Source organism: Rhodococcus sp. 2H158 (assembly GCF_053764755.1).
In genome coordinates this window covers 1-57671 of the sequence record NZ_JBSNCE010000032.1, presented here as the reverse complement: position 1 = coordinate 57671, position 57671 = coordinate 1, and the positions used below count along the sequence as shown (strand labels likewise).

The 57671-nt window shown below is 70.0% G+C and carries 39 protein-coding genes, 1 tRNA gene and 1 other RNA gene (1 of these 41 running past the window's edge); 19 read left to right on the top strand and 22 right to left on the bottom strand.

The genetic code is table 11. The annotated features are described in order from the left end of the window. The 6 genes from ACWPOB_RS24700 to ACWPOB_RS24675 all read left to right on the top strand — a co-directional run. Window positions 1–92: the 3' end of an ABC transporter permease gene (locus ACWPOB_RS24700; RefSeq protein ID WP_455402430.1), read on the top strand. It extends 907 nt beyond the left edge of the window; the window shows 92 of its 999 coding nt (coding positions 908–999); its start codon lies beyond the left edge, outside the window; its stop codon occupies window positions 90–92. A gap of 141 nt (window positions 93–233) precedes the next feature. Then, on the top strand, window positions 234–695 hold the full coding sequence (locus ACWPOB_RS24695; RefSeq protein WP_100056008.1) for an RrF2 family transcriptional regulator: 462 nt from the start codon (window positions 234–236) through the stop codon (window positions 693–695). 78 nt (window positions 696–773) lie between these two features. After that, window positions 774–1388 carry a TetR/AcrR family transcriptional regulator gene (locus ACWPOB_RS24690; protein ID WP_455402429.1) on the top strand — a complete coding sequence of 205 codons (615 nt, stop codon included), beginning with the start codon at window positions 774–776 and terminating at the stop codon, window positions 1386–1388. A gap of 37 nt (window positions 1389–1425) precedes the next feature. Continuing rightward, window positions 1426–3768: an MMPL family transporter gene (locus ACWPOB_RS24685; RefSeq protein WP_455402428.1), complete on the top strand. Its 2343-nt coding sequence runs from the start codon at window positions 1426–1428 to the stop codon at window positions 3766–3768. A gap of 82 nt (window positions 3769–3850) precedes the next feature. Next, on the top strand, window positions 3851–5578 hold the full coding sequence (locus ACWPOB_RS24680; protein ID WP_455402427.1) for an ABC transporter ATP-binding protein: 1728 nt from the start codon (window positions 3851–3853) through the stop codon (window positions 5576–5578). Beyond that, the gene (locus tag ACWPOB_RS24675) at window positions 5575–7506 is read left to right on the top strand and encodes an ABC transporter ATP-binding protein (RefSeq protein ID WP_100056005.1); all 1932 of its coding nucleotides are present in this window, start codon (window positions 5575–5577) and stop codon (window positions 7504–7506) included. Before ACWPOB_RS24680 ends, ACWPOB_RS24675 begins: the two co-directional genes overlap by 4 nt. 62 nt (window positions 7507–7568) lie before the next feature. On the opposite strand, the gene ACWPOB_RS24670 is transcribed toward ACWPOB_RS24675, so the two are convergent. The 5 genes from ACWPOB_RS24670 to ACWPOB_RS24650 all read right to left on the bottom strand — a co-directional run bounded on the left by ACWPOB_RS24670 (window position 7569) and on the right by ACWPOB_RS24650 (window position 28759). Beyond that, the gene (locus tag ACWPOB_RS24670) at window positions 7569–21326 is read right to left on the bottom strand and encodes an amino acid adenylation domain-containing protein (RefSeq protein WP_455402426.1); all 13758 of its coding nucleotides are present in this window, start codon (window positions 21324–21326) and stop codon (window positions 7569–7571) included. Between the two features lie 886 nt (window positions 21327–22212). Further along, a complete protein-coding gene (locus ACWPOB_RS24665; RefSeq protein WP_455402425.1) occupies window positions 22213–24525 on the bottom strand; it encodes a glycoside hydrolase family 3 C-terminal domain-containing protein in 2313 nt (770 codons plus the stop codon). After that, on the bottom strand, window positions 24522–25754 hold the full coding sequence (locus ACWPOB_RS24660) for an MFS transporter (RefSeq protein ID WP_455402424.1): 1233 nt from the start codon (window positions 25752–25754) through the stop codon (window positions 24522–24524). The genes ACWPOB_RS24665 and ACWPOB_RS24660 overlap by 4 nt, the downstream gene beginning before the upstream one ends. A gap of 511 nt (window positions 25755–26265) precedes the next feature. After that, window positions 26266–27225 carry an alpha/beta hydrolase gene (locus ACWPOB_RS24655; protein WP_455402423.1) on the bottom strand — a complete coding sequence of 320 codons (960 nt, stop codon included), beginning with the start codon at window positions 27223–27225 and terminating at the stop codon, window positions 26266–26268. A 16-nt stretch (window positions 27226–27241) separates the two neighbouring features. Further along, window positions 27242–28759, bottom strand: coding sequence for a flavin-containing monooxygenase (locus tag ACWPOB_RS24650; protein ID WP_455402422.1), 1518 nt, complete (start codon window positions 28757–28759; stop codon window positions 27242–27244). Window positions 28760–28944: 185 nt separating this feature from the next. Between ACWPOB_RS24650 and ACWPOB_RS24645 the strand changes: the two genes are divergently transcribed. Then, window positions 28945–30132 (top strand): PucR family transcriptional regulator, encoded by a 1188-nt coding sequence (locus tag ACWPOB_RS24645; RefSeq protein WP_455402437.1) that lies wholly within the window; start codon window positions 28945–28947, stop codon window positions 30130–30132. A gap of 72 nt (window positions 30133–30204) precedes the next feature. Here the strand turns inward: ACWPOB_RS24645 and ACWPOB_RS24640 are convergent, their stop codons facing one another. Then, window positions 30205–31086 carry a LysR family transcriptional regulator ArgP gene (locus ACWPOB_RS24640; protein WP_100057041.1) on the bottom strand — a complete coding sequence of 294 codons (882 nt, stop codon included), beginning with the start codon at window positions 31084–31086 and terminating at the stop codon, window positions 30205–30207. Window positions 31087–31158: 72 nt separating this feature from the next. Between ACWPOB_RS24640 and ACWPOB_RS24635 the strand changes: the two genes are divergently transcribed. After that, a complete protein-coding gene (locus ACWPOB_RS24635; protein WP_100057045.1) occupies window positions 31159–31758 on the top strand; it encodes a LysE/ArgO family amino acid transporter in 600 nt (199 codons plus the stop codon). 13 nt (window positions 31759–31771) lie between these two features. On the opposite strand, the gene ACWPOB_RS24630 is transcribed toward ACWPOB_RS24635, so the two are convergent. Beyond that, complete coding sequence (locus tag ACWPOB_RS24630) at window positions 31772–32188, bottom strand: pyridoxamine 5'-phosphate oxidase family protein (protein WP_006946406.1); 417 nt, start codon at window positions 32186–32188, stop codon at window positions 31772–31774. Between the two features lie 158 nt (window positions 32189–32346). On the opposite strand from ACWPOB_RS24630, the gene ACWPOB_RS24625 reads away from it, so the two are divergent. After that, a complete protein-coding gene (locus ACWPOB_RS24625) occupies window positions 32347–35070 on the top strand; it encodes a cation-translocating P-type ATPase (protein ID WP_455402421.1) in 2724 nt (907 codons plus the stop codon). A 191-nt stretch (window positions 35071–35261) separates the two neighbouring features. Here the strand turns inward: ACWPOB_RS24625 and ACWPOB_RS24620 are convergent, their stop codons facing one another. Continuing rightward, entirely contained in the window at window positions 35262–35786 is a 525-nt protein-coding gene (locus ACWPOB_RS24620; protein WP_455402420.1) for a DUF6448 family protein, read from the bottom strand. A gap of 185 nt (window positions 35787–35971) precedes the next feature. Between ACWPOB_RS24620 and ACWPOB_RS24615 the strand changes: the two genes are divergently transcribed. From ACWPOB_RS24615 to tgt, 4 genes are all read left to right on the top strand, one after another. Further along, window positions 35972–36874 carry an amidohydrolase family protein gene (locus ACWPOB_RS24615; RefSeq protein ID WP_455402419.1) on the top strand — a complete coding sequence of 301 codons (903 nt, stop codon included), beginning with the start codon at window positions 35972–35974 and terminating at the stop codon, window positions 36872–36874. Window positions 36875–37053: 179 nt separating this feature from the next. Then, window positions 37054–37551 carry a cysteine dioxygenase gene (locus tag ACWPOB_RS24610; RefSeq protein WP_455402418.1) on the top strand — a complete coding sequence of 166 codons (498 nt, stop codon included), beginning with the start codon at window positions 37054–37056 and terminating at the stop codon, window positions 37549–37551. 293 nt (window positions 37552–37844) lie between these two features. After that, window positions 37845–39077 carry an MFS transporter gene (locus ACWPOB_RS24605; protein ID WP_455402417.1) on the top strand — a complete coding sequence of 411 codons (1233 nt, stop codon included), beginning with the start codon at window positions 37845–37847 and terminating at the stop codon, window positions 39075–39077. Window positions 39078–39102: 25 nt separating this feature from the next. After that, a complete protein-coding gene (tgt, locus tag ACWPOB_RS24600; protein WP_455402416.1) occupies window positions 39103–40368 on the top strand; it encodes a tRNA guanosine(34) transglycosylase Tgt in 1266 nt (421 codons plus the stop codon). 73 nt (window positions 40369–40441) lie between these two features. Here tgt and ACWPOB_RS24595 read toward each other — a convergent pair whose 3' ends face one another. The 5 genes from ACWPOB_RS24595 to ACWPOB_RS24575 form a co-directional block, all read right to left on the bottom strand. Continuing rightward, on the bottom strand, window positions 40442–41167 hold the full coding sequence (locus ACWPOB_RS24595; RefSeq protein ID WP_006946396.1) for a queuosine precursor transporter: 726 nt from the start codon (window positions 41165–41167) through the stop codon (window positions 40442–40444). A 93-nt stretch (window positions 41168–41260) separates the two neighbouring features. After that, a complete protein-coding gene (locus ACWPOB_RS24590) occupies window positions 41261–42274 on the bottom strand; it encodes a DUF2189 domain-containing protein (RefSeq protein ID WP_100057827.1) in 1014 nt (337 codons plus the stop codon). Between the two features lie 49 nt (window positions 42275–42323). Then, window positions 42324–43256: a hypothetical protein gene (locus tag ACWPOB_RS24585; protein ID WP_455402415.1), complete on the bottom strand. Its 933-nt coding sequence runs from the start codon at window positions 43254–43256 to the stop codon at window positions 42324–42326. Between the two features lie 181 nt (window positions 43257–43437). Beyond that, window positions 43438–44361 carry a tRNA glutamyl-Q(34) synthetase GluQRS gene (gluQRS, locus tag ACWPOB_RS24580; protein WP_455402414.1) on the bottom strand — a complete coding sequence of 308 codons (924 nt, stop codon included), beginning with the start codon at window positions 44359–44361 and terminating at the stop codon, window positions 43438–43440. Window positions 44362–44414: 53 nt separating this feature from the next. Then, window positions 44415–45317 carry a LysR family transcriptional regulator gene (locus ACWPOB_RS24575; protein ID WP_455402413.1) on the bottom strand — a complete coding sequence of 301 codons (903 nt, stop codon included), beginning with the start codon at window positions 45315–45317 and terminating at the stop codon, window positions 44415–44417. Window positions 45318–45440: 123 nt separating this feature from the next. On the opposite strand from ACWPOB_RS24575, the gene ACWPOB_RS24570 reads away from it, so the two are divergent. Further along, complete coding sequence (locus tag ACWPOB_RS24570) at window positions 45441–46826, top strand: MFS transporter (RefSeq protein ID WP_455402412.1); 1386 nt, start codon at window positions 45441–45443, stop codon at window positions 46824–46826. Then, window positions 46823–47560, top strand: a complete 738-nt coding sequence (locus tag ACWPOB_RS24565; protein WP_100057303.1) for a 3-hydroxybutyrate dehydrogenase — start codon at window positions 46823–46825, stop codon at window positions 47558–47560. Before ACWPOB_RS24570 ends, ACWPOB_RS24565 begins: the two co-directional genes overlap by 4 nt. A gap of 89 nt (window positions 47561–47649) precedes the next feature. On the opposite strand, the gene ACWPOB_RS24560 is transcribed toward ACWPOB_RS24565, so the two are convergent. The 3 genes from ACWPOB_RS24560 to ACWPOB_RS24550 form a co-directional block, all read right to left on the bottom strand. Further along, window positions 47650–48234, bottom strand: coding sequence for a TetR/AcrR family transcriptional regulator (locus tag ACWPOB_RS24560; RefSeq protein ID WP_100057304.1), 585 nt, complete (start codon window positions 48232–48234; stop codon window positions 47650–47652). Window positions 48235–48373: 139 nt separating this feature from the next. Further along, window positions 48374–49027 carry a superoxide dismutase family protein gene (locus ACWPOB_RS24555; protein ID WP_455402411.1) on the bottom strand — a complete coding sequence of 218 codons (654 nt, stop codon included), beginning with the start codon at window positions 49025–49027 and terminating at the stop codon, window positions 48374–48376. Window positions 49028–49140: 113 nt separating this feature from the next. After that, window positions 49141–49548 (bottom strand): hypothetical protein, encoded by a 408-nt coding sequence (locus tag ACWPOB_RS24550; RefSeq protein ID WP_455402410.1) that lies wholly within the window; start codon window positions 49546–49548, stop codon window positions 49141–49143. Between the two features lie 125 nt (window positions 49549–49673). Here ACWPOB_RS24550 and ACWPOB_RS24545 point away from each other — a divergent pair, with 125 nt between their 5' ends. Continuing rightward, complete coding sequence (locus ACWPOB_RS24545; protein ID WP_455402409.1) at window positions 49674–50561, top strand: LLM class flavin-dependent oxidoreductase; 888 nt, start codon at window positions 49674–49676, stop codon at window positions 50559–50561. A gap of 7 nt (window positions 50562–50568) precedes the next feature. On the opposite strand, the gene ACWPOB_RS24540 is transcribed toward ACWPOB_RS24545, so the two are convergent. The 4 genes from ACWPOB_RS24540 to ACWPOB_RS24525 form a co-directional block, all read right to left on the bottom strand. Continuing rightward, window positions 50569–52101, bottom strand: a complete 1533-nt coding sequence (locus ACWPOB_RS24540) for a metallophosphoesterase (protein ID WP_455402408.1) — start codon at window positions 52099–52101, stop codon at window positions 50569–50571. A 63-nt stretch (window positions 52102–52164) separates the two neighbouring features. After that, the gene (locus ACWPOB_RS24535) at window positions 52165–52722 is read right to left on the bottom strand and encodes a TIGR03086 family metal-binding protein (protein WP_100057307.1); all 558 of its coding nucleotides are present in this window, start codon (window positions 52720–52722) and stop codon (window positions 52165–52167) included. Beyond that, window positions 52719–53531, bottom strand: a complete 813-nt coding sequence (locus ACWPOB_RS24530; RefSeq protein WP_455402407.1) for a helix-turn-helix domain-containing protein — start codon at window positions 53529–53531, stop codon at window positions 52719–52721. The genes ACWPOB_RS24535 and ACWPOB_RS24530 overlap by 4 nt, the downstream gene beginning before the upstream one ends. Window positions 53532–53591: 60 nt before the next feature. Then, on the bottom strand, window positions 53592–54242 hold the full coding sequence (locus ACWPOB_RS24525) for a YoaK family protein (protein WP_100057309.1): 651 nt from the start codon (window positions 54240–54242) through the stop codon (window positions 53592–53594). Between the two features lie 133 nt (window positions 54243–54375). On the opposite strand from ACWPOB_RS24525, the gene ACWPOB_RS24520 reads away from it, so the two are divergent. Further along, entirely contained in the window at window positions 54376–55371 is a 996-nt protein-coding gene (locus tag ACWPOB_RS24520) for a GmrSD restriction endonuclease domain-containing protein (protein WP_455402406.1), read from the top strand. Window positions 55372–55399: 28 nt separating this feature from the next. Here the strand turns inward: ACWPOB_RS24520 and ACWPOB_RS24515 are convergent, their stop codons facing one another. Then, window positions 55400–55666 carry a DUF1905 domain-containing protein gene (locus tag ACWPOB_RS24515; protein ID WP_455402405.1) on the bottom strand — a complete coding sequence of 89 codons (267 nt, stop codon included), beginning with the start codon at window positions 55664–55666 and terminating at the stop codon, window positions 55400–55402. 89 nt (window positions 55667–55755) lie between these two features. Next, window positions 55756–55843: transfer RNA gene (locus tag ACWPOB_RS24510), tRNA-Ser, on the bottom strand. A 117-nt stretch (window positions 55844–55960) separates the two neighbouring features. On the opposite strand from ACWPOB_RS24510, the gene ffs reads away from it, so the two are divergent. Together ffs and ACWPOB_RS24500 are read left to right on the top strand one after the other, a co-directional pair. Further along, window positions 55961–56055, top strand: an RNA gene (gene ffs / locus ACWPOB_RS24505) — signal recognition particle sRNA small type. A gap of 49 nt (window positions 56056–56104) precedes the next feature. After that, window positions 56105–57394 (top strand): aminotransferase class I/II-fold pyridoxal phosphate-dependent enzyme, encoded by a 1290-nt coding sequence (locus tag ACWPOB_RS24500; protein ID WP_455402404.1) that lies wholly within the window; start codon window positions 56105–56107, stop codon window positions 57392–57394. Window positions 57395–57671 lie beyond the last annotated feature (277 nt).

The following is a 57671-nucleotide window of genomic DNA, read 5'->3' as shown; positions in this document are numbered from 1 at the left end:
GCGGGACGGCGGTGCTGGTGCTGAGCGCATGGGTCGTCGCCGGGCTCACGTTGTGTGCGGCGTCGGCACGTCGTCGCACCGTCGCCGCGTGACCGCAGTTGCACCGTCGCCGCGTGACCGCAGTTGCACCGTCGCCGCACGACCGCTGCCGCGTCGCGCGCTTTCCCTCAGGTTTGGTAGGAATCGTGTGTCCGCCGGCGCCCGGCGGCCAGCCGCGAACCGAGGAGTGCGACGTGCATATCACCGCCCGGGTGGACTATGCCGTGCGCACCCTGCTCGAACTCGCGGCGGCCGGCGAGGCGCCCGCCAAGGCGGAGGGCCTGGCCCGGGCGCAGCGCATTCCGCACAAGTTCCTCGAGGCGGTGCTCGGTGATCTGCGCCGCGGCGGACTGGTGCACAGCCGCCGCGGCCCCGAAGGGGGGTACTGGCTGGCCCGCCCGGCCGACGAGATCTCCATCGCGGACATCATTCGCACCGTGGAGGGCCCGCTCGCGTCGGTGCGCGGCGAGCGGCCCGAGGACGTGGTCTACACCGGCCCGGCCGAACGCCTGCGGGACGTATGGATCGCGGTGCGGGTGAATCTGCGGGCCGTCCTCGAGGAGGTCACCCTCGCCGACGTCGTCGCGGACGATCTTCCGCAGTTCGTGGCCGACCTGACCGCCGATCCGGGCGCCTGGGAGCGCCGGCGCACGTGAGCGCTGCCACAACGCTCGGGGCGGTGTGGGCAAACACATATTTTTGCAGTTCTCTGCAAATTTGCAGGGATCTGCAAGATGCGTACCGTGGAAGACGTGACCAATCCGCCCGGACTGCGTGACCGCAAGAAGGCCGCCACGCGCGCAGCGCTCGTTGCCGCCGCGGCCGACCTCGCCCGCGCCAAGGGCATCCACGGCGTCACCGCCGACGCCATCGCCGCGAAGGCGGGCGTGTCCACCCGCACCTTCCACAACTACTTCGCGAGCAAGGAGGAGGCCGTCCTCGCGCATCTCGAGGGGATGGTGCACTCCTGGGTCGGGCGCCTGCACTCACGGCCCGCCGGGGAACCCGTATGGGACTCCATGGAAGTCGTCGCCCGGCAGATCGTTGCGGAGCCGGACGGCGACTTCGTCGAGCTGTGTTCGACCATGGAACTCGTCGATCAGAGCCCGGCACTGCTGGCGCGCCGCGTCGAGATGGAAGTGCGCGCCTCGCAACTGCTCGTCGAGGCCATCGCCGAGCGCACCGGCACCGATCCCCGGGTCGACCTGTATCCGAGCCTGGTCCGCTACGCCGCGGTCTCGGCCATGAAGTCGGCAGTCGAACTGTGGCTCGCCGGCACTTCGGGGGCGGCTTCCCCCGAGGAACTCGTCCGTGCCGCCTTCGGGCAGCTGCGGCAAGGCCTTTCCTAAGACACCTGCACGACACATCCGGAAGACGAGGTTCCCCGTGGCGACCTATCTCTATCGGATCGGCAAGTTCGCCTATCGGCGAAAAGGCACGGTCCTCTCCCTCTGGCTGGCGATCCTCGTCCTCTTCGGCGTGGGTGCGGCCACCCTGTCCGGGCCGACGACGGACTCGTTCTCCATCCCCGGCACTCCCGCGCAGCAGACGCAGGACCTGCTCGCCGAACGGTTCCCGAACGCCGCGGACCCGATGAACGCGCTCAGCGCGCGCTACGTGTTCGCCGCCCCCGACGGCGGGACCCTCGACGAACCGCAGAACCTCGCGGCGATGAACGAGGTGCTCGCGGCGATCCGCGGGATCGACAAGGTGACCGCCGCCGCCAAGATCGACCCGGCAGTCGCCACCCCCGAGCAGCAGGCCGCCGTCCTCGTGGACCCCGTCACCGCGAACGCCGGTCTCGTCGAACAGATGAAGGCCGCCGCGGAGCAACAGGGCAAGCCGGAGGAGACCGCGCTCGCCGACGCGGCCGCGCTGTCGCCGCTGAGCCCGGACCGCACCGTCGGATTCGTCACCGTCCCGTTCGAGGGCGGCTTCGGCGACGTCGACGACACGATGCGCGAGCAGATCGCCGCGGCCGCGGAGATCGGCCGGGACGCGGGCCTGAACGTCCAGGTCAGCGGCACCGCCGCCGCGGAGGCCGAGATGCCCGGCGGCGTCACCGAACTCATCGGCATCGGCATCGCCGCCGTCGTCCTCGCCATCACCTTCGGCTCGCTCGTCGCCGCGGGCCTGCCCCTGATCACCGCCATCATCGGCATCGCCATCGGCAGCCTCGGCATCACCATCGCCACCGGTTTCGCCGACCTGAGCTCGATGACCCCGACGCTGGCGATCATGATCGGTCTCGCCGTCGCGATCGACTACTCGCTGTTCATCGTCTCCCGGTTCCGGCACGAGATCACCGTCACCGCCGACCGTGCCGAGGCGGCCGGACGTGCCGTGGGCACCGCCGGCTCTGCCGTCGTGTTCGCCGGCCTGACCGTGATCATCGCCCTGATGGCCCTCAGCGTGGTGGGGATCCCGTTCCTGTCCGCGATGGGCTACGCGGCCGCATTCACGGTGTTCATCGCCGTGCTCATCGCGATCACCCTGCTGCCGGCGATCCTCGGCCTGTTCGGCCGCAAGGCGTTCGCCGGCCGCATCCCGGGCCTGAAGAACCACGACCCGGAGGCCGACACCGACAAGCCGAGCGCCGCCCAGCGCTACATCCGCTGGGCCACCGGCAAGCCGCTGATCCCGCTCGTCGCCGGCGTGCTGCTGCTCGGCATCCTCGCGCTGCCCGGCGCGAACCTGCAGCTCGCCCTGCCCACCGAGGCCACCGGCGACCCGAAGACCAGCGCCCGTCAGGCCTACGACCTCGTGAACGAGGCGTTCGGTCCCGGCCGCAACGGTCCGCTGCTCGTCGTCGCCGACGCCCGCGAGGCCACCGTCGCGCCGCAACAGGCGTTCGGGGAGGTCGTGCAGCGCCTGTACGAGCAGGACGAGGTGGTCAACGCCCAGATCGTGGCCGTCAACCAGGCCGGTGACACCGCGCAGATCATGGTCACCCCCCGGTCGGGCCCCAGCGAGCCGGCGACGATGGACCTCGTGTCGAGCATCCGCGACCAGGAGGCCCAGCTGCACGACGAGATCGGCGTCTCCTACGGCATCACCGGACAGACCGCCCTCGAAGGCGACGTGTCCGAGACCCTGCAGAGCGCGCTCGTCCCGTACCTCGCGGTGGTCGTCGGACTCGCGTTCATCCTGCTGATGCTCGTGTTCCGGTCGATCCTGGTGCCGCTGACCGCGACCCTCGGATTCCTGCTCAGCGTCCTGGCGACGTTCGGCGCGACCGTCGCGGTCTTCCAGGAGGGCTGGGGCGGGCTGGTCTCCAACCCGCAGCCGATCGTCAGCTTCATGCCGATCTTCCTCATCGGCGTGGTGTTCGGCCTGGCGATGGACTACCAGGTCTTCCTGGTGACCCGAATGCGGGAAGAATTCGTCCACGGCGCGTCCGCGAAGGAGGCCGTGCGGATCGGATTCGCCCACGGTGCCCGGGTGGTCACCGCGGCGGCGGTCATCATGATCTCGGTGTTCGCCGCCTTCATCGCCGAGCCGAACTCGTTCATCAAGTCGATCGGCTTCGCGCTTGCCGCCGCCGTGTTCTTCGACGCGTTCGTCGTGCGCATGGTGATCATCCCCGCGGTGATGGCGCTGCTCGGCGACAAGGCCTGGTGGCTGCCGACGTGGCTGGACCGCATCCTGCCGAACGTGGACGTCGAGGGCGAGAAGCTCCGCCGTGAGCTGACCGTCCCCGAGCCCAGCCGCGAGCCGGCGCACACATGACCGGCCCCGGGCGCCTTTTCCGTTCCCTCACGGACGGAAAAGGTGCCGGGAACCGGGCCCCTGCACCGGTAGCGTGGTGATCATGCTGGTCCGGTTGCTCCCGCGGTTCCTGCGCCCTCACCGGGGGGCGCTGATCGCGGTGGTGCTGCTGCAGATGGTGGCCACCGGCACCATGCTGATCCTGCCGGCGCTCAACGCCGACCTGATCGACTACGGCGTCGCCCGCGGCGACATCGGGTACATCCTCACTACCGGCGCGGTGATGCTGGCGATCAGCTCGGTGCAGATCGGCTGCTCGATCGGTTCGGTGTACTTCGCGGCGCGCACCGCCATGGCCGTCGGCCGCGACGTGCGGCTCGCCGTGCTCCGGCGCGTCGGCGGGTTCTCCGCCCGCGAGTTCGGCCGGTTCGGCGCGCCGTCGCTCATCACCCGCAACACCAACGACGTGCAGCAGGTGCAGATGCTCGTGCTGATGAGCTGCACCATCGTGGTGATGGCCCCGATCATGGGCATCGGTGGCATCGTCATGGCGCTGCGCGAGGACGCCGGCACGTCGCTGGTGCTCGTCGCAGCCGTGCCCGTCCTCGCGGTCACCATGTTCGTCCTGATCGCGATGATGGTGCCCGCCTTCCGGGTGATGCAGGTACGCATCGACGCCGTCAATCGGGTACTGCGCGAACAGATCACCGGTATCCGCGTGGTGCGGGCGTTCGTGCGCGAGCGCACCGAACAGGACCGGTTCGAGGTCGCCAACGCGGAACTGACCGACACGGCCCTGCACGTCGGCCGCATCAACGCCCTGCTGTTCCCGCTCGTGATGCTCATCGCCAACGCCACGAGCGTGGCCGTGCTGTGGTTCGGCGGCCACCGTATCGACACCGGTGACATGCAGGTCGGATCCCTCACCGCGCTGCTGAGCTACATCATGCAGATCCTGATGGCGGTGATGATGACATCGTTCGTGGCGATGATGGCGCCGCGCGCGGCGGTGTGTGCCGAGCGGATCCTCGACGTACTCGACACCGAATCGTCGCTGCCGGCGCCGGCTCGGCCCGTCCGCACTCTCGCCACCCCCGTGACCCTCGAGCTGCGGGGTGCGGCCTTCGCGTATCCCGGCGCCGACGCGCCCGTCTTGCGCGACGTGACGTTCCGGGCCGAGCCCGGCAGCACGACCGCCGTGATCGGCGGTACCGGCTCCGGCAAGACGACCCTGCTGCGGCTGATCCCGCGGCTGATCGACGTCACCGCCGGCTCGGTCCTGGTGGGCGGCACCGATGTGCGTGACCTGGACCCGCAGGTGCTGCGCGCCGCGATCGGTCTCGTGCCGCAGCGGGCCTACCTGTTCTCCGGCACCGTCGCCGACAATCTGCGGTACGGCCGCGCCGACGCGACCGACGACGAGCTCTGGCACGCCCTCGAGGTCGCGCAGGCCGCGGACTTCGTCCGGGCGATGCCGGAGGGGCTGAACACCCTCGTCGCCCAGGGCGGCACCACGGTCTCGGGCGGGCAGCGCCAGCGCCTGGCCATCGCCCGGGCACTGGTCCGCCGGCCGTCGATCTACCTGTTCGACGATGCGTTCTCGGCCCTGGACCAGGCCACCGACGCGCGGCTGCGGGAGGCACTGTTCCCGGAGACCCGCGATGCGTGCGTCGTGGTCGTCGCGCAACGGGTGTCCACGGTGCTCGACGCCGACCGCATCGTCGTCCTCGACGGCGGGGCCGTCGTCGGCTCGGGCACGCACCTGGAGCTGCTCGCGAGCTGCCCGACCTACGCCGAGATCGTCGAGTCGCAGCGCATGGTGACCGCATGACCGAGCGCAAGGAGGCGGGGCCGCGGATCGGGGGTGTGGACCCGGGCGCGCCGGAGAACCGGGCACGGCAGAAGTGGCCGGCCACCAAACGGCTCGTCGGCCTGTTGCGGCCGCACCGGTGGGCCGCGGCCGTGGTGCTCGTCCTGGCCGTGCTCGGGGTGGTGGCGTCCTCGGTGGCGCCCCGCATTCTCGGCCACGCCACCGACCTGATCTTCAGCGGGGTGATCGGCCGTCAGCTGCCCGCCGGGTTGTCGAAGGAACAGGCGGTCGAGGCACTGCGGGCGCAGGGACGCGACCAGTTCGCGGAGATGGTGTCGGCCATGTCGCTCGTGCCGGGCGCGGGCATCGACTTCGCCGCCCTCGGCCGCACCCTCGTGTTCGTGCTCGCGCTGTACCTGCTGTCGTCGGGCCTGATCTGGCTGGCGGCGTACGGGCTCAACGAGATCGTGCAGCGCGTCATCCGCGACCTGCGATCCCGGGTGGAACGCAAGGTGCACGCGCTGCCGCTGCGCTATTTCGACTCCCATTCCCGCGGCGATCTGCTCAGCCGCGTCACCAACGACATCGACAACATCTCGCAGGGCTTGCAGCAGTCGATCAGCCAGCTGGTGCTGTCGGTGCTCACCCTGCTCGGGCTCGTCGTGATGATGGTGTGGATCTCGCCGCTGCTCGCGCTCGTCGCGATCCTCATGGTGCCGGCGTCGGTGGTGGTGACCGCGGTCGTGGCGAAGCGGTCCAAACGGCACTTCGTGACCCAGTGGAAGGCCACCGGCGACCTCAACGGCCAGATCGAGGAGGCCTTCACCGGCCACGAACTCGTCACCGCGTTCGGCCGCACCGCCGAGGTCGAGCGTCGCTTCACCGAGACCAACGACGAACTGTTCCGGGCCGGGTTCCGCGCCCAGTTCGTCTCCGGTCTGGTGATGCCGCTGGTGATGTTCATGAGCAACCTCAGCTACGTCGCGATCGCCGTGCTCGGCGGGCTGCGGGTCGCGTCGGGCACCGTCAGCCTCGGCGAGGTGCAGGCCCTGATCCAGTACTCGCGGCAGCTCGGTCAGCCGCTCGGCCAGATCGGCGCGATGGTCAACCTGCTGCAGTCCGCGGCGGCGTCCGCCGAGCGGGTGTTCGAGATCCTCGACGAACCCGAACAGGAACCCGACTCGCCTGCCCCCGTCACCCCGTGGGGGCGGCACGGCCTGGTCGAGTTCGAGGACGTCTCGTTCTCGTACCTGCCGGAGCGACCGCTGATCGAGCATCTCGACCTGCGCGTCGAGCCGGGGCAGATGGTCGCGATCGTCGGGCCCACCGGCGCGGGCAAGACCACCCTGGTGAACCTGATCCTGCGCTTCTACGAACTGGATTCGGGACGAATCCTCGTCGACGGCGTGGACATCACGACCATGAGCCGCGACGAGCTGCGCTCGCGTATCGGGATGGTGCTGCAGGACACCTGGCTCTTCGGCGGCACCATCCGCGACAACATCGCCTACGGCAGGCCGGACGCCACCGAGGACCAGATCCTCGAGGCCGCCCGCATCAGCTACGTCGACCGGTTCGTGCGGTCCCTGCCCGACGGCTACGACACCGTGATCGACGAGGACGCCGGCAACATCAGCGCGGGGGAGCGGCAGCTGATCACCACGGCCCGCGCCTTCCTCGCGCAGCCGTCCATCCTGATCCTCGACGAGGCCACCAGCTCGGTCGACACCCGCACCGAACTGCTCGTGCAGCACGCGACGGCGGTGCTGCGCCGGGACCGCACCAGTTTCGTGATCGCGCACCGGCTGTCGACCATCCGCGACGCGGACCGGATCGTGGTGATGGAGCACGGGCGCATCGTGGAACAGGGCACGCACGACGAGCTCCTCGAGGCCGGCGGCGCCTACTTCCGGTTGTACGACGCGCAGTTCCGCGCCCTCGTGGAGTGACCGGGCGAGTTCGGGCCGTCCGCGCTGCGACACCGTCCGCGCTGCGACACAGTATCGACCCGTCACCGGGGAGATCGGCGGCGCTCATCGATTCGACCGAGATGGTCCGCCAGAATCGGGCCGATGACCGAGGTCGCTTCGGGATTCATCATATGCAGGTGATCACCCGCGACGACGTGCTCGACGATCGAGCCCGTCACGGTCTTCCGCCACAGCTCCGGTGATGTCTCGCCCGAGTCGTCCAACGAGTTCGCGGCAGCGAAGAACAGCATGTCGCCGTCGAATACCTCCAGCCCGAGTTCCGGTCCGGTGCGGTGCACCTCGGCGTATGCCCCCAGTATGTGCTCGAGATCGCTTGGTGTGAGACCTGTTTCGTGCCCGAGCATGCGATTCACCTGAGTGAGTGCGGTGTCGAACGAAATGTCTGTGGGCTCGGCGCTGTCGGCGTCGATACCCAAACTGGCGAGAACCTCCGCGAGAGTCAGCTCTTTTCGAGCGCGCTCGATCGGGTAGTAGTCGAGCATCACGAGATCGACCGTCTCTCCCGCGCTTCGCAGTTGGACCGCCATGTGGTGCGCGATCAGGCCGCCCTGCGACCAGCCGAGCAGGTGGTAGGGGCCGTGCGGTCGCACCGCCCGCAGCTCCTCGACGTAGCGACGGGCGAGGGCGTGGTGGGACGCATAGGCCGGCCCGCCGGAGAGAAGGGGGAGCTGAAGGCCGTACACGGCGCGGTCGGGAAGGTACCGCAACAGTCCGGCATACACCCAGGAGATACCGATCGCGGGGTGCACGCAGAACAGCGGAGTACGGCTGCCCCCCGCCCGGAGCGGGATCAGCACGTCGAGCGCCTCGATCGTCGACGGCGTGTCCCCACCGGGATGGGTATCCAGGCGATGTGCCAGGCCTGCTGGTGTGGGTGCGAGGAAGATCAGCGGTAGCGGGACGTCCCCGGAGAGTTTCGACTTCAGGATGGCTGCCACACGAACGGCGCTGAGAGAGTTTCCTCCGAGGTCGAAGAAGTTGTCGTCGATCCCGACGCGTTCCAGGTCGAGCCCCGACGCGAAGGCCTCCGCAACGATGCGCTCGGTGTCGGTGCGCGGGGACCGATACTCCGACCGGCTGAACTCCGGGGCCGGTAGCGCCGCCCGATCCACTTTCCCGGTGGGTGTCACCGGCATCGCCGGGAGCACTGTCAATGCCACCGGCACCATGTACGACGGCAGCACGGCCGCCAGGGAACGGAGGATCTCCGCCGGGTCGGCCGGTGCGTGTGCGGGCACGATGTAGGCGGCCAATTGCTCGCCCCGCCCACCGTCGCGGACCACGGCCACGGCCTGGGCGACCGCGGGGTGCCGCACCAGCGCCGCCTCCACCTCTTCCAGTTCGATGCGCAATCCCCGCACCTTCACCTGGAAGTCGGAACGCCCCACGTATTCCAATTCGAGTCGCCCGGTCGTGTCTGTCCACCGCACCAGGTCACCGGTGCGGTACATCCGTCGTCCCGGCGCTCCGAACGGGTCGGCCACGAATCGGGTCGCCGTCGTTCCCGGTTGCCGGTGGTACCCGCGGGCCAGTCCCGGACCCGCCACGTACAGTTCCCCGCTCACCCCGACCGGCACCGGCTGTATCCGCCGATCCGCTACCACCTCGGCGAATCCGGGCATCGGTACGCCGATCGTGATCGGTTCGTCCGCCGCCAAGGGGTCGCGGACATTCGACATCACCGTCGTCTCGGTGGGTCCGTACCCGTTGACCATGCGTCTGCCGGTCGCCCATCGCTCGACGAGCCACGGTGGACACGTCTCACCGCCGACGCACACGAATGCGAGTTCGTCCAGCTCCGACGGATCGATGGTGGCCAGCACGGTGGGGGTGATGTACAGATGGGTGATCCGCGCGGTACGCAGAAGTGCCTTCATCTCGGCGCCTCCGTACACCGTGGGTGGCGCCACCACCAGCTGTCCGCCGGCCGCGAAGGCCGTGAGGTACTCCAGCAGCGACGCGTCGAAACTGGGTGAGATTGCATGCAGAACCCGGGATTCGGAGTCGGCGACACCCGCACACCACTGCGCCGGAGTTGTCAGTCCCCGGTGGGTCACCGTCACTCCCTTGGGTGCGCCCGTCGAGCCCGACGTGAAGATCACGTACGCGGTGTTGTCCGGCCGTACCGGCGCGAGCCGGTCGGCATCGGTGACGGGGGACGCAGGAAATCCGGACAGATCGAGGGCGTCCGTGCGTATCACAGGCACTGTTCCCGGCAGCTCGATCCCTTCCGCGGTCAGCACGCACATCGGCTGTGCGATCTCGAGGATGCGTGCGATACGTTCAGCTGGGTGATCAGGGTCGATCGGCACGTACACGCCCCCGGCTTCGATGATCGCGAGCGTCGCCACCAGTTGGTCGACGGATCGACGCATCACCACGATCACGGGCGCCTCGGGACGGACGCCCCGGGAGATCAACCATCGCGCCAGCCGGCTGATCCGGGCTCCGAAGTCTGCATAGGTCAGTTGTTCTCCGTTCCCGACGACTGCGATCGCGTCCCGATGGCGGGTCACCTGTCCTGCGAACATCTCGGTCCACGTCGCCTCGGATATCGAGACCGCCGGGGAACTCCCGACCGGAGCCAGGCGCCGGCGTTCGGTTTCGTCGAGAAGGTTCAACCGACCGAGTGTCGTCTCGGGTTCGTCGACGACGGCGTCGAGCACTCGGACGACCCGCCTCAGGATCTGCTCGGCACTTCCGCGGTCGTACAGGTCGGGTCGGTAGCTGATGCGCAGGTGCAGCAGGGGGTCGGTGTGTGCGATCAGTGCAACGGGGTAGTGACCGGAGTCGCGGGCGGTCACATGAGTCACGCGCATGCCGGCGACATCGGTGGCCCGACTCAACGCGGCCCGGTCGACGGGATACGACTCGAACACCGTCAGCGTGTCGAAGACGGCGGCCGGCCCGGCTGCCCGTTGGATGTCCACCAGCCCGACGTGGTGACTGTCGAGCAACTCGGTCTGTTCGGCGCGAACCCGTTCGAGCAACTCCGTGAGGGTCCTGTTCGGATCGACGCTGATGCGTACCGGCACGGTATTGATGAACAGCCCGACCATCTCCTCGATGCCGGGCACCGTCGCCTGTCGGCCGGAGACGGTGCTGCCGAACACGACGTCGCGAAGCGAGGTGAGCGTGGCCAGCACAATCCCCCACGCGACCTGCACGAGGGTGTTGAGCGTCAGGGAATGCGTGCGTGCGAATGCCTCGAGCTGTCGTGTCCGATCCTCGCCGAGCGTCCGAGACGTTTCCTCGGAGACGGCCCCCACCGGCTCGCCTCGCCGGCCCGGGACGAGCAGAGTCGGGCCGTCGACTCCCCTCAGATAGCGGGACCATGCCGAGCATGCGGCGTCGGAATCCTGGCGGGCGAGCCAGGTCAGATAGTCCCGGTAGGCGTGGGGTGGGGGCAGGACCGATGTGTCACCCGCACCGGCGTAGAGGACGAGCAGTTCCTTCAGTAGCAGCGGCGCAGACCACCCGTCGAGCAGGAGGTGGTGATTGGTGAACAGCAGCCGGAAGTCGTCGGGTCCCATCCGGATCAGGGTCAGCCGCAGCAGTGGCGCGACGGCGGTGTCGAAGCGCGCGAGCCGGTCCTCGGTCAGGATCCGGTCCAGCTCGGTGTCGCGGACGGCGACGTCCACGGCCGTCAGATCGATCTCGCGGAGCGGGAGTTCGATCCCGCGCTGGACGACCTGGACCGGGTTGCCCTCGTCGAGCGCGAAGGCGACCCGCAAGTTCGGGTGTCGGACCACGACGGCCGCAGCCGCATGCCGCAGGCGCGGCGGGTCGATCCGCCCCTGCAGATGCAGGGTGAGCTGCACCGTGTAGGCGTCGACGGAGTCCGCCTGCATGGCGTGGAACAGCAGGCCGCTCTGCAAGGGAGTCAACGGCCAGACGTCCTCGAGCCCCGGATAGCGATGCTCGAGATCGTCGATCGCACGCTGGGACAGCGGCACCAACGACAGATCCGACGGTGTGTGTCCGCCGGCGCCGGGCACCGTGGTGTCGAGGGCCAGCGCGATCAGGGCCTGCCGCCACCGTTGTGCCAGATCGGTGACCTCGTCCGTGGCCAGCACGCCGGTCGGGAACGTGAACGATGTGCGCAGCATCGGCCCGGTGTCCGTGTCGACGACGACGGCGTTGACCGCCACTGCGGCGGCCGCCGGCTGAGCCGGATCTGTGCCGGGCCCGAGCTCGATGTCGGCGATCGGTATCCATCCGGCCTCTCGGGCGCTTCCCGACGTGGTGGTCGCGACCCGGCCGAGATAGTTGAAGACGATCTGCGGTTCGGGACGGGACTCGAGCGTCGTGCGGTACTCGTCGTCGATCCAGCGCAGCATGCCGTACCCGATGCCGTGGTCGGGAAGGGCGAGGAGTTGTTCCTTGACCGCTTTGACCGCATCGATACCCCTTCCCGTGCCCGTCGCGAACACCTCGGACGAATCGATTCCGGACAGATCGAGCCGCATCGGGAACATGGTGGTGAACCACCCGACCGTCCGGGACAGGTCGGCGCCGGGTACCACCTGTTCCTCCCGGCCGTGGCCTTCGAGTCCGACCAGGACCCGATCGGAGTCCTGTCCACGAGCGCGGCGCCACGTGATCACCGCTGCGCCGAGGGCTGTGAGGAGACCGTCGTTCACGCCGCCGTGGACGGCGGCCGGCAGTGCGGTGAGGAGGATCTCGGTGGTGACGGTCGGCACGTCGACGGTGATCGTGTCGAGGGTGGCACCGACATCCTTCGCAGTGTCGAGGAACCGCGAGCCCAGGGGAGGCTCCTCGACCGTGAGCATGTCCTGCCACAGATCCAGTTCTGCGCGCCGGGTTTCGCTGCGGGATTCCTCGCGCAGCCCGTGGGCCCATCGGCGCATCGAGGTGTGCTCGGCTTCGAGTTCGGGCTTGAGTCCTGCGACGGTCCTCTCCCACGTGGTGGCGAGGTCCGGCACCAGGATGCGCCACGACACGCCGTCGATCACCAGGTGATGGGCCACCAGCAGCAACCTGCCGATCGGTCCCGCATCGAACCACACCGCTTGCAGCACGATCCCGGACGTGGGGTCGAGTCGCCCGGTCGCGGCATCGAGTGCCGCCACGACGGTGGAGGTGAAGTCCGGGCCGGTGACCGAGTCGACCGGTATCCGAAGGAGCAGGGTGTCCGCGTGTACCGTTCCGGCCGGCCGTGTTTCGAGGCACCACCCGGATGCGGACTCCGAGGGGAGGTGCAGTCGTGCGCGCAGCATGTCGTGCCGATCCACCACCGCCTGCAGTGCGGCCGTCAGATTCGCCTCGTCCGCCTCGGCGGGGAGGGTGAGCAACACCGATTGCGAGAATCGGTCGAAGCCACCGCCGCGTTCGAACAGCCATCGGAGGATCGGGAGCGGGGTGATGTCGCCGATTCCTCCTCCGGGCAGTTCCGGAAGCGCCTCGTGACCCTGTGCGAGGGAGGTGGCCACGGCGGCCAACGCCGAAACCGTCTTGTGTTCGAACACGTCTCGTGGCGAGATGAGCACACCCGCCGCCTTCGCCCGTGCGACGAGCTGGATCGACATGATCGAGTCCCCGCCGAGCGCGAAGAAGGAATCGTGCGCTCCGACCCGCCCGAGTCCCAGCACTTCGGCGAAGACGGCGGCCAGTGTCTCCTCGGTGGGTGTCGACGGCGCCTGGACGTCAGCGCCCGGGATCGCGAACTCCGGTGCCGGCAGGGCCCGATGGTCGAGCTTTCCGTGCGCGGTCAAGGGGAGAGCGGCCATGTGCACGAGTGCGGACGGAACCATGAAGTCCGGAAGTCGCTCGGAGACGAAGTGGCGGATCTCGTCGAGGCGGGTACTCGCGGCGGGGTCGTTGACGTATCGGGCGAGTGGACCGATCGGTCCCGCCGGGAGATACACATCCGTCACGGCGGCGGGATCGGTGTCGTTCGTCTCCCCGGCGATGAAGACGGCGTCCATCCCGCCCGGCGTGGGGGACCAGGTCACCGCGACCGAGTATCCGAGTTCCTTTCCGACGGAATCCAAGTCGTGCGGCATCCAGCCGTCTTGCGTCGGGGCTCCGTCGAGCAGGTTCTGCACCGGCATGCCATCGGGTGCCTCGTCGAGCCGGTCGGCCAGCGCGACGGCACGCACCAGCCCGGCGTGCGGTATCCCGTTGACACGCAACATGTCCGGCCGATGTGCGCGGAGGTGGTCGCACAGGGCCGCCATCGTTCCCCACCGGTGCCACGGTTGCCTCGGGGCGTCTCCGAGGGAGCGGACCGGCGCCGGATCGGTCCGCAGGATCACCTGATAGCGGTGGCAGCTGAGTTCGTTGACCGCGTGCATCCGGCCGAGCTGGATCTCTGTCCCCGCGATGCCGGTCAGGTGCTGCGGCAGTGAGGTGAAGAATTCGGGAGCGAGCAGCAGTTCCCGCTCGGTGAGCATCGCCCGGCGGACCCGTTCGCGAACGACCGATGCGGTGTCTGTCACGCCGGCACGCGCGAGTTCCACTCCGGCCGCGAACTGTGGCAACGATGCCAGGTTCCGAACGTCGCCGAGGTACAGCGCCCCGCCGGGCGTGAGCAGTCGCAGTGCCTTTCCGAGTACCTCGAGCAGATACGCGGCGTCGGGGAAGTACTGGACCACCGAGTTGAGCACCACGGTGTCGAAGTGGCCTTCGGGCAGACCGTCGGTCACGTGAGCGGGCTGCGTCCGCAGCCGCACCCGCTGCGCCCACGGTTGTCCGGCCACCTTGACACGCAGCGACGCGATCGCCGATGCGGCGAAGTCCGTCGCCCAGTACTCGCCGCATTCGGGGGCGAGTTCGGCGAGCAGCAATCCCGAGCCCGCGCCGAGTTCGAGCAGCCGGTGCGGTCGCAGCGTCCGGATCGACTGCACGGCCGCGTCCCGCCACTGCCGCATCTCGTCGAGGGGCAGCGGTCGACCGGTGGCGCTGGCGTTCCAGCCGCCGAAGTCCTCGTCGAGCGACAGCGCCGGTGAGGCGGGGACGGCAGCCGCCGCGTCCGAGTACACGTCGTCGTACAGAGCCTGCCAGCGCTCGACCGCTTCCGACTCCCGGGCTGCCTCCGCCCGCAGGGTCAGGTCCCGGTCGAGCACGACATATCCGACCAGCTGCGTGCTCGCGATGTCACCCGGTACCTCGCGCGGGACCACCGCCGCCTGTGCGACTGCGGGATGGGAAGTCAGGACCGCCTCGACCTCACCGGGCTCGACCCGGAATCCACGGATCTCGAGCTGGTCGTCGACGCGGCCGACGAATTCGAGGTCTGCGGCTCTCACCCGCCCGGATTCCGTGCGTTCGCGGGACCGCCATGCCACGAGATCCCCCGACCGGTACATCCGCTGCCCGGGCGCCCCGAACGGGCATGCGACGAACCGGCTCGCCGTCATCGCCGGCCGGCCGTGGTAGCCGCGTCCGACGCCCGCGCCGGCCAGGTACAGCTCCCCGGGCACCCCGACCGGTACCGGTTGCAGGCCGGCATCGAGCACGAACACCTGCACGCCCTCGATGGGTGTTCCGATCGGCACCGAGCTGCTGCCCGGTTCGTGGGTGATCGGCACCGGATACAGGGTGGCGCAGACGGTGGTCTCCGTCGGTCCGTATGCGTTGACCACGAGGGGGCCGGGATGCGCGGTGCGGAAGCGGTCGACCGCCGCCGGGAACAGCGCCGCACCAGCCGTGACCACCTGGTCCACGTGATCCCATACCCCGTCCGTGGCGATGCCGGGATCGGCGAGCAGATGGAACATCGGAGTCGAGACGAACACGGCTGTGACACCGTGGTCGAGCACCGTCTGCGCGATACCCATCGGATCTGCCGGCCCGGGCGGGGCGAGCACGAGCTCGGCGCCGGTGAGCAGGGCCGGCCAGATTTCGTACACGGACGCATCGAAACCCGGCGAGGACGTCATCGACATCCGCTCCCGCGGCCGGTTCGCGGGCCAGCCGTGCGAGACCAGGTGGACGAGATTGCGGTGGGTGATCGTCACGCCCTTCGGCACGCCGGTCGAGCCCGAGGTGTAGATGAGATATGCCGGATGCTCGGGACGCAGCGGCATTCGCCGATCGGAATCGGTGACGGGACCGACTCGCGGCGTCGGGTCGCCGAGCGATGCTCCGCCGGCGTCGAGGAACAGCACGGGGCATGCCGGGGACCGCAATCGACCGGCGACGACAGCGTCGCTCAGCACCAGGAGAGGGGCGGCGTCCTCGAGGATGAACCTGGTGCGTTCACCGGGATAGCCCGGGTCGATCGGCAGATACGCGCCGCCGGCCGTCGACACCGCCAGCAGGGCCACGATCGATGCCGCCGAACGATCCAGGGCGACCGCCACGACCGACTCCGGGCCCACGCCGAGGTCGATCAACCGGTGGGCCAATCGGGTCGCGCGAGCCGCCAACTCGCGATACGTCCACTGTTCGGTACCGGAGGTGAGCGCCACCGCATCCGGGTCGGCGGACACCTGCCGGGCGAACAGCATCGGTACCGTTGTGTCCGGAACGGTCACCGTCGTGCCGTTCCACTCCCGCAACACCTGCACGCGCTCGTGCGGTTCGAGCAGGTCCACCAGGCCGAAGCGGCGTTGCGGACACGTCACCATCGACGTGAGAACCCGGACGAAGCGCGCCGCGATCTGCTGCACGGTGCTGCGATCGAACAGATCGCTCGCGTACTCGATCGTTCCCCGCATCCCTCCGGGCGAATGCGGTGTCGCCGGAACGTCGGACAGGCTGAAGAACAGGTCGAATCGGGCCACGCCGGCCGTCACCGGCTCCATCGCGACCTGGAGCCCGGGATAGTCGAGGACAGGAAGCGGGTTGTTCTGCAACGCCATCGCGACCTGGAACAATGCGTGATGCGCGGTGGACCGGACCGGATTGAGCAGTTCGACGAGGCGTTCGAACGGCGCGTCCTGATTCTCGTACGCGGCCAGCGCCTTTGCCCGCACCTGGTCGAGAACCGCTGTGAAATCGTCGAGTCCGGACAGATCGACGCGCAGCACCCAGGAGTTGACGAAGAATCCCACCAGGTCGGCCAGCAGCTCATCGGTACGGCCCGCTACCGGACCGCCGATGAGGATGTCGGTTCCGGCGCCGAGCTTGTGCAGTAGCACGGCCAGTGCCGACTGCATCACCATCGATGTGGTCGCTCCGCGTGAGCGGGCCAGCTCGTCGACTGCTTCCCGCAGCGACGCATCGACGGTGAACTCGACCGTTCCGCCCTCGAACGACTGCACCGGAGGCCGGATTCGGTCTGTCGGCAAGCGGAGCTGCTCCGGCGCATCCGCCAATTCTGCTCGCCAGTACTCGAACTGGCGATAGAGCATACTGTCCGGATCGGTCTCCGTACCGAGCATCTCCCGCTGCCACAGCGCGTAGTCCGCATACTGCACCGGCAGCGGATCCCAGTTCGGCGCCGATCCTGCGGCCCGGGCCGCGTATGCGGTCATGACGTCGCGCACCAGGGGGACCATGGAGGCGCCGTCGCCGGCGATGTGGTGGAGCACGAGCACCAGAACGTGCTCGTCGGGAGATTGCCGAAGCAGCGCCGCGCGTATCGGGATTTCGGTGGAGAGATCGAAGCGGTACGCGACCTCCGCCCCGACCGCGTCGGCCATGAGTTCGCCGGAAACCGTTGTCACGGGGAGCGACAGCGTGACCTCGTCGACCGGCAGGATCCGTTGGAAGGGAACGCCCTCTTCCTCCCCGAACACCGTGCGCAGGCTCTCGTGGCGGGTGACCACATCGGTGAAGGCCGCCACCATGGCCGCGACGTCCACTTCCCCGCGGAGACGCGCCGCCATCGGAAGGTTGTACGTCGTCGACGGCCCCTCGTAACGGTGGATGAACCACAGTCGGCTCTGGGCGTAGGACAACGGAATCCGATTCGGGCGCCGCTGCGGGACGAGCGGCGGCCGCGCAACACCGCACTCCGCGAGCCGCAGTACCAGTCCGGCGACGGTCGGGGCCTCGAAGACGGTCCTGATCGGTACCTCGGCCCGTAGGGTCGCGCGGATCCGGGCGATGAGTCCCGTGGCCAGCAGCGAGTCCCCGCCGAGGTCGAAGAAGCCGTCGTCGAGGCCTACCCGGTCGGGAGCGACGCCGAGTACCTGGGCGAATGCCCCAACCAGGGTCCGTTCCAGCGCCGTGCGCGGCGGCCGGTACGCCGATCCTCCGAACGTCGGGACCGGCAGTGCATTCCGGTCGATCTTGCCGTTGGCGGTGACGGGCATCGCGGCCAGCGCCACCACTACCGCGGGCACCAGGAAGTCGGGCAGCGCGGTCGCCACCGACTTCTGTACCTCTGCCCCGTCGACGACCTCGCCCGGGCGGGACACCACGTAGCCCACGAGATGCTCGATTCCACCGTCGACCCGGAGCACCGCCACTGCCTGACCCACCCGGTCGTGGCGCAGCAACGCCGCCTCCACCTCGCCGAGCTCGATTCGCCGGCCTCGCAGCTTCACCTGAAGATCCGCGCGTCCGACGTACTCGAGCCGCAGCAGCGAGGTTCCGCCGACCGGTGCGCTCGTCCCGGTCGACCAGCGCATCAGGTCCCCGGTGCGGTACATCCGCCGCCCCGGTGCCCCGAACGGATCCGCCACGAACCGCGTCGCGGTGGTCCCGAACCGGCGGTGGTACCCCCGCGCCAGAGCCGGTCCCGACAGGTAGAGTTCCCCGACGACGCCGACGGGTACGGGATGCAGGCGTGCGTCGAGCACGATCGCTTCGAATCCCGGCCCCGGATTCCCGAGTCCGACGCCGTCGCCGGGCAGAAGATCGTCGGTTGTCGCCTGCACCGTCGCCTCGCTGGGACCGTACCCGTTGACCATGCGCCGGCCCGGTGCCCACCGCTCCACGAGGCCCGGGGGACACGATTCGCCGCCGACGATCACGAAGACCAGGTCGTCCAGACTCCTCGGGTCGAGGGTGGACAGGACCGCCGGAGTGGTACACCAGTGCGTGACGTGCTCGGCGGCGAGCAGTCGTGCGAGTTCGGTGCCGCCGTACACCCCGGCGGGTGCTACGACCAGCTGAGCCCCGACACCGAACGCGAGGAGCATCTCGAGCACTGCCAGATCGAAACTGGGCGACGCGCCGTGCCATACGCGCGCCCCCGGCTCGGCCGATACCGCCGCAAAGGCCACGAGGTTAGCCAGTCCGCGATGCGTGATCACGACACCTTTCGGCGTCCCCGTCGACCCCGAGGTGTAGATCAGGTACGCCGGATGATCCGCCCTCAGCGGCACCACGCGGTCCGCATCGGCCACCGTCGTCTCGCGCCCGGCCGGCGGGTCGGCCATCCGGCGATCGTCGAGTACCACCCACCGCACGCGTTCCGGCATCCGAGCACGCTGGGAGACCGTCGTCAGTCCCAGGACCGCGCCGCAGTCGTCCAGCATGAACTCGATCCGCTCGGCCGGGTAGGTCGGATCCACCGGCACGAACGCCGCGCCCGTCTTGGTTACCGCCCATACCGCCACCACCGAGTCGGCCGACCGCTCGATCCCGATCGCGACGAAGCGTTCCGGACCCGCACCGAGGTCGATCAGGCGCCGCGCCAGTCGGTTCGTCTGCTCGTCGAGTGTTCGGTAGGAGATCCGGACCTCCCCACACGACACCGCAACGGCCTCCGGGTCCGCGGACGCCGCAGCCGCGAGGATGTCCGGCAGACGTCGCACCGGGACTCCGTCCGGACCGCGCGCCGGAACCAGAGTCTCCCGTTCTTCCGGGCCGAGCAGATCGATGTCGCCGATCCGCACGGATGCATCCGCCGAGATCGCCGTCAGAATCCGCGTGAACCGGTTCGCGAATCCGCAGACGGTCCCCTCGTCGATCGCCTCGGTCTCATACCGCATGCTCATGCTCATGCCGGTGGTGATGCGGTCCCGCCGCTCGGTCACGGAGATCTGCAGGTCCGCCATGCCGAAGCACATGCTGTCGTAGGTCGTTGCCGTGCCCGTATCCGGCTCGCCGGCGGAAGACTGTGCCTCGACGTGATGTTCGAGCGTCACCCGATACAACGGTGACCGAGTCCCGTCCTGACTCGGACCCAGTGCCTCGGCCAGGCGTCGCGGGGACACGTCGGCATGTTCGAAGGCATCCCGGTCGGTTCGGCCGAGCTGCGCAACCAGGTCGTCGAATCTCGTCGCGGAACCGGCACGAGCACGCAGGACGAGGGTGCCGACGGCATCGTCCACCTTGGCGTCGGATACTCCGGTGCGCGGAACCGGAGTGCCGATCGCGACGTCGTCGACACCGCCGAGGCGTGCCAACAGTACCGACACCGCGGCATGCAGAACGACGAACGAATCGACGTGCTGCTCGGCGGCCAGCGCGACCACGGCGCGGCACGAGTCGTCGTCGAGCGGGAACTGAACTGTCGCAGGACCTTTCGTACTGCGGATCGGCGAGGGGCCGATCGGCAGCTCCGGCGGCGTGGGCAGCCCCGCCAGCGTCGATGTCCAGTAGTCCACGAGCGATGCGTCCCGGAAGCGGCGTTCCGCCTCACGTGCGCTCGTGCGATGAATGGAGCCGAGGGGGGTTCCCGGATCCGCAGTGACGAATTCTTCGAGAAGTTCCGCGATCTGGGTGCACTGCCGGCGTATCTCGTCTTCTCGATACCGATTCGGATTGGCGCGGAATTCGATCGTGGTCGTCGCCGGTGAACCGCCGGGACAGACACTGATCATTCGATCGCCGACCGGTCCCCGGGACAGGACATGGACGGTACCGGTGACCGCGCCCAGTCCCAGCTCCTGCTCGAAGAGCATCACATTGACGAGTGGCACCGAGAAGCGGGACACCGCGTTCCCCGTGGAGCGTCGGATGTCCTCGATCCCGCAGCCCTGATGGCGTAACGCTCCCAGCAGTTCGAGCTGCATCCGCCCGACCAGCTCACCGAGCGTGTCCTCGGCGTGAACCGCGATCCGCAGCGGGACGACGTTGACCAACATGCCGGCCGAATGTCGTAGCTGTGCGGTTGTGCGAGCGGAGACGGGGATGTTGACGAGTACGTCGCCGCTGCCGGACAGCCGCGAGAAGAAGCATGCGAAAGCCGCGAGAACGACCGCCGTCGGCGTTGCGTTCATCGTCTTGGCGGACCCCTGCAGGTGATCGGAGGCGGCTGGGGACAACTCCGCAGTCTCGACGAGGGACGTGACGGCCGGAGGCACTGCGGTGTCTCCGGTTCCGTTGGGCGCGGCCAGCATCCGCTGCGACCAGTAGTCACGATCGGCGGCGAACCTGCGCGATGCTCGATACTTCCGGTCCCGTTCGTACAGGGTGCGCAGGTCTGTCGACGGTCCGGCGTCCGCCGCGCGGCCCTCGAGTGCGGCGGCGTACAACTCCGCGCCCCGATTCATCAGGATCATTGCCCCGAAGCCGTCCAGCACGATGTGATGGGCTTTGACGTAGACCAGGAAGTCGGAGTCGTCGACGCACAGGACCGCGATCTTGCACATCCGGTCGGCGAGCAGGTCGACCGGGTGTTCGACGTCTCGCCGGAGCCACTCCTCGGCGGCGGCCCTCGGCTCACGCCGGTCGCGGAAGTCCAGAACCTCCGTCCGGAAGTCGAGTTCCCGATCGACGATCTGGAACGGGCGCCCGTCGATCTCGATCAGGCGCAGGAAGACGGTCTCGAACTCGCGACCGGCGGATTCGGACACGGCTCGCAACAGATCGAGATCCAACGGCCCGGGAAATTCCACGTACTGGGCGATGACGAAGGGGACCTGGGGGGCGAGCTGCTGCGCCAACCAGATCCCGTACTGAGCCGGTGACAAGGGGAACGCTTCGGGGGGGATCCGACCATCGGGGAATGGATGTGCGTGGTGGCGTAGGGATGGGGCGGCCATATCGGTCCCTTGTGTCCTGGAAAAGACGGTGGCGCATCCGATGCGGGACGCTGTGCGCGACGAACGAACGGGCGCACAGTCTCGGCCGGCGCTCGTGGGAGGTTTCAGGAACGGGCACAGCCCTTCACCGAATTGCCACCGACAATCGGTGGCAATTCAGGCGGGCGGGCTGATATCGGTGCAAGAGAAGATGCCGATGCGCAACCTTCTTTCCGCGTGCGCCCCGGTCCGGGCCGTCGCACCGGAAGCGGGGTGGCCCGTTCCCTGCGACGGCCGGTGTAATTCCCGCGGCTGTGTGAGCCGGCGTGCTTGCACAGCATAGGCTCCCGCCTGCTCGTGTCGCAATATTCGGGATGCCATATCGGCAAGGTGGGAAGAGTCCGGACCGTTCTGTCGTGATCGGTGCGCAGCCCGCCCTGCCTCTTTTGACACTCAGGGCACAACGTTGAGAAACGTATGGGAATTTTCGGACCCGGAGTGTGTGATTCCGGAAGTTACGCCAATTCGACTCCGTGATTCCGGGCGTACAACCGTCTTCCAGTCTGCTCTGCGTCGGTGTTCGGGTGCACGGGCGCGGAAAGGATTTTCGACCGAGTGGGGGTACGCGATTTCCTCGCCGAATTCGATTTCGGAAGGTAAATGCAGAATTTCGCGAATCGGCGGAACAACTTCGATCGTCCCTTCGATTCCGGTCACGCGGTTTCTCACATTCGATTCCCCGGAAATCGGGGTCGTGGGAAATCGGCGATTCGAGGAATCGGCGCGCACCCCTCGGAATTCGGAGAGAGAACGACGATCGGCGGGCGGTGACGCCTCACGGTCCGCCCGGCTGCCCGGGCGGCGTCGGAGCCGGGTGGTCCCGGTTGCCCGCGGCCGCGTCGGTGGCCGAGTTCGCGACCGTGCCACCGAGCGCGAGGAGTTCGTCGAGTTTCTCCTGAGGGACCGGGATCGGCAGGAACGTCAGGAACTGGGCCATGCGCATCGATTCGACCATGCGCAGCAGCCCGGCGTGTTCCTGCGGATCCGGGGTGGCAGCGAAACCCGTCGCCCCGGTGAGGACCTCGAGGAACGCCGGTCCCACCGTCGGATGCGAGAACCATTCACCCACCGTCGATTCCATCGAGAGAGGGCGCGAGACCACATCGCCCGCGAGTGTGACGGTGCGCGCCTCGAGCACCGTGGCGGCGTCGGCGCACACCTGGATCGCGTATTCACCGGGCGCCACGACCCAGTCGTCGAGCTCGACGTCCCAGTACGCGAAAGCCCGTCGTTCCAATGCCAACTCGACGTCGCGCACCTCGCCGGGCGCCAGCCCGATCTTCTCGAACGCCCGCAGCTCGCGCACCGGGCGTCGCACCGGACCGGCGTCGGTGGCGACGTACACCTGCACCACGTGCTTGCCGGCACGGTCGCCGGCGTTGCGCACGCGCACGCGCACCGCGACGGTGCCGTCGCCCCCCAGCGCGACATCGAGGGACTCGGTGACGAACGTCGTGTAGCTCAGGCCGTGTCCGAACGGGTAGCGGACGGCGCGGCGCAGGGTTTCGTAGCCGCGGTAGCCCACCATGACGCCCTCGCCGTAGCGGACGTGCCCCTGCTCGCCGGGGAAGTTGAGGTACGAAGGGTTGTCCTCGAGTCGCAGCGGGACGGTCTCGGCGAGGTGCCCGGACGGGATGGCGACACCGAGCAGCAGATCCGCGATCGCCGACCCGCCGGCTTGCCCGAGCAGCCAGCCGTCGAGGATCGCATCGACCTCGTCGTGCCAGCTCTCGAGCGAGACCACGCCGCCGTGGGCGAGGACGACGACCGTGCGCGGTGCCGCCTGCGCGACGGCCCGCACGAGGGCGACCTGCACCGGCGGCAGGTCGAGCGTGTCGCGGTCGAAGCCCTCGGATTCCTCACGTTCGGTGAGGCCGGCGAACACGACGGCCACGTCGGCGGCGGCCGCCACGCGCACCGCCTCGTCGAGCAGGGCCCGGGCATTGCCGTCCGCTCCGAGCGGGAAGCCGTCGGCCGCGGACACCGTCAGGCCGTGGGCCGCGGCGAGCGCGCGGACGGCGTCGAGCGCCGGATCCACCCGGGTCGGCGCGATGTGCGAGCTTCCGCCGCCCTGGAATCGGGGGGTGGTGGCGAACGACCCCAGCACCGCGACGTGCTGCCCGCGGCGCAGCGGGAGGACGGCGTCGTCGTTCTTCAGCAACACCGCGCAGTCGGCGGCGAGCCGGCGCGCGAGCGCGTGCTGGCCGTCGAGGTCGAGGTCGCCGGCGGCGGGCCGCACGAGGTCCGACAGGGCCAGGACCCGGTGGGCGCTCGCCTCGACGAGACGCGGGTCGAGGCGGCCGTCGCGCACGGCGTCTACCACCTGCCGGTCGGTGCTGCCGCCGCTGCCCGGCATCTCGAGGTCGAGCCCGGCCGTGACCCCGGCTACCCGGTCGGCGACGGCGCCCCAGTCGGAGACGACGACCCCGGCGAAGCCCCACTGCTCGCGGAGCACCTCGGTGAGCAGCCATCGGTTCTCGGCCGCGTACACGCCGTTGACCTTGTTGTAGGAGCACATGACCGCCGCGGGCCGGGCCTCGGCGACGACTGGTTCGAAGGCGGGCAGGTAGATCTCGCGCAGGGTCCGGTCGTCGACGTCCGCGCTGACCTGCATCCGGTCCGTCTCCTGGTTGTTGGCGGCGAAGTGCTTGACGCACGCCCCGGCCCCCACGGACTGGAGTCCCCGCACGTGCGCCGCGCCGAGGACGCCGGAGAGCAGCGGGTCCTCCGAGTAGTACTCGAAGTTGCGTCCGCACAGCGGTGAGCGCTTGATGTTGACGCCCGGCCCGAGGACCACGTGCACGCCGAGGGCGCGCGCCTCCCGTCCCACGGCGCGGCCCACCTCCTCGGCGACGCTCCGGTCCCAGCTCGAGCCGACGGCGACGGCGAGCGGGAAGCACGTCGCGGGCAGGCTGGCGTGCAGGCCTAGGTGGTCGCTGTCGCCGGACTGATAACGCACGCCGTGCGGGCCGTCGGTCAGGACGACGCTCGGAATCCCGGCCTCCTCGATGGCCTCGGTGCTCCAGAAGTCGCGGCCGGACAGCAGGGCGGCCTGCTGTTCGAGGGTCAGGTCGGGGCGCGCGGTCATAGCCGGTGTCCTTCCGCTCGCGGCGATTCGCCGGGGCTGCGCGGCGCGTCGACGGCACGGGGGTGCTCGGCGACGGCCAGCCGGCGGGCCCGTACCAGCGCGACCACGAACGCCGGGACGGCGAGCACGAACAGCGGCAGGCTCGCACCGGTGGTGGGCTCGAACAGCACGAGCAGCAGCGGCAGCGCGAAGCCCAGGTAGGTGCCGACGTAGAAGACGCCGGTCAGCGTCCCGCGCGAGGTCTTCGGCGCGAGCGACTCGAGGTCGAGCAGGCCCTCGCGCAGGCACAGTCCGTAGGCTACCCCGAGCACGGGTGCCGCGACGGGCAGCAGCCACAGCGGCGGGTGCGCCCCGCCGGCGCCGACGAGGAGGAACCCGAGTCCGGCGAGGACGGCGCCGGCCGTCCCGGCCTGCGGGCCCCACTCCCGCCGACGGGCCACGGCCTGCACGACGATCCCGGATCCCAGGGCGAGCAGCGCCGCGGCCCCGGTCAGCGCCGGTCCCGCGTACTCGCTGGCGACCCGGGCCGGAAACGTCACGAAAGCGACTGTGACGCAGGCGAACACCCAGGGTGCCAGCGGCAGCGACCAGGACAGTGCACCGGCCACCGACCGTCCGTGTCCCGGCACGACCGGCTGCAGGTCCGCCGCCGCGTAGTGGGCCGGCCGGCTCCACACCGTCGCGGCGGTGACGGCCGCGGCCGACAACGCGGCCGAGAGCACGAACGGCAGGGACAGTGGCCGCGGGCCGAACTCGGCGAGCAGACCGGACACGAAAGGCCCCAGGGCGAATCCGGAGCTGAGCGCGACGCCGGCGAGCACCGTGCCGACCTTCCCGCGCAGGTCGGTGGCCCAGGCCGTGCCCGCACCGATGGCCAACCCCGCGCCGATGCCGACGACGAGGCGGCCCGCGACGAGTCCGGCGGCGTCGTGCCGGACGAGCAGCAGCACGGTGCCGACGAGGGCGATCGTCGCACCGGGGAGGACGACCGCCGCACGGCCGGTCCGGTCCGAGAGTGCGCCGCCGCCGACGAGACCGGGCAGCAGCCCGAGCGCATAGATGCCGAACACCCCGTCGAGCAGCGCGCGCGAGAGGCCTTCGTGCTCGCGCAGGACGGGGATCATCGCGGCGAAGTGGTTCGCCGCCCACCCGGTGGTGACGAGGACGGCCAGCACGCCGGCCAGGGCCCGGCTCAGCTGTCGTGCCGGTGCAGGTGCTGCTGTGGTCATCGTTCGTCCTCTCGCCGGGGCCGGACCCGTCACGCTAACCGACCGGCCGCTCGGGCCGGACCGGTGGATGCTTCGAGGGATGTCGAGCGGCTGCGGTCAGGGCCCGATGCTCGAACGTGTGAACGTGTGAACGTGTGAACGTGTGAACGTGTGCACTCACAGGACGTGGTAGATCTCGACTCTCCGCCGCGGTTGAGCCGGTGCCGGTGGGTCTTGCTCGTCGAGGCCGGGATCGGGGCGACCCCGCCGCCGGCGTCGGTCCGCCGGCGCGTGCGCGGTCCGGCCGTGCGGCCGCGCACGCGGCGAGCAGATCCCGATCGGCCGCAACGAAGTTTGTGGCCCAGCGTGACGGTTCGCTGAAATCAGCTCGGTGCCGCCATGCCGGCAGTCGCGCCCCTGCCCGAGAACTTCGTATCGGCAATGATGTCGGTGTGCACGATGCCCGGGCAGATGGTGACGTAGGGACTCGAAGTGGAGGCCGGGGCCGAGCGAGTCGCGCACGATCGGAATGTCATGGGCGTCGAGCGCGAGCAGCTCGGTGGAACGGCGACGATCGGCAGGGCCGCGCCGGATCGAGGGCGCGGATCAGGAAGCTGAGTTGGTCACGCAGCATCCGTTGTTGCCACGGACCGTCGTAGACGTCGAAGTGATCGACGGGGTACTCGCACAACAGTGCAGAAGTTCCGGCCCTCTTCGCGGTCCTGCGCGCGGCGACGGGCGGTGCGACACGGTCGTGTGTGCCCACCTGCACGAGGATTGGGCAGCCAAGGCGGCCGGCAGCGGTGATGGGCCGGTTCACGGCCACCTCCAGTGCTGTGCGCGCGCAGATTTCGTTGCGCCACGTCGGGCCGGCGATCGAGGTGTAGGCCTCCTCGGCGCCGGAGGTGCTGATGATCGCCACCTTTCCCGGCCGCGCCACCACCGGGATGTGGTGCGGCCGGCGTCCGGCGATCCGGCGAGCGAGGTCGCGCAACCCGTGGCCGGTGGTGCGCACCAATTGACCGGCTCCGGCGTAGCGGGCGATCTGCACCGCGGCTGCCAGCCCGTCGGTCGCGGGGGTCATCGATACGATTGCCGCGACGCGCCTGTCCTGCGCGGCGACTGCGACGACATGACCACCGGAGTACGACGTTCCCCACAACGCGATTCGATCGGCGTCCACGCCGGGCAGGTGGCGGGCGGCGGCGATCGCCGCGTGATAGTCCTGGCGCTGACGCCGGAAGGAAACATCCTGGCGCGGTGTTCCTTCCGAGTCGCCGAAGCCGCGGTAGTCGAAGACCAATACGTCGATGCCGCTGTCGGCGAACCCGTCGGCATAGCCGATCAGGCCGGTGTCTCGGGTGCCGCCGAAGCCGTGTGCCATCACCACACACGGCCGGCCGGCCGTGCCGGCCAGCACGTCGGAGGTAGCCGGAATATGCCAGGCCGCGCAGGCGACGCCGTGGCTGGGGAAGGTCAGGTCCTTCTTCATCTCGGTCGCTCCGTTCCTACGACGCGACGGCAGCCGTGCGGCTGGGCGCGAACTCGAGCGCCGGATCCTCGACCGGCCCGCGACGCAGCCGCTCGACGTCCTTCTCGTAGGCCATCTGTACCGTCCACGGGCCGCCGGTGCCGCCGCGCGGGAACTTCGCAATGGCCCGCTGGACATATCCCGAGCTCATGTCGACCACGGGGACACGGTCCATGTGCGGATCGTCGAGCACTGGTTCGACGGTGCCGTAGCCGTGGCTGTCCATGTAGTCGAGCAGTCGGCAGAAGTGCTCGCACACCAAGTCCACCTTGAGGGTCCAGGAGATGTTCGTGTAGCCCAGCGCGAACACGAGATTCGGCACACCGGACAACATCATCGCCTTGTAGACCGTGGTGTCGGGCAGGTTCACGCGCCGCCCGTCCACGCTCAGCGCGATCTTGCCGAACGGTGTCATGTTGAGTCCGGTCGCCGTGACGATGATGTCGGCGGCCAACTCCTGACCCGATTCCAGCAGAATCCCCTCCTCGGTGAACCGCTCGATCCGGTCGGTCACCACCGAGGCCTGCCCGGCGGATATCGCCTCGAACAGATCCCCGTCGGGGACCATGCACAGGCGCTGGTCCCACGGGTTGTAACGCGGGGCGAAGTGGGTGTCTACGTCGAAGCTCTTGGGCAGCTGCCGGCGCACATTGGCGATCAACAGCTTACGCATGAGCTTGGGCGCGCGCTGGCAGGCCTTGTAGATCCCGCGGTTGAGCATGATGTTCTTGCGCCGGACGATCCGGTGCGCGCGGATGGGACCGACCACTTTGTTCAGGGTGTTCGCGATTGCGTCCTCGGCCGGTATCGAGAAGACGTAGCTCGGCGAGCGCTGCAGCATCGTGACATGACCGGCCTTGCCGGCCATCGACGGGATCAGCGTCACGGCGGTCGCGCCGGAGCCGATGACCACCACGCGCTTGCCGGCGTAGTCGAGGTCCTCGGGCCAGTGCTGCGGGTGGATCAGCCGGCCCGCGAACTCCTCCACACCCTCGATGTCGGGCGTGAAGCCTTCCTCGTAGTCGTAGTAGCCGGTGCCCAGGAACAGGAATCGCGCGGTGAAGTGCACGTGCTCGGCGCTGCCGGACGACTGCGCGGTGACGGTCCAGTATCCGTCCGCCGAGGAGAACTCTGCGCCGATAACCCGGTAGCCGAAACGAATGTGCTGGTCGAGACGGTTCTCGGTGACGGTCTGCCTCAGGTAATCCATGATGATGTGCCCGTCGGCGATCGACTTCCGATGCGTCCACGGCTTGAACCCGTAGCCGAAACTCGGCATGTCCGAGTCCGAGCGAATGCCCGGGTAGCGGAACAGGCTCCACGTGCCGCCGATCGAATCCCGGCCCTCCAGGACCGCGAACGTCGTACCGGGACGGCGTGTCTGGAGGTGATACGCCGCGCCGATGCCGGAAATGCCGGCGCCGACGATCAAGACGTCGAAATGCGTGCTTGCCGTATGGCGACCGGTCGGCTCGGTGGTCGTCGGGATGCTCATGGTCGGTCTCCTCGAGCGGTGCGCTGGGGCGTGATGGCGTTCACAGTAGGACCGCAACGGCACCCGTGGACATGTATGCCGGCACACTATTCGCGTCCTGATGTGTGCTGTGGCACACTTGGTACGTGCTCCGTGAGCCAGTGGCACCCGAAGTTGTCTCCCTCGTCGGTGACGTCGCCGAATTGATGCTGCGCGAACTCGATCAGCTCGTCGCCGAGATGGACGCCGCCGAGGTGGCGGTGGCCCCGATACTGGGCGCAGACGCGGCGATCGTCGCGGAGATGTCGGCGAGCAACCGCGCCAACGCCGCGCGCCTGCTGACCACCCTCGCTCGGCGTGACGTCGGGGGCGCGCCGATCGACGTGCCGCCCGAAGCCCTCGACGTCGTCCGCACCGTCGTGCGCCGCGGCATCGACCTCGAGGTGATCTACCAGGCCTACCGCCGGGGCCAGAACGTCGCCTGGCAGCGGTTTCTGGCTCATGCCGGACGGATCGTCCCGCCGGGGCCACAGTTCGTGGAGTTGTTGGAGGTCACCTCGCAACTGATGTTCGATTACGTCGACCATGTCGTGAGCCGTGTCATCGCCGACGCCCAGCGGGAACGCGAGGAGGTGCTCGGCGGCGCGCTGGCCCGCCGCGCCGAGACCGTGCACCTGATCCTCGACGGCGCCCCGATCGACCCCCGCCGAGCCGGCGAACGCCTCGGATACCAGCTCGCTCGCCGCCACACCGCACTCGTCCTGTGGGCCGAACCGGCGGGCGGCACGCAGGGGGCACTGGAATCCGCCGCGACGCTGCTGGCCCAGGCCGCCGGCGCCCGCACGCCCCTCACGCTGCCTGCGGGCATCTCGACGCTGTGGGCGTGGTTGGGCACCGAATCCGAACCCGCGCTCGGCACACTGCGCGGAGAAATCACCAAGGCGCAGTCGAACATTCGGGTCGCCGTCGGCCCCACCCGAGCGGGCATCACCGGCTTCCGCCGATCACACGACGCCGCGCTGGCCATTCAGCGCCTGGTCAGCGGGCAACGCGGCGGCGACCGCGTCGCGCTCCACCGCGAGCTCGAGGTCACCACGTTGGCCGCTCGGGACCTGGACCGGGCGGCCGAATTCGTCGCCACAACGCTGGGTCCGCTCGCTGCGGACACACCCAGCGCGGCTCGTCTCCGCCAGACATTGCGGGTGTTCCTCGAGGAAGCCGAAAACGCCCCTCGCGCCGCCGCACGCCTGCACACCCACCGCAACACCATCCTCCAGCGTGTCAGCCGCGCAACCGAACTGCTCGGCCACCGCCCCGGCGAGCGCCGGCTTCCCGTTGAGCTCGCGCTGGAGTTGGCTCACCACATCGGGCCACGAGTCCTGGCCCGTGACTGAAAGACAACGCCCGCGGTCGGTGGGCAGGTACCGGTCTTGACGCCCGGCGGGTTCCAGCTTCCGTCCGCACTGTCAGCGCAGCACCTCCCGGGCGGTCCGCCGGACGGCGTCGGTGAGCGCGTCGAGCACCGGCGACTCGAGCCGCCACCGCTGCCAGTACAGCGGCACGTCGAACGGATCGTCCGAGGCGAGGAAGACGAGTCCTTCGGTGTCGGTGAGCATCGGTTCCGGCAGCATGCCCCAGCCGAGGCCGAGCCGCGCGGCCTCGACGAACTCGGCGGCGCCGGGCACGTAGTGCCGGGGCGGGTCGAGCCGGCGCCGGGTGCGGCGCCGCAGGAACCGGTCCTGCAGGTCGTCCTTGCGGTCGAAGCTCAGCATCGGGGCCTGCCGCAGCGCCTCGGCGCCCGGCCCGCCGGGAAACCAGCGATCCGCGAAGTCGACGCTCGCCATCGCGTGATACCGCATGGCGCCGAGCCTTTCGGAGACGCACCCCTGCACCGGCTCGGGCACCGACGTCACGGCGGCCATCGCGGTGCCGTCCCGCAGGCGCGCGGGGGCGTGGTACTCGTCCTCGCGGTGCAGCTCGAACAGCGCGCGATGACGCTCGGGCATGCGGGCCAGGGCGCGCAGCATCCACGTCGACATCGAGTCGGCGTTGACGACGAGGGGCACCGACACGTACTCGTCCCGGCCGGCGGTCAGCCCGAGCGCCTCGGCGGTGTCCTGCTCGAGCCGCGCCACCTGCCGTGCCAGCCGCATCACCGCCTCGCCCGCGGCGGTCGCGGACACCGGACGGGTGCGCCGCACCAGGACCCGGCCGACCTGCTGCTCGAGGGCCTTGATCCGCTGGCTCACCGCGGAGGGGGTGACGCGCAGGACGGCGGCCGCGCCGTCGAAGGTGCCCTCGTCCAGCACCGCGGCGAAGGTCCGCAGCTGCGCGAAGTCCAGATCCATGTGAAGCAACTCTAACGGTACTGAAGAAAAATCAACTGTTCTTCATCCGGGGCGGTTCCTAGCGTGGGTGCCATGCACCTCGTCGCCGTCGGATTCCTCACCGGACTGTCGCTCATCGTCGCGATCGGCGCGCAGAACGCCTTCGTGCTGCGCCTGGCGATCGCGCGACGCCACGTGCTGCCGGTGATCGCGGTGTGCGCGCTCTCCGACGCGATCCTCATCGCCGCCGGCATCGCCGGCATCGCCACCGTGCTCGACCGGGTCCCCGGCGCGCTCGGGGTGATCCGCTGGGCAGGGGCGGCGTTCCTCGTGGGCTACGGCCTGCTCGCGGCGAGGCGGGCGCTGCGCCCGTCGGCCCTGACCGCCGCGGCGGGCGGCTCCCTCACCGTCGGCGCAGCCCTGGCCACCTGCCTGGCGTTGACCTGGCTCAACCCGCACGTCTACCTCGACACCGTGCTCATGCTCGGCTCCGTCGCCAACCACCACGGTGACCCGGGGCGCTGGTGGTTCGGCGCCGGCGCGGTCCTGGCCAGCGTCGTGTGGTTCCTCGGGCTCGGCTACGGGGCCCGCCTGCTGCGCGGAGTGTTCGCGAAGCCCGCGTCGTGGCGCGTGCTCGACGGCGGCATCGCCGTACTCATGGTCGGGCTCGGCATCGGCATGGTGGCGGGCTGACGCCGGGCCCGCGTCAGCCCTTGACCAGGGCGAACCGGCGGCCGCTGATCTCGCTCGCGGTGACCTCGACGAAGTTGTACTTCGGGGTGGGCACCCAGGCCTGCAGTCCCAGCTCCTCGGCCTCCTGAATCTCGTTGTAGTGCACGAGATTTCGGGCCCGACCGTGCAGCACCACGCTCCAGGCCCGGTCCTGCTCCACGTGGTCGGCCTCGAAGGCGACCTCCGCGTGCACCGTCAGCTCGACCAGCTTGCTGCCCTCGGCGGTACGGAAGTACAGCTTCCTGTCCCGCACGGCGTAGTTGATCGGGAAGACGTCCGGCCGCCCGCCCGAGACCACCACGAGCCGGCCGATCCGCTCGGTGCCGAGCAGCTCCCAGCTCTCGTCGTCGTTCAGGACGACGACGGGGTTGTCGACGTTCGGCTCACTCATGGTTCCTCCGATCCGGCGGCGTCCGCCTCGATATCACCGCCTCAAGCACATCACGAATCCGCGCCCGGCACAGGCGGATCGTCCATCGAATCGCGCGGTGTCCGTCACATCGATAGCGTGGGAGCCGCTCGACCTCACCCCACCGAGGAGCGTGCGAGATGACCCTGGCCACCACGTGGCACACCCGCGACGCCGACGACGTCGCGGCGGCACTCGACGTCGACCCCGCGGCCGGGCTGCCCGCCGACGTCGTCGAGGAGCGCCGGCGTGAGCACGGGCCCAACGCCCTCGCCGAGACGGCAGCCGTCCCCGGCTGGCGCAAGGTGCTCGCCCTGCTCGCCGACCGGATGACCCTCGTCCTCGTCGTCGCCGCCGTGGTCAGCGCCGTGGTCTCGCGCGAATGGGAGACCCCCGTCGTCATCCTCGCCGTCATCACCCTCAACACCGTCCTGAACTACGTGCAGGAGCGCCGGGCCGAGAACAGCCTGCAGGCGCTGCGGCAGATGTCCGTCGCCACCGCCCGCGTCCGCCGCGACGGCCGCGAACAGCACCTGCCGCGCACCGAACTCGTGCCCGGCGACGTCGTGCTGCTCGAGGCCGGCGACTCCGTGCCCGCCGACGGCCGGGTCGTCGGGGCGGCGCGGCTGCAGGTCGCCGAGTCCGCGCTCACCGGCGAGTCCCAGCCCGTCGACAAGACCGTCGAACCCGTCGACGACGAGCAGGCCCCGCTGGGCGACCGTGCCGACATGCTGTTCATGAACACCGAGGTCACCCGCGGGCGGGGCACGATGGTGGTCACGGCCACCGGGATGCAGACCGAGATCGGCGCGATCGCCACCCTGCTCGGTGCCGCCGGGGTGGAGAAGACCCCGCTGCAGCGCCGCATCGACCAGCTCGCCAAGACCCTCACCATCGTCGCGCTCACCGTCGTCGCCGTCGTGTTCGTCCTCGGTCTGCTCCGCGGGCAGTCGTGGTCCGACCTGCTGATCACCGCCGTCTCTCTCGCCGTCGCCACCATCCCCGAGGGGCTGACCGCGGTCGTCGCCTTCACCCTCGCGATGGGGGCGTCGCGGCTCGCCGCACGCGGCGCCATCGTCAAACGACTCGCCGCCGTCGAGACCCTCGGCAGCACCACCCACATCGCCACCGACAAGACCGGCACCCTCACCCTCAACCAGATGACGGTGCAGCGGCTGCTGGCCCGCGGACGCAGCTTCCGCGTCACCGGCACCGGGTACGAAACGGCAGGCAAGATCCTCGTCGGCGACGGGCTGCCGGCCCCGGACCTGACCGCGCCGCTGCTCGGGATGGCCCTGTGCAACGACGCCGTCGTCCGCGACGGGGTGCTCGTCGGCGATCCCACCGAGGGCGCGCTGGTGGTGCTCGCCGAGAAGGGCGGCATCGACGTCGAGGGGGCGCGTCTCGCGGTGCCGCGGCTGGCGGAGGTGCCGTTCGACTCCGCCTACAAGTACATGGCGACCTTCCACGCCCTGCCCGACGGTGGCTACCGGTGCTTCGCCAAGGGCGCGCCCGGTGCGCTGCTCGACCGCGCCACCGCGATGCTCGACGGGGACGGCCCCGTCCCGCTCGACGACCGCCGCCGCGAGCGCCTCCGCTCGGCGGTGCAGTCGCTCGCCGCCGAGGGGCTGCGCACCCTGATGATCGCCGGCCGGGACCTGCAGGCGGTGCCGCGGGGCGACGGGGAGGCGCTGCAGCGCGTGGTGTCCGACCTGACCCTCTACGCCGTGGTCGGCATCGTCGATCCGCCGCGGACGGAGGCCAAGCGGGCCATCGAGGTGGCCCACGCCGCCGGCATCGAAGTGCACATGATCACCGGCGACCACCTCGTGACCGCGTCGGCGATCGCCGCGGAACTGGGCATCGGCGGCGCCGCGGCCACCGGCGCCGACCTCGACGCCCTGGGCGACGACGAACTACGTTCCCGGGCGGCAGGTTTCGGTGTGCTGGCCCGCGTCGCGCCGGAGCACAAGATCCGGGTCGTCAAGGCGCTGCAGGCGAACGGCGAGGTGGTCGCCATGACCGGCGACGGCGTCAACGACGCGCCCGCCCTCGAACAGGCCGACATCGGTGTCGCCATGGGCATCACCGGCACCGACGTGTCCAAGAGCGCGGCCGACATGATCCTCACCGACGACAACTTCGCGACCATCGTCGCCGCGGTCGAGGAAGGCCGCGGCATCTACGCCAACATCGTCAAGTTCGTGAAGTTCCAGCTGACCACGGCGTGGGGGTTCGTGCTGATCTTCCTCGTCGCCGGGGCCCTCGGGCTCGCCGGCGGTGCGCCGTTCACGGCGCTGCAGATCCTGTGGGTCAACATCATCATGGACGGCCCGCCGGCCCTCGCCCTCGGCGTCGACCCCACCGAGCCGGGCACCATGTCCCGGCCGCCGCGGCCGGCCCGCGAGCGCCTGCTCAGCCGCGATCGGCTCCGCCGCATCCTCGGCCTGGGCATCGTCATGACCGCCGGAACCGTCGCAGTGCTGCACTACGCGCCGCAGTGGTTCCCCGAAAGCGCCGGCGACCCGCTGTTCGCCACCACCCTCGCGTTCACCACGTTCGTCTTCTTCCAGGTGTTCAACCTGCTCAACGTCCGCTCCGAACTCGGCTCGGTGTTCTCGTTGCAGACCCTCACCAACCACAGCATCTGGATCGCGCTCGTCGTGGTGGTCGTCCTGCAGGTGTGCGTGGTGCAGACGACCTTCCTGCAGGGCTTCTTCGACACCACCGCGCTCACCTCACAGCAGTGGGCGCTCGCCGTCGGCGTCGGATCCTCGGTGCTGTGGGTGGACGAACTCGTCAAGGCCACCGGACGGAGCGTGCGGCGCCGGCGTGGTGACACGCACGCTCGGGCGGGCGCATAGTGGAGGTGGTGTCGCCCTCCGACGAACACCGCAGGACGCGGAGGTGGGAACGATGGACATGGGCTGGATGCACATGCTGCACATGTTGATGATGCAGATGCATCACATGCTGATGCCGGGTATGCCGATGCAGCACATGATGCCGATGTGACTGCAGCACATGATGCCGATGTGACCGCCGGCGCCCCGGATCAGCCGTGCGAGTGCCCGCCCTCGTGCGGGTCCCGGTGCATGCTCTTGTAGAGGTGATGGCTGTACACCTGCAGGCCGAGCATCGCCTCGGTGTACTCCCGCCGTTCGGCGGTCGTCACGGCGTCGGTCAGAGCGACGATCCGATCCAGCCGGGACTGCAGCTGCCGGTGCAGCTCGGCGGACAGGAACGCGTAGAGCTGCTCGATCGAGGCCGTTTCGATCGCGTCCTCGGCGAGCGGGATCACGGGCCCGACGTCGCCGCCGGCCGGCTTCACACCGGTGAACGGGGCGCCCTCGCCCGCGCGGTGCAGCCGGACCACCGTGTCGAAGAAGTAGAGATCGGCCACCTCATGGGCGATCGGGCCCTCCGCCCGCGCGGCCGTCGCACGGGCGAACGCCGTGCGCACCTCGTCCTCGGCGTCGGCCGGAACGAACGGCAGGATCAGCTCGACGTTGTCGTCGCCCAGCGCCGCCTCGGCGGCCTTGACGACGGGACCGTCCATGGAATCGCAGTGGGGAGGCACGGGGTGCTCCTTCCGACGGTCGGCGAACACGCTCGGTCCCAGGCTAGTGCCGTGGTGTGACCGGCGTCGAGCGAGCGCAGGGCGGGCTCGGCCACGCCGAGGTTCCGTGACGCTCGGCGGCCCGGTTCGTCGCCGGGATGCGGACGACGGTTGACACCGCGGGCCGCGGCGGCGACCGTGGACGCATGAGGCGACGTCCCCGCGTCGACGTGCATCAACATGTGTGGCCGGCGTCCTTCGTCGACGCCCTCCGGGCGCGCAGCGCCGCGCCCCGGCTCGACGGCTGGACGCTGCACCTGCCCGGGGAACCGCCGTACCGGGTGGACCCCGCCGACCATTCGATCCCCGCGCGGACGGCCCTGGCGGTCCGGGACGGAATCGATCTGGCGCTGGTGTCGCTGTCGAGCCCCCTCGGGATCGAGGAACTGCCCGCCGAGGAGTCCCGGCCGCTGCTCGACGCCTATCACGAGGGGGCGCTGGGCCTGCCCGACCGGTTCGGCGTGTGGGCCGCCGCCGGCGTCGCCGAGCCCGATCCGGAGACGCTGCGCGACGTCCTCGCGGCCGGGTGCGTGGGCCTGCAGTTGCCGGCGACCGCCCTGGCCGACCCGGCGGGCCTCGACCGGTGTGCGCCGCTGCTGTCGGAACTCGAGCGGGCGCGCAAGCCGCTGTTCGTGCATCCCGGCCCGGCGTCGGCGCCCGGCGCTCCGGCATGGTGGCCGGCGATGGTGTCGTACGTGACCCAGATGCACACCGCCTGGTTCGCCTGGCACGAGTTCGGGGCGCGCCGGTTCCCGGCGTTGCGGGTGTTGTTCGCGATGCTCGCCGGCCTGGCCCCGCTGCACGCCGATCGGATGGCGGTGCGCGGCGGGCCCGGCGATATTCCCGGGCCGGGGGTCTACGTGGAGACGTCGTCGTACGGGCGGGAGGTCGTCGCGGCGGTGACCGCTTGCCTGGGTGAGGACCGGGTGCTGCTCGGCTCCGATCGTCCCTACGCGCGGCCGCTGGTGCTCGGCGGTTCCGCCGGCATGCGCCTGCGGACGGACAATCCGGCCCGCTTCTTCGCGAAAGTGCCTGCGCAGAACCCTTGACACGCGGACCCGGCCGGGGTGGCATGGTCGTCGTGACATTCTCGGTGAACGCGCGGCAGCGCGGACTGTGCACGGCGTCGGCCCGTGCCGCCGAGTCGTGTCCCGGCTGTCGTCGCTGAATCCGTCTCCCCCCAGCCCAGCCCGGGCACGCCCGTGCCTCCTCATTCCAGGACTTCTCGATGCTCTCCACGTATGCCCTGCCGACGCGCGCCGACCTCACCTCCCTCGCCCTGCGGATCGCGAACGATCCCGGCCGCTGGATGCCGATCGTTCGATTCGACGAGCAGCAGCGCTGGTACACGCGACTGGCCGTTGCCGACGACCGCGAGGTGTGGCTGCTTTCGTGGCTGCCCGGGCAGAGAACCGAAATCCACGATCACGGCGACAGCGCGGGCGCCTTCGCTGTGGCGCAGGGTGTGCTGACGGAGACCACCGTCTGCGCCCCGGCGGTCGGCGAGCTCGACGGCGTCGAAGTATTGTTGTCACGCAAGAGGATTCGTGCGGGTATGGCCCGCGGCTTCGACGCCGACCACGTCCACGAGGTGACGAACGACACGAATTCTCCGGCCGTCAGCATTCACGTGTACGCGCCCGCCCTGACGACGATGAATCGGTACCGGATCGACGACGGGGTGCTCCGGCTGCGCGCATCCGAACAGGCCGGCGCGGACTGGTGAATTCCGCCGCTGCATACGGAATCGTATCGGTGTCCGAAACCTTTGTCGCAGAAGGATACTGGATATCGTCGCGGCAGGTGCGGTAGCCGGCCCGCAGCGCGCGATCTGCTCACGCCGTCTCGGGCGCGGCGGGTCGTGGACCGATCCTTCGCAGGGCGCGGCTCGTGCCGGGTGGCCGAACTCACGTCCTTTCGATTCGAGGTCGGATCGGCGTGTGCAAGACAATGGAGACTCGGCTGGTTCGCACGCCGACAAGATCCAGCGCATCCCGCACTATTCGAAGGTTCCCGCTCATGACGACGACGGCATCCGCATGCCCACCCGACTCCGCAGCACCGGCGGACGCCCCCGAGGCCGCGCCGGCAGCAGAGGCCCGGCTGGGGCGCGCCCGGGCGATGTGGGCGCTCGCCCTCGGCGGGTTCGGCATCGGCACCACCGAGTTCGTGGCGATGGGCCTGCTGCCAGACATCGCGACCGGTCTCGGAGTCTCCGAGCCCACCGCCGGGCACGTGGTGTCGGCGTACGCCGCCGGGGTCGTGGTCGGTGCGCCGCTGATCGCGGCGCTGACGGCCCGGCTCCCGCGCAAGACGTTGCTGATCGCGCTGATGATCGCGTTCACCGTCGGCAACGCGGCGACGGTGCTCGCGCCGAACTACGGACTGCTCGTCGCCTCCCGGTTCGTCGCCGGTCTGCCGCACGGCGCGTACTTCGGGGTCGCCGCACTGGTGGCCGCGCATCTGGCCGGTCGCGGGCAGCGCGCCCGGGCGGTGGCGCTGGTGATGATGGGCCTGTCCGTCGCGAACGTGGTGGGGGTGCCCGTCGCGTCGTGGCTCGGCATGGCGCTGGGCTGGCGCTCCGCGTTCGCACTGGTGGCGGTGATCGGCACGGTCACCGTCGCCGCGATCGCCGCCTGGGTGCCCGCCCTGGCGATCCGCACCACCAGCGTGAGCACCGAACTCGGGGCCCTGCGGCGCAAGCAGGTGTGGATGACGCTCGCGGTCGCGATGATCGGCTTCGGCGGCGTGTTCGCCGTCTACACCTACATCAGCACCACCCTGACCGACGTCGCCGGCGTCTCGAAGGGGCTGGTTCCGGTCGCCCTGATGCTCTTCGGCATCGGCATGGTCGTCGGCAACGTGGTCGGCGGCCGCGTCGCCGACCGGGCCCTGGTACCGGGCATCTTCACGACCATGACGACGCTGGCGGTGCTGCTGGCCGTGTTCGTCGCGGCGGCGCACAACCCGTACACGGCCCTGGCGATGGTGTTCCTGCTGGGAGCGGGGTGTGCCGCGGTCGGCCCGGGACTGCAGATCCGGCTCATGGACGTCGCCGAGGACGCACAGACCCTGGCCGCCTCCCTCAACCACGCGGCGTTCAACCTCGCCAACGCGTTCGGCGCCTGGATCGGGGGCGCGGTGATCGCCGCCGGCTTCGGCTACACCGCGCCGGCCGCCGTCGGCGCGGTGCTCGCGCTGGCAGGTGTCGCCGTCTTCGCGCTCGCCGTGCGGCTGCCGTCGGCGCCGTGATCGGACATCGTGATTGGATACCGACGTGACCGACCCCAGTGCCACCGCTTCCGCCGTGCCCACCCCGCCCGACCCGTTCTTCACCGTCGGCACCCGGCTCGGCAACGGACTCGGACGCACCGGCACGATCCACACCCCGCACGGCGACATCCACACCCCGGCGTTCGTCGGTGTGGGCACCAAGGCGACGGTCAAGGCGGTCCTGCCCGAGGCGATGAAGGAACTCGGGGTGCAGGCCCTGCTCGCCAACGCGTACCACCTGTACCTGCAGCCCGGGTCGGACATCGTCGACGAGGCGGGCGGGCTCGGGAAATTCATGAACTGGGACGGGCCCACCTTCACCGACAGCGGCGGATTCCAGGTGATGTCCCTCGGGGTCGGCTTCAAGAAGGTCCTGGCGATGGACGCCGTCGGCGTTCGGTCCGACGACGTCATCGCCGAAGGCAAGGAGCGGCTCGCGCACGTCGACGACGACGGGGTCACCTTCAAATCCCACCTCGACGGCTCCCGGCACCGGTTCACCCCCGAGGTGTCGATGCGCATCCAGCATCAGCTCGGCGCCGACATCATGTTCGCGTTCGACGAGCTGACCACCCTGATGAACACCCGCGGCTACCAGGAGCAGTCCGTCGAACGGACTCAGGCGTGGGCGGTGCGGTGCATCGCCGAACACGAGAAGCTCACGGCGCAGCGCCCCCACCGTCCGTACCAGGCGCTGTTCGGGGTGGTGCAGGGCGCGCAGTACGAGGACCTGCGCCGGCAGGCGTGCCGCGGGCTCGAATCGATCGTCGGCGAGTCGGGCCGCGGCTTCGACGGCTACGGCATCGGCGGGGCGCTCGAGAAACAGAACCTCGGCACCATCGTCCGCTGGTGCACCGAGGAACTGCCCGAGCACAAGCCACGGCACCTGCTCGGCATCAGCGAGCCCGACGACATGTTCGTCGCGATCGAGCACGGCGTCGACACGTTCGACTGCGTGAACCCGTCGCGGGTGGCGCGCAACGCGGCGATCTACCACCCGGACGGGCGGTTCAACATCAACACCAGCCGGTTCCGCCGCGACTTCACCCCGATCGACGAGGACTGCGACTGCTACACCTGCCGCCACTACACGCGCGCGTACATCCACCACCTGTTCAAGGCGAAGGAGATGCTGGCGTCCACGTTGTGCACCATCCACAACGAGCGGTTCACGGTGCGCCTCGTCGACGAGATCCGCGCCGCCATCGACGGCGGGTACCTCGAGGAACACAAGGCCGAGACCCTGGGCCGGTTCTACGCGCGGCGGTGAGCGAGGATCCGCGAACTCCGCCGTCGTCCGCGACCGCGACGGCTGTCGCGGACGACCGGACCGGTCGCGGCGCTCACTCGGCGTAGGTCGGCTCGCGCCGCTTCACGTGCGCGATGACCGCGTAGGTGACCGGCATGACGGCGACCTCGACCAGTGTCTTCCACAGGAACCCGACCACCACGTAGTTCACGAAGTCCGCCCACGTGGTGATGCCGATGACGCCGGCGGCGATCGCGCAGAAGATGAGCGTGTCGGCGAACTCGCCGACGACGGTGGAGCCGATCAGCCGCGCCCACAGGTGCTTCTCCTTGGTGACCTCCTTGATGCGCACCAGCACGTAGGAGTTGAGCAGCTGCCCGACGAGGTAGCCGGCGAGGCCGGCCAGCAGCAGCCGCGGCACCACCCCGAGGACCGCCTCGAATGCGGCCTGGTTCTCGTAGAAGTCGGCGGGCGGCAGCTGCTGGGCGATCCAGAAGCACAACGCGGCCAGCGCCACCGCACCGAAGCCGTAGTAGACCGCGCGACGGGTCGCGGCGAAGCCGTACACCTCGCTCAGGACGTCACCGACGATGTAGGCGAGCGGGAACAGGAAGAACGCGCCGTCGGTGATGATCGGCAGGACCTGCAGCGGGCCGAGCGCCCACTCGGCGTCGCCGAAGAAGGCCACACCCTTGCTGGCGGCGACGTTGGAGATGATGAGCACCGCAGTGAACAGGGCCACCAGCCCGGGGTAGTAGCTGCGGACCACGCGGGCGAAGTGCGCATGGTCGGATTGCTGGGTCTGCACGTGCTCTGTCACCCGGCCATCCAAGCACTCGGGCCGGAGGAAGGCGAAGAACGGACGAAAAGGACGCGGGCCCCGACCCGGTGGATCGGGGCCCGCGACGTGCCGTCAGGGGGCTACCCGTCCGCCCGTGACGACCCGGTACGCGTATGCGTACGCGATGGTGGTGACGGGCACCGTGACCAGCAGGCCGACGTAGCACAGCAGCGCGCCGACGAAGTTGATCGCGGACAGCACCAGCCACAGCAGGATCAGCTGCCCCACGTTGGCCGCGGCGGCGGACGCGCTCGACTTGATCGCCGTGACCGCGTCCTGCCGCTGGTCGATGACGAAATGCAGCGCCCACACGGTCAGGAAGGCGACGATGATGCCGCCGACGATGACGAGCGAGCCGAGCAGCGTGCCGACCGCGATGAGCAGGGAGACGAGCAGGATCGGACCGAGGCTGCCGACACGGAAGAAGTCCTTCAGCGCCGGCTTGTGCCCGTCCAGCTCGTACAGGGCCCCGCGCACCGCGGCCGCCTGGACGACGAGCATGCCGATGACGAACGCGACGATCAGCACGATCATCACGACGATCCCGACGCCCGACATGCCCGTGCTGTAGCCGTAGCGGTCCGTCGTGGTCGAGGCCATCACGACGCCGAACATCAGGGCCCCGAACACGAGGGCGGCCACGACGATCACACCGGCCAGGCTCAGCCAGCCGCCGACGTTCTCACTGAACTTGCGCCACCCGTAGTTCAGCGCGTCGCCGATGTTGATCTGCGCGCGGGGAGGGCCGAAGCCGGGCGGGGGCGGGTAGCCGCCGGGGGCTCCGTATCCGGGCGGCGGTCCGTACCCGGCCGGGTACCCCGGCGGCCCGTACTGTGCTCCGGGCTGTTGCGGTGCGCCACCGTATTGGGGGCCGCCGTACTGGGGAGCGCCGTACTGGGGAGCGCCGTACTGCGGCGGCGGGCCCTGCGGCGGGGCATCGCCGGGCTGGGGTCCGCCGTAGTTCGGTCCCTGCGCCGGGTAACCCTGGGGCGGGCCGTACCCGGGCGGTGGGCCGTACGGCTGCGCGCCCGGGTACTTGTTCGGATCCTGCGGATCGGGATTGGACTCGTAGCCCCCGGTGGTCATCTTGTTCCTCTTGTTCGTAACGTGCCGCGTCGTGGAACGCCCGCGTCCGTCAGGGCGCGACGCCGCGGCCGGTGGTCACCCGGTAGGCGTAGGTGGAGGCGATGATCGTCAGCGGAATCGTGACGAGCAGACCCAGGCCGCACGGGATGGCGCCGAGGATGTTGATGCCGACGAGAGCCAGCGCCAGCAGCAGCAGCGGTCCCACGTTGGACGAGATGGCCCGGAAGCTGGACTTGATCGCGTCCACCGGCTGCTGGTTCTGGTCGATGACGAACTGCAGCGTCCACCAGGTCAGGAAGATGACGATGAAGCCGGGGATGATCAGCAGGATGAAACCGACCACGGTCATGAGCGAGACGAGCAGGCTCGCGACCACCACGGCGCCGATGTTCTCGAATTGGAAGAACGAGCCGAACGACGGACGGTTGCCGTCGGTTTCGTGCAGCGCGCCGCGCACGTAGGCGGCCTGGATCAGGATGCTGACGAACACGCTGACGATCGCGCCGATGATGCTGAGCGCCGTCAGTTCGTTCGTGTCGAAGCCGCCGAAGATCACGTTGATCACGAACTGGATCAGCGCCGCCGCGACGACGAACGCGATCCAGACCCCCGCGTTCTGGCTGAACTTCTTCCAGCCGTAGCCGATCGCGTCACCCACGTTGAGCTGCGTGGGGGCGCCGAATCCGCCGTACTGGCCGCTGCCCGGGGGGTAGTTGCCGGGCGGGGGCGGGTAGCTGCCCTGAGGCGGGTAGTTGCCGGGCGGGGGCGGGTAGCCGCCCTGAGGCGGGTAGTTGCCGGGCGGGGGCGGGTAGCCACCCTGAGGCGGGTAGTTGCCCTGCGGGGGCGGGTAGTTCCCGGGCGGGGGATAGTTGCCGGGGGGCGGGTAGTTGCCGGGAGGCGGCGGGTAGCCGCCCTGCTGGGGGTTGGGTTCGCCGCCCTGGTGGTTGGGCTCTTTACTGGGGTCGTAACCGCCGGTCGTCATCGGATCCTTCTCGGTGGGAGGGTGGAGCCAATCGCGTTGTCGACTGCGCACACTACGTCCGACGCGCCCGAATTGCACGATCACCGGAACTTCCGCGAGCCGGACGACCGGCGCGAACCGGACTACGCGGCGGTGCCGGCCGCGCGGACCGTGCCGGGCTGTCGCACTGCACCGATACCGGTCACCAGCTGCCGTCGTACACCCACGGCTCCCGCGGAAGCCGGGCCGGATCCCATCGTTCGAGCAGCAGTTCCGGCGTGACGGGCTCGTCCTTGTCCGCCAGGTCGAGCGAGACCGCGATCCGGCTCAGCACGTCGGCCGCGGTGTGGCCCAGCGCCGCCTGGTCGGTGAGCGTGACGGCACCGTCGCGCTTGGCGAGGCGTTTGCCGTGCACGTTGAGCGCCAGCGGCACATGCGCGTAGGTGGGTACCGGAAGCCCGAGCAGCGCCGCGAGATAGGCCTGCCGCGGTGCCGAGGTGAGCAGGTCGTCGCCGCGTACCACCTGGTCGATGCCCTGCGCCGCGTCGTCGACGACGACGGCCAGGTTGTAGGCGGGGATGCCGTCGCCGCGGCGCAGCACCAGGTCGTCGACGACACCGGTGAAGGTGCCGTGCACCACGTCCGCCACGGTGAAGGTGGAGGCGCCGGACCGCAGGCGCAGCGCGGCGGGCCGCCCCGACGCCCGTTTCGCCTCCCGTTCGGCCTCGGTGAGGTTCCGGCACGTTCCCGGATAGGCGCCCTGCGGGGCGTGCGGCGCGGACGCCGAATGCTGGATCTCGCGTCTCGTGCAGAAGCACTCGTAGGTCAGGCCCGCGCGGGTGAGGCGGGCGATCGCGGCGTCGTAGAGGGGCAGCCGCCGCGACTGGTGGACCACCTCGTCGTCCCAGTCCAGGCCCAGCGCGGCGAGATCGGCGAGCTGACGTTCCTGCGCGCCGGGCCGGACCCGGTCCAGATCCTCGACGCGGATCAGGAACCGGCGCCCGGTGCTCCGGGCGAACAGCCACGCGAGGACCGCCGTGCGCAGGTTCCCGAGGTGCAGGTCGCCCGACGGGCTCGGGGCGAACCGGCCGGCCCCCGCCCGCGCGTCCCCTGCCGAATGTGACATTTGGTCAGACTATCGAGCGCGATGTCACATTCGGTCACCTGCACGCCGGTGGATCACGCGGCGGGCCGGCCGAGCAGGACGGAGCGTTGGGCGTGCACGGTTTCGCGGATCGCCGCGACGACGGCGGCGACCTCCGGCCGGCGCAGCGTCTCCGACCGCGCCACCATCCAGTAGTTCAGCCGCGCCTCCACCTCCCCGGGGAGGATCCGCACCAGGTCGGCGTGCCGGTCGGCCATGAAGCACGGCAGCAACCCGAGCCCGGCCGCGGCGCGGGTGGCCTCGACGTGGACGAACACGTTGGTCGAACTCACCGACTCGTGCATGTCCGGGGCGATGCGACGGGCCAGGTCCAGGTCGTCGACCTGCAGCATCGAGTCGATGAAGTACACCAGTGGGTGACGGCTCAGCTCACGCACCGTCGTCGGGGCACCGTGTTCGGCGACGTAGTCCCGCGCCGCGTACAGGCCGAGGGTGTAGTCGGCCAGCCGGTGTGCCTCGGCGCGGTGCACCTGGGGGCGTCCCACCACCACCTCGAGGTCGAGGCCGGACCGCTGCTGGGACGCGCGACGCGTGGCCGCGACGATCTCCACCGCCACGCCCGGGTGCCGTCGCCGCACCAGCGCGCCGGCCGGGGCCGCGATGTACGCGCTGAAGCCGTCGGTCGCCGAGACCCGGACGACGCCCTCGAGCCCGCGGTCCCCGTCGGGTCCGGCCAGCCCGGCGACGGCGGCCTCGATCCGCTCGGCCGCGGCGAGGGCCGAGCGGCCGAGTTCGGTGAGCTCCCATCCGCCCGACGCGCGGGCCAGCACGCGCCCGCCGAGGCTCTTCTCCAGCGCCGCGATACGACGGGCGATGGTCGTGTGGTTGACGCCGAGGTCGTCGGCGGCGGTCGTGAAGCGGCCCGTGCGGCCGACGGCCAGCAGAACCAGCAGGTCATCGGCCGACGGCGCGCTCATGTGTGCATTCTTGCAGATCTACTCTGCGGATCGCGTCATTGTGCATGCAGATCTGTGCATCAATACTCGGCACATGCGTTCAGAAGTGTTGCCCGTCACAGTCGAACCGAGGAGGACGAACCCATGAGCGTCGAACAGGCACGGCCCGACGGCCGCACACCGGACGAGACCCCCGCCTCGGGCCTGCGCAAGGTCGTCGGCGCCTCGATGGCCGGCACCGTCGTCGAGTGGTACGAATTCTTCCTCTACGGCACCGCCGCCACCCTGGTGTTCTCCAAGGTCTTCTTCCCCGACACCGGCAACGAGCTCGACGCCATCATCGCCGCGTTCGTCACCTATGCCGTCGGCTTCGTCGCGCGGCCCCTCGGCGGCGTCGTGTTCGGCCACTTCGGCGACAAGTTCGGCCGCAAGAAACTGCTGCAGACCAGCCTCGTGCTCGTCGGCGTCGCCACCTTCCTCATGGGCTGTCTGCCCACTTTCGGCGCCATCGGCTACTGGGCGCCCGCACTGCTCGTCACGCTGCGTTTCGTCCAGGGCTTCGCCGTGGGCGGCGAGTGGGGCGGCGCGGTGCTGCTCGTCGCCGAGCACAGCCCCGACCGTTCCCGCGGCTTCTGGGCGTCGTGGCCGCAGGCCGGCGTGCCGATGGGCAATCTCGTCGCCACCGTCGTCCTGCTGGTCCTGACCACCACGCTGTCCGACGCGGCGTTCCTCTCGTGGGGCTGGCGCATCGCGTTCTGGCTGTCGGCCGTCATCGTGCTGGTCGGCTACTACATCCGCACCAAGGTCACCGACGCGCCGATCTTCCTCGAGGCCCAGCGTGAGGCCGAGCAGATCAAGTCCAGCTCGTACAGCGTCGTCGAGGTCGTCAAGCGATACCCGCGCGGCGTGTTCACCGCCATGGGTCTGCGCTTCGCCGAGAACGTCATGTACTACCTCGTCGTCACGTTCTCGATCACCTATCTCAAGGTGGTCGTCGGTGCGAACACCTCCACCATCCTGTGGTGGATGCTCGCCGCGCACGCCGTGCACTTCGCGATCATCCCCGTCGTCGGGCGCCTGTCCGACACCTTCGGCCGCCGCCCGGTGTACATGGTCGGTGCCGTCACCGCCGGCACGTGGGGCTTCTTCGCCTTCCCGATGATGGACAGCGGGCACAACGCCCTCGTCATGTCCGCCATCGTCATCGGCCTGGTGTTCCACGCCTTCATGTACGCCGGCCAGCCCGCGATCATGGCCGAGATGTTCCCGACCCGCATGCGCTACGCGGGTGTCTCGCTCGGCTACCAGGTGACCTCCATCGTCGCCGGCTCGCTCGCGCCGATCATCGCGACCGCGCTGCTCAGCCGCTACGGCAGCGCTGTGCCCATCGCGATCTACCTGGCCGTGGCGTCCGTGGTGACGATCATCGCCGTCGTCGCCGCCCACGAAACCAAGGGCATCAGCCTGCGCGACGTCGATGCCGCGGATGCCCGCGCCGTCGGCGCCGAGAAGACGGCGGTGTCCGCATGAGTGCCCGCACCGCGCTGATCACCGGCGGCGCCGGCGGCATCGGGGCGGCGTGCGCCCGGGAACTGGCCGCCCGCGGCGTGCAGGTCACCGTCGCCGACGTCGACGAGGTCGCCGCCAAGACCCTCGCCCACGAGATCGGCGGGCAGGCGTGGGCGGTGGACCTGCTCGACACCGACCAGCTCGACGGGCTCCGGCTCGAGGTCGACATCCTCGTCAACAACGCCGGCATCCAGGTCGTCCGGCCGATCGAGGAGTTCGCCCTCACCGACTTCCGCCGGATCCAGACGCTCATGGTGGAGGCGCCCTTCCTCCTCGTGAAGGCGGCCCTGCCGCACATGTACGACCGGGGCTTCGGGCGCATCGTCAACGTGTCGTCGGTGCACGGCCTGCGGGCGTCGGCCTTCAAGTCCGCGTATGTCACCGCCAAGCACGGCCTCGAGGGGCTGTCGAAGGTCACGGCCCTCGAGGGCGGTCCGCACGGCGTCACCAGCAACTGCGTCAACCCGGGCTATGTGCGAACGCCGTTGGTGGAGAAGCAGATCAGCGACCAGGCCCGGCTGCACGGCATCGACGAGGAGCGAGTGCTCGCCGACGTGCTGCTCACCGAGCCGGCGATCAAGCGGCTCGTCGAACCCGGGGAGGTGGCCTCCCTCGTCGCGTGGCTGGCCTCGGACGACGCCGGCATGGTCACCGGCGCCTCCTACACGATGGACGGCGGCTGGACCGCCCGCTGACCCACCCCCTGTGTGTGTGGCCGAATGTCACATCGCGTCGATCAGATCGAACGCGTGTGACATTCGGCCACAGGCATTTTCGAAGGCGATCAGTGGGCGTCCGCGCCGTCGAGCGACAGCTGGATCTGGGTGTGCAGCGCGTGGGTGAGGTACTCCGGCGGATACAGCTCCGGGCTGGCGATGGCGTCGAGGGCCAGGCCGTTGACCGCGGCCAGCAGGAGCGCCGCCCGGGTTTCGGGCTCCGCGGTGCCCATGCGGATCAGGACGGCGGAGACCGCGGTGCGCATCGTGAACAGCGTCGTGTGCCGGATCGTGCTCAACGACGGCGACGTCGCGGCCCGCACGGTGAATGCCGCCATCACGTGCGCCTCGGCGGTGCGCTGCTCGTCGAGCGGCAGCAGCTGGCTCAGCGCGGCGAACAGGGTGCGCGCCGGATCAATGTCAGGGTCGACGGTGCTCAGCCGTGTCAGCACCCGCTCGGCGAGCGAGCGGAACGAGTAGGCGAGCATCTCGTCCTTAGTAGGAAAGTGGTGCTGCACGGCGCCGATCGATACACCTGCATGGCTGGCCACCTCGCGCACGCTGGCGCCGTCGAGCCCGATCCGCGCCGCGACCTCGAGCAGGGCCGCGGCGAGACGCGTGGGGCTGGTGGTGGCATAGGGGCGCGCGCGCATGGATGCACCGTACCTGCGCGCATCTCCATACGTCGGTATGGGGCATCGACCCCCACACCTCGGGGCGGTGTCGGCGACCGTCGCTGCACCACCTGCGGTGCCGCGTGCGGTCGTGCGGTTACAGGACGGCCGGCGTTCGTCAGAAGTCCTCGTCGATGCAGGCCAGGCGATCACCAGCCATGCCGGCCTCGCCGGGGCCGGTCTTGGTGCGCTGCGCGTGGAGTACCACGGATTCGGCCTCACCGTCGCGAACCGCCCAGTCGACGGTCGTCGACGCCTGGGCGTTGCCGTTGCCGTCGGTGGTGATGTCGAGCCAGATCTCGTTCCGGGGGTTCGCGTAGGCCGGATCCGTCGACGGAGATTGCGGGGTGGCCGCGGGGTCCACGTTGTTCTGATAGTGCGGCCCCGCATCCGACGGTTGTGGCCCGCACGGCTGTGTGTGTGCGTGCACGCCGAAGTCGCGGGTGGGTGCAAGACCTGTTGCGTTGAGCGTGACCGTCGTGCGGCCGTCTTCCTCTTCGGATTCGACGGTCACGGTCGAACCCACCGGGACGGCGGCTTCGTCGTAGGTGTAGGCGTTGTCGTCGCCACCACCTTCCCCGGGCAGCTGGAAGGCCACTCCATCCGTGCCGGGCAGCGGCGTGGGCATGCCATTGGTCGTCGTTTCCGAAGACGCGGGAGGCGCCTCGACGGTGGCCTGGGTGTCCGTCGAGGCGTCGTCGCCGCCGCATCCGGCGGCGACGAGTGCGGTCAGGGACACGCCTGCGATCAAGGTTGTACGTCGTGTGTTCATGATTCGGCGTTACCCCGTGGTGCGCCGCGCTGAACCTCCGACGGAGCGCTCACCAGTGGCAAGGTGAGACGGGGGCACACCTGCCGGACCTGAACCGCCGCGGTCCCGCTCGGTCAGTCCCTGCTCACCCCGCTGATGATCAGGGACAGGCCCGCCCCGAGGAGCCAGACGTCCTTGGCGATCGGCGTGCCTTGCTGGGTCGGGCGGAACGATCCGCCCTCGTGCATGCCGGGCATCCGCCAGTACATCGCGAGCAGACCCGAACTGAACGCGGTCAGCGCGGCGCCGGCCACGACGGGGGAGACGACGGGCGCCAGCAGCAGGGTACCGACGCCGATCTCGGCGGTCGACAGGGCCTGACCGAACGTCTCCGGCCGCATCTTCCCGAGCCGGGGGAGCGCCTTGCTCGCCATGTCCTGCAGCCCTGCCGCGGCCTCGGGTGGGAGATCGCGCTTGCCCAGCCCGGAATTGAGAATGAAAGCGCCGGTGGCCAGCCGGAGCGGAACGTTGCTCAGTCGCACGGGAACCTCCGGAGGATCGAATGTGACCGATTATCCCGCATTCCCCGTGACGGCGGCGGCAAACTTCCCACGGCCGTCCGGATGCAGCACGATGAAGCGGTCGGCTCACCCACCGGGAGGACCCCATGCCCGAGTACGGCCGGAAGCTCCTCTTCGGCAGCTTCCTCACGCCGGCCGCCGAGAACCCAGCCGCGGTCGTCGACCTCGCGGTCGCCTCCGAACGCGCCGGCCTGGACCTGGTCACCTTCCAGGACCACCCGTACCAGGCCCGATTCCTCGACGCCTGGACCCTGCTCACCTGGGTCGCCGCGCGGACGACGCGGGTACTCGTGGCGCCGAACGTGGCGAACCTGCCGCTGCGCGGCCCGGCGATCCTCGCGCGCAGCGCGGCCTCCCTCGACCGGCTCAGCGGCGGACGCGTGGAGCTGGGCCTCGGCGCGGGCGCCTACTGGGACGCGATCGCCGCGAACGGCGGACCGCACCGCACCGCGGGCGAAGCCGTCGACGCGCTCGAGGAGGCGATCACCGTCATCCGGGAGCTGTGGGCCGACCGCCGGGGTGGCGCCCGCGTCGACGGCACCCACTACCGTCTCGCCGGCGCCAAGCGCGGCCCGGCGCCCGCCCACGACATCGGAATCTGGCTCGGCGCCTACGGTCCTCGCATGCTCGCCCTCACCGGACGCGCCGCCGACGGGTGGCTGCCCAGCTCGTTCGCCGCTTCGCCGGACAGACTCGCGGAGATGTCGAGGCGGGTCGACGAGGCGGCTGTGGAAGCCGGCCGGGACCCGCGTGAGATCCGCCGGCTCTACAACATCAGCGGCCGATTCGACGGCGGTGCGGACGTCGGGTTCCTCGCCGGGCCGGCCGCCGTGTGGGCGGAGCAGCTCGCGGAGCTGACCCTGCGCCACGGCATCAGCGGCTTCGTGCTCGGCACCGATTCCCGCACCGACATCGAGCGATTCGCGCAGGAGGTCGCGCCGCGCGTCCGCGAACTCGTCTCGGCGGCAAGGTGATCCGGACTCAGCCGGGGAGTACCGCGCGCGGCACGCCGGCACGCAGTTGCACGTCCACCACGAAGTCGCCGTCCTCCGGCGTGTAGCGGCGGCGCGGGTCGTGGTCCTCCACCCGGAAGCTGTCGAGCGCGGGGGAGTGGGTGGTGACCGCGACCGTGCCGTCGTCGAGATCGAACTGCAGCAACCGCTGGAATGCCGTCGCGCGTCGTCCGTCGACCAGGAAGTACTGATAGTCGGCGAGCATCTCGACCACGCGCCGGTCGCTGCCGGGGATCGGGCGGTCGGTCACGGTCGTCTGCCCGTCCACGTGCCCGGACAGCACCATGAACACCGACTCGTGCGGCACGACGAGCCGGTTCCAGATCTGCTGGCCCGAACTGCCGCCGATGTCGCCGAATCCGCTCATCCGCAGGCGGCCGTCCTCGTCCAGGTAGTAGTGCGCGGCGACGATCGTGTTGCGGTCCGGATGGGCGGCCAGCACGTCCTCGGCCCAGCGCATCACGTGCTCCGCCGGGTTGTAGCCGATATAGAGGACGAGGAACCGGGCGCCGGCGATCTCGAACAGGTCGTAGTGCGCCGAGTTGTCGGTGTCGGTCACCGAGTCGCCCCACTGCGGCCGGTCCCGGAACCGCTGCGGCCCGAAGTACTCGTTGTACAGCGCGTGGTTGCGTTCGTGCTCGCCCGGCACGAGCCGGCCCGCGACGTTCCACAGGTTGTCGTGGTTGCCGGGCAGGACCCCGTAGGGCATCCCGGCCGCCTCGAGGATTCCCATCGCCTCCGACGCGACCTCGAACTCCGCGCGGGCACGGGTGTCCGGGGCGCCCGGCCGGATCCACGACTGGATCAGGTCCCCGGTGTGCACGGTGTACGCGATCTTCCGGTCGCGGGCCTGCTGCGCCGTCCAGGTCGTCATGGCCCGGAAGGCGGCGGTGTCGTCGCGGGCGAGGTACTGGGTGTCGGTGAGGTGCTGGATCGCGAAGTCGTAGTCCGCCGGATCGGCGAACGCCTGGTCCGGTACGGCGTTGGCGTCGCGGAAACCCCGGTCGCGACGGGGCGCGTCGATCACCAGGATCTCCACGGGGCCGGCGACGCCGGTGATCCGGGCCTCGAGCACGATCGGTCCGCCGGGCGCCTCGGGCCGGGCCACGGCGAGCGGCTCGCCCCACGATCGGCCCGTGCGCACGTGCAGGGCGAGGTCGTCGAGGTTGACGCTGCGGCCCTGCCACCGCAGCGTCACCGCCTCGGTCCCGGTGGGAAATTCGAGTTCGTAACGGACATAGGGATATTCGTCGAACTTGTCGCCGACGGACACCGGTGCGCCGCTCTCGGCGACGTCGCGCGGGAGCGGTGGGTCCGCCGAGTCGGTCACGCCCGCGTACATCGTCGCGGACGTCGTCGGGACGTCGGTGGTCAGTCCCGTCGCCGGGATGCCGACGGATGTGACGGGCGCGGGCGCCGACGGTGCCGCCCCGGCGGGGCCGGACAGGAGGGCGGCCACGGCCAGCAACGACACCGGAAGCCAGGAGCCCGGGGCGTGCATGCCCCGAGGCTACCGCCGATCAGGCGCGACGCTACCGCCGATCAGGCGCGAGGCTACCGCCGATCAGGCGCGACGCCCCAGGTGCGCGAGCACCCGGGTCTGCCGGTCGGCGTCCGCGGGCACCTCGACGGCGGGCCCGCAGACCCCCTCCATACGGATCGAGTCGCCCAGGGCCTGCGCCGTCGCCTCCACGAAGTCGAGATCCTCGTCGTCGACGGAGTCGTCCAGGCCGGCGGCGCGGGCAATGTCCCAGCCGTGCACGACGAGGTCGAAGTTGTAGAACCGCGCGACGGTCGCGGCGAGGGTGGTGCGGCCGAAATGACCGTCGTACTCGAGGCCGGCGCGCTGCGGATCGTCGAGGATCGCCTGGATGCCGTCGCGGGTGGCGGCCCACGCGCCGACCGGGTCGGTGTCCGGCGAGGGGCCGGCGGGCAGTTCCAGGCCGACGACGGTGACGATCTGCCGCTGCGTGTCGACGACGTGCCGCAGCACGTCGCGGGCGGTCCAGTCCTCGCAGGGCGACGGCGAGTCCCACCGCTCGGCCGGCACGGCCTCGACGCGTGTGGTGAACTTCGCCGCGAGTTCGCGGTAGTGACGGGCGGGGGCGAGGGTCTCGGTCATGCCGCGAATTCTTCCGCCCCGAGGTCGCCGAGGGATTGGATACTTCGGACATCGAGTGCCGAGCCCGGGCCGTGCCACCGTGGTGCCTCGCCGGCGAGCAGGGCGGTGGGCGTCAGGGTGGAGATCCTGCGGGCCTCACGGTTCAGGTGCGACTGGTCGCTGTAGCCGGCGACCGCGGCGAGTTCGGCCAGTCCGCGCCCGGGACCGGCGTCGGCCAGGGCCATGAACCGTTGCAGGCGAAGGATCGATCGCAACGTGGCCGGGCCGTACCCGAACGCCTCGTTGCAGCGGCGCTGCAGCTGACGTTCGGTGAGCGCGGCGGTGTCGGCGAGCGCGCCTACGCTCCACGAGTGTCCGGACAGTGCCTGCCGGAGGTGCCCGATCAGCGGGTCGGGGGCAAGGCCGTGCGCGAGCCAGCGCCGCACCGCGGATTGGAACACCTCGAGCCGTTCGGGGGCGGTCCGGGCGTTGTCGAGCCGGTCGGCGAGTGGTCTGGCCCCGGCCGAGCCGATCAGGTCGTCCAACCCGACGCGGGTATCGCGGAGTTGCGCGGCCGACGCGCGCAGGGCGAACGAGGCGAGACCGGGGCGGAATCGCACGCCGGCGGACACGACGCCGGGCGGCAGGGTGAACGACCACGCGGACGTTTCCGGACCGCACACGCGGATGCCGACGCCGGCGATCCACAGGACGTCGACGCATCCGTCCGGAACGAGGAGGTGACTCTGCCCGTCGGAGACCGCCGACCACACGCACACCAGGTGCTCGGCGAGGTCCGCGCTGGGAGTGCTCGGCACATACCACCTCATGGCCCACGAGCGTAGGCGTCGGCACCGACAATCGCTGCCTGCGTGGGGAACCGGCTTCCGTCACGGCCGGTACGGCAGGTGCCGCACCGCGACGGTGAGTGCGACGGCGACCGCGGTGGCGACCCACAGGGCGTGCAGTCCGAGCGCCCGATGCGCGAGGGCGCCGCCGACGGCGCCGGTCACCAGGCCCAGCCACAGGCCCAGGTACGGCAGCCAGCTCCAGCGGGGCCCGCCGAACAGCGCGGCCGCGAGCCGCTGCCCGATCTTGACGAGCGCCCCGGTCATGTACGTCAGGGCCACGCTCACCTCGCCGTCGCGCTGGAACACCGAGTTCTCCGCGCCCATGGCGAGGGTCATCGCCACCACCGCGACGGGCGTCCACCCCGCCGTGTGGGCGAGCGCACCGAGCAGCAGCAGCACGGAGACCGCGGCGAGGACGGCGGTCTTGCGGGCGCGACGGCTGCGGTCGGACAGTTGCGCCACCACCCCGCCGAGGACGACACCGACGAGGAAGAGCCCGATGATGCCGGCGGTGAGGGCGGCCGGGCCCCAGGCGCCGTCGGCCAGGCCGACGCTCATGCGCGTGGAGTTACCGCTCATGAACGACACGAACACGCCCCCGAGGGTGATGAATCCGAGCGCGTCGACGAATCCGGCGAGGCCGGACAGCGCGATGGCGAGGGCCGTGAGTTGTCTGCCGTATCCGACCACGGACAAATCGTAATCACCTTGTGCTGTTACCTCTGGTAACGAAAGGGATGTCCGGTGCGACCTCCGGGAGACACCCTTTCGTCCCCCGCGGAGGGTGCCGCCGTACCGCATCCCGCCCCCAGGAGTACCCAGCGTGTTCGCCTCACCGTCCCGCCAGTCCCCGAACCACCGCAGGCGGGGGTGGAGCGCCGGACTCGCCGCGGCAGCCCTGCTGCTGACCGGATGCGCCGCAGCGACGGACACCGCCACCCCGGCGCACGCGCCCACCGTCGCCGCGACCCCGACCGTGACGACCACCCCGCCCCCGGCCCCCGCGCCGGCGCCCGCGCCGACCCACGTTCCCGCGGACGCATCCGCCTCGTCCGCCCTGGCCACGCTCGCGATGCTGCCGATCAAGGGCCGAGCGCCCAAGACCGGCTACGACCGCGAACTCTTCGGCCCGGCGTGGAGCGACGACGTCGACGTCGAGGGCGGCCGCAACGGCTGCGACACCCGCAACGACATCCTGCGGCGCGACCTCGTCGACATCACCTACAAGACCGCCACCCGGGACTGCGTGGTCCTCTTCGGCACCCTCCACGACGCCTACACCGGCACGACCATCGAGTTCCGCCGCGGCCAGGACACCTCCGCCGACGTGCAGATCGACCATGTCGTCGCGCTGTCCGACGCGTGGCAGAAGGGTGCCCAGCAGCTCGACCAGCAGACCCGCGCGAACTTCGCCAACGATCCCCGCAACCTGCAGGCCGTCGAGGGCGACGCCAACCAGCAGAAGGGCGACGGCGACGCCGCGACCTGGCTGCCGCCGAACCGGTCCTACCGGTGCACGTACGTCGCGCGGCAGGTCGAGGTCAAGGCCCTCTACCAGCTGTGGGTGACCCAGGCCGAGCACGACGCGATGGTCCGCGTCCTCACCGAGTGCGGCGCCGCCATCCCGGCGCCGGTGCCCGCCGCGCCTGCCGCGACCGTGGCGCCGGAACCGGCCCCCTCGGTGGCATCGCCGCCGGCCGCCGCGACCTACCGCAACTGCGCCGAGGCGCGGGCAGCCGGCGCCGCGCCGCTGTACGCCGGCCAGCCCGGGTACAGCGAGGAGATGGACGGCGACCGGGACGGCGTCGCCTGCGAGTGAGCCGCCTGCGAGTGAGCCGCCCGGCGCGTCAGCGCTCCGCGACCGTGATCGTCACCGTGTCGCCCACCTCGACCGACTCGGCGGCGCGCACCGACCTCTTCAACGCGAGGAAATGCCGGCCGTCGCCCCGCGGCTGCAGGGACGTGTCCCACTCGGTGCCGCCCACGCGGGCGCGTACCGGGATCAGTCCGCGTACGGCGACGCTCGTCACGGCCTCGACGATCCGGGCCGGCACGTCGACGTAGTGCCAGCCGCCCGGGCCGGGAAAGACCTCGACGATGCCGGAGAAGCGCATGCCGCGAGGCTAGAGGGTGGGGCCGACGCGACAGGGAAGCGAAAAAGCCCCTGTGATCCGCGAAGCTGCGGATCACAGGGGCTTCCCCGTGGCGGAGGATAGGGGATTTGAACCCCTGAGGGCGTTAACCCAACCCGCGTTCCAGGCGAGCGCCATAGGCCACTAGGCGAATCCTCCGTGGGGAAGCATACCGAATATGACCTGGTAGTTGCCAAACGGGGAGGTAGCCGCCGGTTTCGGCGGGGTGTGGCGGTGCCGATTCACGGTTCGGGGCGATGTTTGTCTACACTGGCCGATGGATCCCGCGCGGCGCGCATCCTGTGAACTCCCCCAGGGCCGGAAGGCAGCAAGGGTCAACGGGCTCTGCCGGGTGCGCGGGGTCCCCTAGCTTCCGATGCCGATGCCCGTGCCGTTGGGCGCGGTGAAAGGTCCTTCCGCATGCCTACCCAAACCCAGATTGGGTTGATGAGCCATGAGGAACTCGTCGCAGAGCACGAGCGCCAGTCCCACAACTACGCGCGACTCGAAGCCGAGAAGCTGACGCTGGACCTGACTCGCGGCAAGCCGTCCCCCGAGCAGCTGGACCTCTCCGCGGAGTTGCTGTCGCTGCCCGGGGTCGACGACTACCGCGACGCGTCCGGCACGGACTGCCGTAACTACGGCGGCCTGCGCGGACTGCCCGAGCTGCGCGCCATCTTCGGGGGGCTCCTGGGCATCCCCACCGAGAACCTGATCGCCGGCAACAACGCCAGCCTCGAGATCATGCACGATCTGGTCGTGGCGTCGTTGCTGCACGGCACGGTGGATTCGCCGCGCCCGTGGTCCCAGGAACCCGTCGTCAGGTTCCTGTGCCCCGCGCCCGGCTACGACCGGCACTTCGCGATCACCGAGTCGTACGGGATCGAGATGATCCCGGTGCCCATGCGCGACGACGGACCGGACCTGGCGAAGATCGCCGCGCTCGTCGGCTCGGACCCGCAGATCAAGGGCATGTGGGCGGTGCCTACCTACTCGAACCCGACCGGCGCCGTGTACTCCGAGCGCGTCGCCCGCGAACTGGCGTCGATGCCGACCGCCGCGCCGGACTTCCGGATCTTCTGGGACAACGCGTACGCCGTGCATCCCCTGGTCGAGGAGGCCGCCCCCGCCCTGGACATCCTGGGCATGGCGGCCGAGGCCGGTCATCCGAACCGCGTGTTCGTCCTCGCCTCGACATCCAAGATCACCTTTGCCGGCGCCGGCGTCAGCTTCTTCGGCAGCTCGGCCGAGAACCTGGCGTGGTACGAGAAGTTCCTGGGTATCAAGACCATCGGCCCGGACAAGGTCAACCAGCTGCGTCACCTGCGCTTCTTCGGTGATGCCGACGGGGTGCGGGCCCACATGGCCAAGCATCGCGAGCTCCTTGCGCCGAAGTTCGCGCTCGTGCTGAAGATCCTCGAGGACCGGCTCGGGCCGTCGAAGGTGGCGTCCTGGACCGAGCCGAAGGGTGGCTACTTCATCAGCCTCGACGTGGTGGAGGGCACCGCCAAGCGGGTCATCTCCCTCGCGAAGAACGCGGGGATCGCGCTCACCGCGGCCGGGTCGGCGTTCCCGTACAAGAACGACCCCGAGGACAAGAACATCCGGCTCGCCCCGAGCTTCCCGTCGCTGAACGAACTCGCCACCGCCATGGACGGCGTCGCGACGTGCGTGCTGCTCGCGGCGACCGAGAAGGCCCTGGGCAAGTAGCTCCTCCCCGTAGGCCCCGGTCGTCACGCGGCGACCGGGGCCTACGGGTGTTTCCCCCACCTGTGGACAACTCTGTGGACAAGCGGTGGACAACTCGGCTCGGCGGCCGTCGGGCCGGGGGTCATTCTCGCCGTCACGGCCCGGTCGTCCTGGGCCGAATGTCACTGTGAGTATGGGGTGGTCCGGTTGATACTGGACAGGTCCGGTGCGGTGGGGGTCTGACCCTGAATGTCACTGACGTCGCGAGACTGTCCTGGCGATGATGTGTCGACCCCGC

Excerpts from the sequence above, each read along its gene's own strand:
- ACWPOB_RS24690 (WP_455402429.1), top strand. The coding sequence starts at position 774 with ATGCGTACCGTGGAAGACGTGACCAATCCGCCCGGACTGCGTGACCGC.
- ACWPOB_RS24680 (WP_455402427.1), top strand. The coding sequence starts at position 3,851 with ATGCTGGTCCGGTTGCTCCCGCGGTTCCTGCGCCCTCACCGGGGGGCG.
- ACWPOB_RS24675 (WP_100056005.1), top strand. The coding sequence starts at position 5,575 with ATGACCGAGCGCAAGGAGGCGGGGCCGCGGATCGGGGGTGTGGACCCG.
- ACWPOB_RS24665 (WP_455402425.1), bottom strand. The coding sequence starts at position 24,525 with ATGACCGCGCGCCCCGACCTGACCCTCGAACAGCAGGCCGCCCTGCTG.
- ACWPOB_RS24660 (WP_455402424.1), bottom strand. The coding sequence starts at position 25,754 with ATGACCACAGCAGCACCTGCACCGGCACGACAGCTGAGCCGGGCCCTG.
- ACWPOB_RS24655 (WP_455402423.1), bottom strand. The coding sequence starts at position 27,225 with ATGAAGAAGGACCTGACCTTCCCCAGCCACGGCGTCGCCTGCGCGGCC.
- ACWPOB_RS24650 (WP_455402422.1), bottom strand. The coding sequence starts at position 28,759 with ATGAGCATCCCGACGACCACCGAGCCGACCGGTCGCCATACGGCAAGC.
- ACWPOB_RS24645 (WP_455402437.1), top strand. The coding sequence starts at position 28,945 with ATGCTGCGCGAACTCGATCAGCTCGTCGCCGAGATGGACGCCGCCGAG.
- ACWPOB_RS24640 (WP_100057041.1), bottom strand. The coding sequence starts at position 31,086 with ATGGATCTGGACTTCGCGCAGCTGCGGACCTTCGCCGCGGTGCTGGAC.
- ACWPOB_RS24635 (WP_100057045.1), top strand. The coding sequence starts at position 31,159 with ATGCACCTCGTCGCCGTCGGATTCCTCACCGGACTGTCGCTCATCGTC.
- ACWPOB_RS24630 (WP_006946406.1), bottom strand. The coding sequence starts at position 32,188 with ATGAGTGAGCCGAACGTCGACAACCCCGTCGTCGTCCTGAACGACGAC.
- ACWPOB_RS24625 (WP_455402421.1), top strand. The coding sequence starts at position 32,347 with ATGACCCTGGCCACCACGTGGCACACCCGCGACGCCGACGACGTCGCG.
- ACWPOB_RS24615 (WP_455402419.1), top strand. The coding sequence starts at position 35,972 with ATGAGGCGACGTCCCCGCGTCGACGTGCATCAACATGTGTGGCCGGCG.
- ACWPOB_RS24610 (WP_455402418.1), top strand. The coding sequence starts at position 37,054 with ATGCTCTCCACGTATGCCCTGCCGACGCGCGCCGACCTCACCTCCCTC.
- ACWPOB_RS24605 (WP_455402417.1), top strand. The coding sequence starts at position 37,845 with ATGACGACGACGGCATCCGCATGCCCACCCGACTCCGCAGCACCGGCG.
- ACWPOB_RS24590 (WP_100057827.1), bottom strand. The coding sequence starts at position 42,274 with ATGACCACCGGGGGCTACGAGTCCAATCCCGATCCGCAGGATCCGAAC.
- ACWPOB_RS24585 (WP_455402415.1), bottom strand. The coding sequence starts at position 43,256 with ATGACGACCGGCGGTTACGACCCCAGTAAAGAGCCCAACCACCAGGGC.
- gluQRS (WP_455402414.1), bottom strand. The coding sequence starts at position 44,361 with ATGTCACATTCGGCAGGGGACGCGCGGGCGGGGGCCGGCCGGTTCGCC.
- ACWPOB_RS24575 (WP_455402413.1), bottom strand. The coding sequence starts at position 45,317 with ATGAGCGCGCCGTCGGCCGATGACCTGCTGGTTCTGCTGGCCGTCGGC.
- ACWPOB_RS24570 (WP_455402412.1), top strand. The coding sequence starts at position 45,441 with ATGAGCGTCGAACAGGCACGGCCCGACGGCCGCACACCGGACGAGACC.
- ACWPOB_RS24565 (WP_100057303.1), top strand. The coding sequence starts at position 46,823 with ATGAGTGCCCGCACCGCGCTGATCACCGGCGGCGCCGGCGGCATCGGG.
- ACWPOB_RS24560 (WP_100057304.1), bottom strand. The coding sequence starts at position 48,234 with ATGCGCGCGCGCCCCTATGCCACCACCAGCCCCACGCGTCTCGCCGCG.
- ACWPOB_RS24555 (WP_455402411.1), bottom strand. The coding sequence starts at position 49,027 with ATGAACACACGACGTACAACCTTGATCGCAGGCGTGTCCCTGACCGCA.
- ACWPOB_RS24545 (WP_455402409.1), top strand. The coding sequence starts at position 49,674 with ATGCCCGAGTACGGCCGGAAGCTCCTCTTCGGCAGCTTCCTCACGCCG.
- ACWPOB_RS24540 (WP_455402408.1), bottom strand. The coding sequence starts at position 52,101 with ATGCACGCCCCGGGCTCCTGGCTTCCGGTGTCGTTGCTGGCCGTGGCC.
- ACWPOB_RS24535 (WP_100057307.1), bottom strand. The coding sequence starts at position 52,722 with ATGACCGAGACCCTCGCCCCCGCCCGTCACTACCGCGAACTCGCGGCG.
- ACWPOB_RS24530 (WP_455402407.1), bottom strand. The coding sequence starts at position 53,531 with ATGAGGTGGTATGTGCCGAGCACTCCCAGCGCGGACCTCGCCGAGCAC.
- ACWPOB_RS24515 (WP_455402405.1), bottom strand. The coding sequence starts at position 55,666 with ATGCGCTTCTCCGGCATCGTCGAGGTCTTTCCCGGCCCGGGCGGCTGG.
- ACWPOB_RS24500 (WP_455402404.1), top strand. The coding sequence starts at position 56,105 with ATGCCTACCCAAACCCAGATTGGGTTGATGAGCCATGAGGAACTCGTC.